Raw genomic sequence first — 56,024 nt, forward strand, 5'->3', positions numbered from 1 at the left:
GCCGCACCTCCAGGTACCGCCTGCCGAGCACGGTCAGCAGCTTGACCGCGGCCTCGCTGCGGTCGCCGAGCGTGACGTCGCGGTCGAGCCGGAACGCCACGTCGACCCGGTCTCCGGCCAGCGTCACGCTGGTCACCCGGCCCGCGGGCACCCCGGCGACGTGCACCGGGTCGTCGGCCCGCAGGCCCGAGGCGTTGGCCACGTGCGCGTGGTAGTCCGCGGTGGTGGCCGTGAAGTAGGCCCGCGGCGCGAGCACGGCGACGGCCAGCAGGCCGAGGACCGCGCCGATACCCAGCAATCCGGTCCACAGTGGACGTTTCGGTGTCCAGTTCACCGGCACACCTCCGAATGCGGTCCGCCGGTCAGGTCCAGCCTGCCCAGCGGGCCGGTCTCCAGCCGCAGGTTGCAGAGGTAGATGTTGACCCAGGAGCCGTAGTCCAGAGTGCGGCCCAGGTTGTCCAGGATCGGCGGCAGCCTGCCCGCTGCCTCGCCGAGCGCCGCGGAGTTGCGGGCCAGGGTCCCGCCCGCACCGGCCAGCGCCCCCAGCAGCGGCTGGATCTGCGGCTCGGCGCGGTCCAGGGTGGTGTTCAGCGACCCGGCCAGTGCCGCGCCCGCGTCGAGTGCCTCGGCGAAGCGTCCCCGGTCCTCGGCCAGCCCGGCCACCAGGGTGTCCACACTGGACACCAGTTCCCGGAAGTCCGCGCGGTGCCTGATCGTCAGGTCGACCGTCGAGTTGAGGTTGCGCAGCACCGCGCTCAGCGTCTCCCTGCGGGTGGCGAGGTGCTCGGTGACGGCGACCGTGCGGGCGAGCAGGCCGCGCACCGTCCCGCCCTGCCCCTGGAACGTCGCGATGATCTCCCCGGCGAGCTGGTTGACCTGGGCCGGGTCGAGCGCGTCGAACAGCGGCCGGAACCCGTTCAGCAGCGCGGTGAGGTCCAGCGCGGGCCGGGTGCGGTCCACGCCGACGAGCGCGCCGGGCTCCAGGGCGGGCTGCCCCGCCGGGCCGCTCGGGCCGGGCGTCACGGTCAGCACCCGCCCGCCGAGCAGGTCGGCGTAGCGGATGGCCAGCCCGGCGTCGGCGGGAATGTGCTGCCCGGCCCGTACCTCGAAGTCGACGGCGGCACGCCCGGCCGCCAGGTGCACGCCGGTGACCCGGCCGACCCGCACACCGGCGACGGTGACGTCCGCCCCTGTGACCAGGCCGCTGACGTCGGTGAACTCGCCCCGGTAGGACACCGTGTCCCCGCGCACCGGGACGGCGAGCGTGTTGATCACCAGCGTCGCGCAGAACACCGCGACGGCGGCGAACACGCCGAATCCGAGCAGGGCTCCCACCGGCTTCACGGGCCCAGCACCACCTTCGCGCCGCGCAGGATCGGGCCGGCGAGCAGGCTCACCAGGTCCGGCGGCGCCTGCGGCACCAGTTGCCGCAGCCGCTCGCGTTCCACCTCGCCGCCGACCGGGCCGACGGTGCCCCCGCTCGGCGGCGGTGACGGTGCCGGTGGCGGGGCGGCACCGCAGTTGGGCCCGGCGACGTTCCCGTAGCGCGGGCAGTCGGCCGGGGTGTAGGGCATCGGGTCGTCCAGCGTCACCGGCGCCTCGATGGCGACCCACGGTCCGTGCGCGAACGCCCGGTGCACCGCGCCCATCAGCTCGCCCGCACCCCGCACGGTCGCCGCCGCGGCACCGGGCCGGCCGGCGACCGTCTCCAGTACCGGCGCGCTGTTGCGCACGAGGTGGACCATGCGGTCGGCGTTGTCCAGCAGCAGCCCTTCGGCGGCCGCGGCGGTCGCGGTCCCGGCCAGCAGCAACCTGCGCAGGTCGCCGGAGCGGGCAACGACCGTCTGCGACAGGGCGACCGCGTCGTCCAGCGCCCGCAACGCGTCCGGCGCGGCGGCGGCCAGCTCGTCGGTGAGCGCGGCGACCTCGGGCAGCCGCGCGAGCACGGCCTCGGTGGCCGGGCCCGCCGCACCGGCGAACTCGTGTGCCTGGTCGATCAGCCTGCCGAGCCGGGCTCCCCTGCCACGCAGTGCGTCGGCGACGGCCCCGAGCGCCGCCGACAGCTCGGCCGGGCGCAGGGCACGCAGCAGGTCGTAGAGCCGGGTGGCCGCGGCGTAGAGCTGCGCCGAGGGCGCGCTGTCGTCGTGCCGCACGTGGTCTCCGTCCCGCAGCGTGCCGCCGTCCGGCGCACCGTCCGGTGTGGACAGGTCGACGTACTGGTCACCGAACAGCGTGCGGGGCAGCAGCCGGGCCCGCACCGACGCCGGAACGGGCGTATGGCCGGACATGGTCAGCGTCAGCGTCGACTCGCGGGGCCCGGCGGCGACGTCGGTGACCGTGCCGACGACGACGCCGCGGTACTGCACCGGCGCGCGGTCCCTCAGCGGTCCCGCGGCGGCGGGCACGACCAGCGTCAGCCGAGGGTCGCCGTCGAACGCACCGGCGCGGAAGGCCACGGCGGTCACCGCCCCGGCGAGCAGCACGACCACCCCGGCGACGCCGAGGAGCGCCAGCCGGAGGCGGCTCATCGCGGTGCCATCCCGGGCAGCGTCTGGTGCACGCCCCAGAACACCGCGGTCAGCAGCACGTCGGCCGCCGCGATCAGCACGATGCTGGTGCGCAGCGCCCGCCCTGCCGCCCTGCCGACGCCCTCCGGTCCGCCGCGGGCGTGGAACCCGTGGTAGCAGTGCACGAGCGTGACGATGCCGGCGAACAGCAGCGCCTTGCCCAGCGAGTACAGGACGTCGACCGGCGGCAGGAACAGCGTGAAGTAGTAGTCGTAGGTGCCCTGCGACTGGCCGTTGAGGTTGACCACGGCGATGCCGGTGGCGACGTAGGAGGCGAACAGCCCCACCAGGTACAGCGGGATGACGGCGAGGAACGCGGCGATCATCCGGGTGGTGACCAGGTAGGTCACCGGGCGCACGCTCATCGACTCCAGCGCGTCGATCTCCTCGGAGATGCGCATGGCACCCAGCTGCGCGGTGAAACCGGTGCCCACCTTGGCCGCGAGCGCGACGCTCGCCACCACCGGCGCGACCTCCCTGGTGTTGGCCACCGCGGACATGACGCCGGACAGCGGCGACAGCCCGACCAGGTCGAGGCCGCGGAAACCCTCCAGGCCCACCTGGGTTCCGGAGACGAAGGACATCGCGAAGATGACACCGATCGTCCCGCCCCCGGCCAGCAGCGCGCCCGACCCGAAGCTGATGTCGGCCATGTGCCGCAGCACCTGCCGCCAGTATCGGGCCAGCGCCCGCGGGGTGGCCGCGAGCGCGGTGCCGTAGAACGCGAACTGGGTACCGAGGCCGACCAGGCGGTCCGCACCGGCCCGGCCGGCGAGCCGGACCGGGCGCGGGATCGGCGAGACGGCCATCAGTACTCCCCCCGCGCCGGGACGATCAGGCCGAACACCTGGCTGATCACCGCGTTGGCGACGAACACCGCGATGAACGCCAGCACGACCGCCTCGTTGACGGCGTTGCCGACCCCCTGCGGTCCACCCCGGACGGTGAGCCCCTTGTACCCGGCGACCAGTGCGGACAGCAGACCGAACGCGGCGGCCTTCAGTTCGGCCGACACGAAGTCCGCGGGCGACGCGAACCGGGTCAGCGTGCCGAGGAACCCGCCTGCCGTGCCGTCCAGCACCCAGACGTGGAACAGCAGGCTGGCACCGATGCCGACGACCATAAGCACCGCGCAGAGCAACACGCTCACCACCACCGCGGCGATCACGCGGGGCACGACGAGCCGGGTCACCGTCGAGATGCCCATGACCTCCAGCGCGTCGGTCTCCTCGCGGATGCGGCGGGCACCGAGGTCGGCGGTGATGGCCGAGCCGCCGACACCCGCGATCATCAGCGCGCAGACCATGGGCCCGGCCTGGCCGATGATCAGGAACGCCACCACGGCGCCGCCGTAGGCCTCGGCGCCGATCTGCGCCGCCAGCGAGCCCACGTTCAGCGACACAGCCACGCCGAACGGCAGCATCACCAGAATCGAGGGAAGTGTGGTGACCGAGGCGAGGAACCACAGCTGCCGGGTCAGTTCCCCGGCGGGCAGCCGCCCGCCGAGCAGGGCACGCACTCCGGCGACGAGGGTGTACCCGCAGAACGCCGCCAGGTCGCCGACCTCGGCCATGGTCCTGCCGACCGGTCCGCGTTCGCGGGGAGGTGCCACGGGTGCCCGCATGACCACCTCCTGCCGGCGCTGGCTTAATGGCGGGTCGCGTCATGTGACGATAACAACACCACGCGAATGTGACCAGCCCTGTTGTCAGGCTTGGAGGTGCCGCATGGCAGGTGCGGCTAAGTGAATCTCGGTTCGCCTAGTTCTCCGGAACGATCAGCTGCCGGACGACGCGTTCGGCGTGCTCGGGACCGACGCACGAGCGGCGGGTGCGGGCGAGGTCGGTGACGATGTTGAGCGCGGCATGCACGCGGAATCTCAGTTCCGGTGCCGGATCGTCCGGCCGGGCCCGCGAGGCCAGCTCCACCCAGAGGTCGACGTGCCTGCGCTGCGCCTGCCGGAGCGCGTGCCGGTCGTCCGGGTCGAGGTTCTCGTTCTCCGACACGTAGACCGCGGCCTGTTCGGACTGCGCGAACGTGTGCCGGACGTAACCGGTCACCAGCCGGTCCAGCGCGGTCGCCGGGTCGCCGGTGGTCAGCACGTCCTCGGCGAGGACCTCCAGGCGCGCGACCGAGCGGTAGTAGGCGGCGGCGAGCACGCCCGCCTTGCTCGGGAAGTGCCGGTAGACGCTGGAGGAGTTGATACCGGCGGCCGCGCCGATGTCCTCCATGCTCACCGCGTGGTAGCCGTGCCGGTTGAACAGCCGGACGGCCTCCACCAGCAGCCGTTCCCGCCGGGGCAGCGCGTCCAGTGCCGGACCGCCGGACGGTGCCGCCGGAGGCGGCGGCAGTTCCGCGACGGCCAGCACCGCGCGGCAGCAGTCGTGCAGCACGGCCTGGGCCCGGGCCCTGGCCAGTGCGGCACGATGGGTCGACGGGCTGGCGATGACGCTGAGCACCGACCAGACCAGCACGGTCGCGTCGGTCCTGCCCAGCCGCGGACGGGTGGCGAGCAGCATCCGGCGCAGGTCGCGCACGACCGTTCCCATGCGGCGGCCGACCTCGGTACGGTCCGGCGCGGCGAGGTGGCGGCCCTCCCACTGGTAGAGCCGGGCCGCGCGGCGGCGGCGCAGCGAGAAGTCGACCAGCGCGGCCAGTGCGGCGTCCAGCCGCTCGCCCGCCGGGCCGTCGGCGGCCGCGTTGCGTGCGACCGGGCCGGCCAGCTCGTCGGCGAGGTCCAGCATCGCCGCGGCCAGCACGTCCTGCTTGGTGCTGAAATGCCGGTAGATGGCGGGACCGGTGACGCCGACGGCCTCGGCGATGTCGCCGATACCGACGTTGTGGTAGCCGCGTGCGCAGAACAGCTCGGCCGCGGTGGCGGCGATCTGCTCCCTGCGGTCGGGTGGGCGCGGGGTGCGGCGCCTGGTGGGGGTGGCCACGGGGGAAGTCTAGCGACACCGGTGACCCGGTGGTCGTCGCACGGTGATCGCGTTCTGGGCTCCGAGCTGGGTAGCTGCCGAGCCAAGTTAATGGCCGTTCGCGTCAGACGAGCGGCAGGCCATGGCGGAGCCTGCGTCGCAGGTCCCACAGGTAGGCGTTGAACGGGAACTGCCGCAACGGCACCGGCAGCACCCGGACGACCGCCCTGATGGCGCCGGTGAGCCGGTCGAACCGGCGCTGGCTACGTGGCGACCAGGGCAGCCGCATCTCCTCCCGGAAGCGCGGCGGCAGGAAACCGGTGGTGACGAAGCGGTGCAGCGGCACCCCGAGCACAGCCAGCGGCCGGGGCAGGTAGCGCAGCTCGATCAGGTCGTGCAGGTAGCGGCGCACGGTGTCGTCGAGGCGGATGGCCGCCACCTCGGCGTCCCAGTACCGGGCGAAGGCCTCCCGGTCGGCAGGCCACGCCTCGCGCGGCACCTGCAGGGTGGTGCCCAGCCGCGCGGCCTCCTGGTAACGGCGGTCCAGCTCGGCCTCGCCGGCGGGCTCGCCGAACGCCGCGCAGGTGTCCTCCAGCCCGCGGTACAGGCAGGCGGCCACCCACAGCTGCAGCCGCGGGTCGAAGGCGTTGTAGGACACCGGGCTCGACTCGGTGGAGCGGACCTGCGCGTGCGCGCCGTTGACGGCGCGGCGGTAGGCCTGGCGCTCCTCGTCGGTGCCCAGCGAGACCACGGCGAGGTAGGTCAGCGTGGTGCGGGTGCGCTTGACCGGGTGCTTGAAGATGTTGCCGCTGTCCACCCGGCTCTCCAGCACGCCGTAGCCGACCGGCAGTTTGCTCAGCTGCATGATCACGTTCGCCGTGCCGGCCAGCAGTCCGGCGCCGATCACGGTGTCCTGTTCCTGCCTGGTCACCACGTCCACGGGGTGCTCCTTCCGGGCGTATCTGCACACGGCCGTTGTCAAATATGAGACGGCTTCGCTGGCGGACTGTCAAGATGGGGCCCATGGAGACCACCCCGCTGCGCGTGTACGGCGGTGTCGCCGGAGGCGACCGGCAGGCCGAGCGCCGCGCACAGTTCGTCGAGGCCGGGCTGGACCTGCTCGGGTCCGGCGAGGAACTGACGGTGCGTGGCGTGTGCAGGCGGGCGGGGCTGGCGTCGCGGTACTTCTACGAGAGCTTCACCGACCGCGACGCGCTGGCCGAAGCGGTGTTCGACCAGGTCGTCGGCGACATCGTCACCCGCACGCTGGCCGCCGTCGCCGCGGCGCCCGCCGACGCGACGGCGAAGTCCCGGGCGGGGCTGGCCACGCTGGTGCGGATCATCGCCGACGACCCGCGTACCGGCCGGCTCCTGTTCTCCCCGGCGGTGAACATGCCGGTGCTGCTGCGGCGGCGGGCGGAGTCAGCCCGGATGTTCGCCCGGGTGCTCGGCTCGCAGGCGAGGGCGTTCTACGGCGAGGACGGCCACGCGGACCTGGAACTGGACACGGAGTTCCTGGTCGGCGGCCTCGCGCAGACGCTGACGTCCTGGCTGGACGGCACCCTGGCCTGGCCCGAGGAAGCGGTCGTGGAGCGGTGTGTCACCCTGTTCGTGGCCGTCGGCGATCTTTCCTGACAGTTTCGCCACGCATTAGGAAAACTGTTTTCCGGCGTAATCGGCCGATTGCTTTACGGAATCCCCGCTGGCTGACGCGTCAAGCCTGCCTGCGGGAATGTGGCCGAAGACACTCGGGCGTGACACCGCCGTAGCCGTTTCGTAATGTAGCGCAGGCTCTGCGGAGCTCCCCGAAGTCCCCCGTGAATTGTTGGTGATCGTAGAAATGGCAGGTCGACATCGCAAGAAGGTCGAGTCCTCGTGGAAGAGACCGACCGGTATCGGCGCCGGAGTCGCCGTGGTGCTCGCTTCCTCGGTCTGGCTGACCTCCGGAGCGTGGCAGACCACCGAGACCACGGGTGCCGCACTCGCCATGGCCCCTCCCCCCGCTCCGCCTCCCCCGCCGAGCACCACCACCCCGCCCCCCAGCACCACCACCCCGCCCCCGTCGTCGACCACGACGACGACCACCCCGCCCAAGCCGACGACCACGACCACGACTCCCCCGGCCGAGGCGTGCTCGTCGACACTGGACGGCACCAAGCCGCACGTCGCGCAGGTCGGCAACCACATCAAGGCGAAGTTCGGTGTCGACGACATCGGCGGCCGCGCCGGCCGGTCCGGTGCCAGTGACCACCCCGACGGCCTGGCACTCGACTTCATGGTCGACACCAAGACCGGCAACGAGATCGCCGACTACCTTCTGGCCAACCGCAAGGCGTTCGGCATCACCTACGTGATCTGGCGGCAGCGGTACAACGACGGCAGCGGCTGGTCGATGATGGAGGACCGCGGCGGCGCCACGGCCAACCACTTCGACCACGTGCACGTCTCGTTCCGCTCCGGCGCCAAGGTGTCCGTGACCTGCTGAGCCGGCGTGCTCAGACCCCGGCCGCCAGATAGCGGTGCAGTGCCGCCGCGCCGGCCAGCATCGCGGTGGCGGTCGCGGTCATCGCCGCTTCGCGGTCGGCCATCGCCGCACGCAGCGCGGCCGTGCTCCCGGCCGAGCGCAGGTCGTCGAGCACGACCCTGATCCGGGCCAGCGGGTAGCGGGCCTGCCGCAACAGGATCACCATCCGCGCGTCCCGGACGTCCGCCGCGTCGTAGCGGCGGTAGCCGGTCCCCCGCTCCCGGCCGGGCACCAGCAGGCCCGCCGACTCCCAGAGCCGCAGCGCTGATGTCCGCACCCCGAGTTGTGCGGCGACCTCACCCACCCGCAGCCCGGACCGGGCGGGCACCGCGTCCTCCGGTGCCTGCCCGGCGATGGCCTCCAGCGCCTCCGTCGCCACCCGCACCGACTGCCGCTGCTCGTGCAGCGCGGCGTGGGCGGCGTCGACGTGCGCCAGCGCGACGGCTGTCCCCTCGCCGTGCAACGCGCGCATGATGGAGCGCGCGGTCTCCCAGCCGAATCCGGTGGCCAGCGTGCGGTAGGCGGTCAGCGCCAGCTGATGCCGCTCGTCGAACCGGCGGTGACCGGACGGGGACCGCCGTGCCGGCGGCAGGATGCCGGCGTCGACGTAGTTGCGGATCTGCTGTGCCGAGATCCCGACCGAGCGAGCGAGGTCGACGGAACGGAGCCCGCCTTCACGGCCGAGTTGAGGTTTTGGCACACCCGACTCCTGGTAGTTCTCGCGTATTCGTTGAAAAACTTAAGGGAGCGGGTTCAACGATACGCTTTAAGGCATGGTTTCCGGTGAGAACGAGGCGGTCGTCGAGGTACGCGACCTGCGGATGCGGTACGGGCCGACCGACGTACTCCGCGGCGTGGATCTGCGCATCGACCGCGGTGAGGTACTGGCCCTGCTCGGCCCGAACGGTGCCGGCAAGACGACGACCGTCGAGATCCTGGAGGGGCTGCGCGTCCGGTCCGCCGGGCACGTGCGGGTGCTCGGCACCGATCCCGGCACGGGCGGCGAGGCGTGGCGGGCGCGCCTCGGCATCGTGCTGCAGGCCTGGAACGACCACGGCCGCTGGCGCGCGGGCGAACTGCTCGACCACCTCCGGCACTTCTACACCCCGTACACGACCCCGTACGACACCGCCGAACTGCTCGACCTGGTCGGCCTCGCCGACCAGGCGGGCACCAGGATCGCCGCGCTCTCCGGCGGCCAGCGGCGACGGCTCGACGTCGCCATCGGGCTGGCGGGCAGGCCGGAGCTGCTGTTCCTGGACGAGCCCACCGTCGGCTTCGATCCGCAGGCACGGCAGGAGTTCCACGAGCTGATCACCCGGCTGTCCGCTGTGGACTCGACGTCGATCCTGCTGACCACGCACGATCTCGCCGAGGCCGAGAAGCTCGCCGACCGGATCGTCATCCTGGCCGGCGGGACCGTTGTCGCCGAGGGTGACGCGGCCACGCTGGCCGACCGGGTGGCAGGCAACAGCCGGGTGCGCTACCGGCTGGACGGCGAGCCCGTCACCCACTCCTGTGCCGACGCCACCGGCTACGTGCGTGACCTGTTCGCCCGGCACGGTGAGCACGTCACCGACCTCGAGGTGCACCGGGCGAGCCTGGAGGACGTCTACCTGGCCATGGTGCGCGACATCGAGTCCGGTCTGCGCACCGAGGCCCCCGCCGACCTGATGGGAGCGAACGCGTGACACCGTCCACAGTGGCCGTCCAAGCCGGACTACGCAGGGGCTGGATCGAGTTCCGGCAGACCGCGGGCAGCCCGGCGGAGCTGATCAGCTGGCTGTTCATGCCGGTCATCGCACTGGTGGTGATGTACATCCTCAAGGACCGCACCATCGGCGGCACCGGCTTCTCCCTCGGCACGCAGGCGGTTCCCGGCATCCTGGGGACCAACGTCGTCCTGGCCGCCCTGCTCGGGCTGTCGGTGGCGCTGACCACCGACCGGCAGACCGGCGCGCTGCTGCGGGCGAAGGTCGTCCCCAACGGCATGCTCGGCTACGTCGTCGGCAAGGTCAGCGGGCAGGCCGCGCTCACCGTGGCGACGCTGGTGGTGGTGCTGGTGCCCGCGGTACTGGTGTTCGACGGCCTGACCGTGGACGCCGTCACCCTGCTCTGGGTGCTGGTTCTCGGTCTGCTCGCCACGCTGCCGATCGGCGCGCTACTGGGCGCGCTGTTCCGCGACGCGCAGACCCTCGGCTTCGTCACGCTGCTGGTCATGGGCCTCGCGGTGATCTCGGGGGTGTTCTACCCGGTCACCGCGATGCCCGAGTGGCTGCAGTGGGTCGCGCAGGCGTTTCCGGTGTACTGGCTCGGCCTCGGCCTGCGCTCGGCGCTGCTGCCCGAGGCGCAGGCGGTGATCGAGATCGGCGAGTCCTGGCGACACCTGGAGATGATCGGCGTGCTCGGCGCCTGGGCGATACTGGGCCTGGTCCTGGCGCCGATCGTGCTGCGCCGCACGACCCGCCGGGCGACCGGCGCCACGGTCAGCCAGTAGTCCTGGCCACCCGGAACCCGAGGTCGTCGATGGCGAACGTCGGGTGGCTGCGCCGGCGCACGGTCGCACCGCAACCGCGCGCCGGCTCGGCCCAGCCGCCACCGCGGAAGATCCGGTAGCTTCCGTAGGTGTGCGGGTCGTAGCGGTCCCAGCACCACTCCCAGACGTTGCCGAGCATGTCGTGCAGGCCCCACGCGTTGGGCCGCTTGCCGCCGACCTCGTGGGTCCGTTCCCCGGAGTTGTCCGCGTACCAGGCGATCTCGTCGAGTTCGCCGTAGCGGTACCCGGTGCTTCCGGCCTTGCAGGCGTGCTGCCACTCCGCGTCGGTGGGCAGCCGGTACCCGTCGGCCGACCAGTCGCACACCACGTCGTCGCCGTCGCGGGTGTAGACCGGGGTGAACCCGGCCGCCACGGAGGCGCGGTTGCACCAGTCGACGGCGTCGAACCAGCTCAGGTTCGTCGCGGGCAGCAGCCCGCCGGACGACCGGTACTCCCGCTCGGTGACCGGACAGCGGCCGAGCAGGAACGGACTGACCTCGGTACGCCAGGTCAGGCCGCGCCGGTCGTCGCGAAGGTCCACCACACCGCCGGTCACCGGTTCGAGATCCACCGGACCACCCTACGGGTTTGTCAGCCGCGATCGTGGAGAGTGACCCAGTAGCCGTCGGGATCGGCGAAGGTGAACGTCCGGCCGAAGGGGCCGTCGACCGGTGCGGAGACGATGGTGTGACCGTCGGCGGCGAGAGCATCGTGAATGGCCTGGACGTCCGTGGCGTGGAGCCAGATCGCGGCACCGATGCCGGGCTGGGCGACGGAGTCGAGATCGGTGCCGGGAATGACCTCGCGGAGCGCGAACGCGATCGGCTTCGTCTCGAAGACGACGGCGTGCGGAGGTCCGGCCGGGGAACGGACGAGGCCGAGGTACCGCTCGTAGAACGCCTGCGACGCGTCGAGGTCGCGCGCTTGGAGCGAGATGAAGTCGGGGCCGGTGGCGGGCATGATGACACTCCTTGGTTACGTGTCAGGTTTCTGACACAGGCAATCTATGTCAGAATGCTGACATGAGTCAAGACGGTGCGGGCGTCGACCTGGAGACGTCACTGGGCTACCTGCTGAAAGAAGCGTCGAGCGTCCTGCGGGCGGCCATGGAGGAGGTACTGAAACCGCTCGGGATGACCGTGACGCATTACTCCTGCCTCGAGTTGCTGGCTCAGCGACCGGGCTTGTCGAACTCCGAACTGGCGCGGGGCGCGTTCGTGACCCGGCAGTCGATGAACGTGCTGCTCCAGACCCTGGAACGAGAGGGTCAGGTGACCAGGCCCGCCCAGGCGCCGGCCGGGAAGGTGCTTCCCACCCGCCTCACACCGCTGGGCAGGCGGCGGCTCGCCAAGGCGTCCGCGGCGGTCCGGTCGGTCGAGGCCAGGATGCTCGCCGGCCTGACCTCGGCCGAGCAGGCAGCCGCGTCGCGGATCCTGCGAAGCATGATCCATTCGCTGCGTGACGGCGCCTAGTGTCCAGGAGTGATCGCCACATGAGCGCCATCTCCCTGCGCCCGGCGACCCCGGCCGACAGCGAGTTCTGCTTCCAGCTCCACAAGGCCGCCATGGGCGACTACGTCGCGGCGATCTGGGGCTGGGACGACGAGGATCAACGCGGGTATCACGAGCGTGGGTTCGACCCCGCCCGCTGGCAGATCGTCGTCGTCGACGGGACCGACGCGGGCATCCTGGTCGTCGAGTACCGGGCGAACGAGGTCTACCTGGGACGGATCGAACTCGATCCCCGCTACCAGGGACGGGGCATCGGTGCCCAGCTGATCCGGTCGGTCGTCGACATCGCGGCACGGCGGGACCAGGACCTCGTCCTCGACGTGCTCGCGGTCAACACCCGCGCGCAGGCCTTCTACCAGCGGCACGGTTTCCAGGAAACAGGCAGGCACGGGGAGAACGACAGGAAGATCCGCATGCGCTTCTCCCGCCAGCGGTGACGACCGGCATCCCTACTCGGCGTCCGACGCCTCGATCAGGTCGAGGTCACGGACGCAGAAGCGGTGGTGCTCGAAGGTCTCGTTGAGCACCGTGCCGAGGCACTGCCGTACCGAGCGGCCCCGGGCGTACGGCGGCCAGACATCGTCGTCGGGTACCGGTGCCGGCGCGGCGAGCTGCTCGGCGGTGACCTCGCCGAGCCAGGCGTCGAGTTCGGCGGCCTGCATGTCACGCACGCGCACGATCTCGTCGAGGGCCGGATCGAGCGAGAGGTCGAGCCCGTGTGCTCCGCGGTAGGGTTCGACGGTCGGCCCGATGCCCATCGGTGTGAACGGCTCCGCCGAGCCCAGGCAGCAGCGACGGAACCACGAGTCGTGGACGAAGACCAGGTGGCGCAGCGTCTGCCCTGCCGACCACTCGTCGTTCACGGCGCGGCGCTCGATGCCGGGCCGACGACGGATGCGCTCGATCGTGGCGGCCCAGCCGTCCTGGAGCTGACGCCATGCCTCGCGCAGATCGGCGGGGTCCTCGGAACGGATCAGTACCCGGACCGGATGACGCCGGTCGAGCTCCGCCTCGACGTACCTGGTGACCTCCACACCGTTCACCACGAGGTTGGTCACCATCCCGTCGATCACTGCATCCCGCATGACGACGCCGACCAGGCGGGCCCCGGTCAGGTCGCACTCGCGGAACTCCGCGCCGCGCAGATCCTCGTCGACGAATCGTGTCATGCCCCGCACACTAGGCCCGGGCACCGACAGCCTCCCGTCGTGATGCTGGCCTCCCCAGCGCGAAGATGGCCGTGGGACGAGCCCGGCTTGAGCACGGCCTGCTCGTTGGGAAGTGCCCTGCGGGCGTTGACACTCTCAATTCGCGTTGTGCCTGCGTGGTGAACGCGAAGATGCCCAGCGCGATGAAGCCGAAGTGCGCGATCGACACGTAGGCGACGAACCGCTTCATGTCGCGCTGCCCGGCGGCCAGCATCGAGCCGTAGATGACCCCGGCGACGCCGAGCGTCAGCAGGAAGCCGAACGTGCCGACCTTGTCCAGCACGCCGACCAGCAGCACGGCGACGCCGATCGGCGCCTGACCGGCCGCGTCGGGCAGCCAGGTGTGCAGCGGCACCAGCGGCGCCTTGATGGCGAACGCCAGGAAGAACCCGAGGAACAGCCAGATCTGCGTCTCCAGCGGCGCGTCGCGCACCACCGTCACTGCGGCCTTCCGGCAGCTTGTCGGTCACCACGAGGGTGCTGACGATCAACGTGGCAAACCGCACCCACGCGGCAGCCTCTGTGGCCGCGGCGTAGGCCGACGCCTTGGTGGTCACGGCCCTATGCTGAGGCTGCGCGAGTCCACCGACGCGCGCGTTGCTGGACGGTCCGCGGTGCCCGGCCAGACAGCAGTGATCGCGTCCGGCAGGCCGGACATCCCGTCACAACCACCATGAGCACATCGGCCACACCACGGCTCTCGAGTTCGGTGCGTCTGTGCCGCCCGCGTCGACGAAGATCACCGGACACGGCGGTATCGCCTCGAGGGTGGATTCCAGCAGCCGGTGGTCAGCTGCGCCCGTACGCCATTACCGCTCAGCACCAGCCCATCCGTGATTGTCAGGGTGGTGGGTCGTGTGCGGTGTTGCGGATGGGTCTTCGTTTCGGGTCGTACCAGGTGGGTGGGATCCATTCGATGGCGCCGTGGTGCAGGCGCATGGTCCAGCCGCCGTGGTGGAGCAGGTGGTGGTCGCGTTCGCAGGTGAAGCCGAGCCCAGCGAGGTTGGTGGGGCCGCCGTCGGCCCAGTGCACCGCATGATGCGGCACACACCATTTCGGCCCCCGGGTACACCCCGGCGCGGTACACCCCTTGTCCCGCAGGGCCAGCGCCCGCCGCTGGGCCGGGGTCGCGGTCCGCACCGCCCGCCCCAGGTCCAGGACCTCGCCTTGGCTTCCGAGGACGGCGGGCACGACCCGGGCGTCGCAGCACATCTTGCGTAGCTGCTCCACGGTCACCGCGCCGTAGCCATTCAGGAACACTGTCCCGGCCCGCCGCTCCAATTCCTCCAACCCGACCGTCACCGTCACCACGGCCCGTTCGGCGGCCTTGACCGGCAGGTCGGGAGCGCGGGCGGCCAGGTCGAACACCGCCGCCACCGCGTCGCCGTGGCGTTCCGCTGTGGTGCGCTGATCCGGGACACCCTGCACGGCGGCGTCGGGTTTGGCCAGCGGCACCAGCAACGCCTCGGCCAGGGCGGCGGTCTCCGGATCGAACTCCCCGCTGAACCGCATCCGCCCTTCCCGGGTGAACGTGTACCGGAACTCCCGCCGCGGCCGCGCCAAATCCCGATCGACATCCGCCGGCGGCCGATCTTCCAAATCCCAATGGACCAGCAACCGACGGCCCGCCTTACGCACGTTCGCCGGAGGCGCCTGCTTCGCCAACTCCACCAAGGTCTGTTCGCTCGCCGACAACTGCTCCGGTGTCACCGAACCCGGAGCCTTGGACAGCACCTGCTCAATCTCCCGCACATGCTCAAAGCTAATGTCACCAGCGGCCAGCGCCGCCCGCAGTACGGGGAGGTCCGCGGTGGCGGCGGCGACCCGGGCGCGGGCTTCCCGGCGGGAGACCCGCATCCCCCGCTCCAACAGCGCCGCCGTATCCCGAAACCCGTTACTGCCAGCCAGGCCACGTTTGTCCGCCTCGGCCACGAGTTCAAGGTTGCGGGCGTACTCCCGCGCCAGCCCGGCCTCGGACGTGACCAGAGCGGCCGACAACTCCCCCTCCGAGAGCTGCCACGCCGGAATCAACCCCTCAACGTCCACGCACCCATTCTAGGCGAACATCTGTTCGAATAAATCACTCTCCCGTGGGGCAAATTGACATTATTGACCAGCAGTCAATCCCGCCCTGGCCGGACCATCTGGGAGAGGCTAGGAACGCGACTGGGGTTTGCCGCCGAATGCGGCGCCCCAGCAGTGGCGGAAAAGAGTCCCAGCCGCGAGCCGATACCGCCACAGCGCGCCGCAGCACGAGAGCCCCGCGAGCCAAGCGCGCCGTGGCAGCGGCCAAACACCGCTGCCACGGCAACCTCAGGCCAGCAGTTCGCGCATGCGCGCGGCGAACGTCTCCGGGTCGTCGGCGAAGCCGGTGTGGCCGCCGGGGAACATCGTCGGCTCGGTTCCCAGCAGCCGCGCCAGCGCCCGGCTGGTGCGGTCGCACACCTGGCCCGCGGAGTCCTCGCCCAGTCCAATCAGGACACGCGGCGCGCCGTCGCGCAGGGCGGCCACGTCCGGCTCGAACGAGGTGGTGCCACGCAGCATGCGGGTGAAGCCGAACCGGTCGTCGGCCGCCGCCTCCGGGTCCGGCGCGGCGGGGAACATCTGCGCCAGCACCTCCTCGTCCAGCTGAATGTTCGCGTTGGCAAGGAACTTGCCCCACGCCGCGCCGACGTCGCCTGCCTCGTAGGTGGCGATCATGTCCTCCACCGCCGCGGCCTGCTCGGCCCGGTCGGGCAGGATCGACGTGGTCGGCGGCTCGTGCGCGATGACCGTGTGCACGTCGTCCGGGTACCGCTCGGCGTGGGCGAGCGAGGTCACCGCGCCACCGCTGGAGCCGAACACGGCCGCCGGGCCGAGGTTCAGGTGTACCAGCAGCCTGTGCAGGTCGTCCGCGCGCTCGCGGGGGCTCGACTCACGCTCTCTGTCGGCCAGCCAGCTGCGCTTGATACCACGCGGGTCCGTGGTCAGCACCGTGTAGCCGGCGGCGAGCAGGTCGGCCGCGGGGGCGAACGAGTCCGCGTCCATCGGCGCGGCGATCAGCGCCAGCAGCGGCCCGCTCCCTCGCAGTTCGTAGTACAGCCGGGCGTCTGAGACGTCGAGCATGCCGGTCGTGACGGTGGCGGTCATGGGTTCCTCCCGGAACAGAACTGGACGGTTCAGTACTGAGGACAGTACACAAACGGAACTGAACCGTCTAGTATGGTTTCTGTGACCACCGCATCCGCCCGCAAGCACGCCGCCATCCTCGACGCGGCGCGGGAGCTGTTCCTCCGCAACGGCTACGGCGCCACCAGCATGGACGACGTCGCCGCCCGCGCCGCGGTGTCCAAACAGACGGTGTACAAGCACTTCGCCGACAAGGAGGGCTTGTTCACCGAGATCATCAGCGGCGACGTCGCCCAGGACCGCGCCGAGTCACACGCGTTGATCGAGAGCATGCCGGACAGCACCGACCTCGCAGCGGACCTGCGCGAGTTCGCCCGCTACCACCTGGGCAACGTCATGCAGCCGCACCTGGTGCGGCTGCGCCGCATCCTCATCGGCGAGGCCGACCGGTTCCCGCATCTGGCACGGCTGTGGTACCGCAACGGCCCGGAACGCTCGTGTGCGATGTTCGCCGAATGGTTCACCGCACTGGGAAAACGCGGGCTGCTCGACGTGCCCGACCCGATGCTCGCGGCGCAGAACTTCAACTGGCTCGCGCTGTCGATCCCGCTGAACAAGGCCATGGCCGACACCCGCGAGGACCTGTTCACGCCGGACGAGCTGAACCGCTATGCCGACGAAGCCGTGCGGGTGTTCCTCGCGGCCTACGGCGCCAGGTCGGCGAGTTCGGGAAAGGCCGCCACGTAGTCGTCGAGCACCCGCTCGGCCGCGGCCACCGAGTCCACCAGCGGGTGGGACCCGAGCGCGAACAACGCGGCGGAACGGCTGCGGCTCACCGCCGCCTCGATGGTCGCCCGTTCGACGCCCTTCACCCGCAGCATCAGCCCCAGCTCGGCCGGCCGCACCTCGCCGACGGCCAGCGCACGCGGCCCGTTGCCGTTGACCACACACGGCACCTCGACGACGGCGTCGTCGTCCAGCCCGGCCACCGCGCCGCGGTTGCGCACGTTGAGGATCAGCGACGCGTCGCGGTTGCCCGCGATGGCGTTCATCAGCCGCAGCGCGACCTCCTCGTACCCGCCGCCGTCGGTGTCGCAGCTGTCCCGCTCCCCCGCCCCCGCGACGGCCCTGCCCTCGGCCAGGTAACTGCGTTCCCGCTCCGACCGGGTGTCCTGCCAGCGCCGCAGTGCCGACTCCGGCTCCCGCACGGCATCGGTGTAGAACGCCCGCTGCTGCTCGCGCAGGAACTCGCCCCTCGTCGAGTCCTGGGCGTGCATCTGCGCCAGCGTCTCCCTGGCGAAGTAGTAGTAGTGCAGGTACTCGTTCGGCACGGCGCCGAGCGTGCGCAGCCACCGCTCGCCGAACAGCTTGCCCTCCTCGAACGACGTCAGCGCGGGCGAGCCGAACAGCCCGGGCAGCACGTCGCGGCCGTCGACGAGGACCCGGCGCAGCCAGCCGAGGTGGTTGAGCCCGACGTAGTCGAACGAGGCGCGCTCCGCGTCGACGTCCAGCGCGGCGGCCACCCGGCGGCACAGCCCGACCGGCGAGTCGCAGATGCCGACGACCCGGTCCCCCAGCACCGCCGACATCGCCTCGGTCACCACACCGGCCGGGTTGGTGAAGTTGATGACCCACGCACCGGGCGCGCGCCGCGCGACGGTCTCGGCGATCTCCAGTGCCACCGGCACCGTACGCAGCGCGTAGCAGACCCCGCCCGGGCCGACGGTCTCCTGGCCGATCAGCCCGTGCCGCAACGGAACCCGCTCGTCGAGGCTGCGGCCGTCCAGCCCGCCGACCCGGATGGCGGAGAACACCATGTCCACATCGGACAGTGCCTCGTCCAGCGACGTGGTGGTGACGATCCGCGGCCGCCACGGCGCGCCGGCGGCCTGCTGGTCCAGCACCGCCCCGATGGCGGCCAGCCGCTCCGGCCCCACGTCGTACAGGACCAGTTCGTCGACCAGCCGGTCGGGATCGGCCAGCAGGCTGGCGTGCACCAACGGCACCCGGAACCCGCCGCCGCCCAGGATCGCCAGCCTCATACCTCGCGCACCTCTACTCCCGCCTCGCGCATGACGGCGAGCGTCTCCGGGCTCGCCCCCGCGTTGGTCACCAGCACGTCGACGTCGGCCGGCCCGCAGACCCTGGCCAGCCCGACGCCGGGGAACTTGTGTTTCTCCGCCAGCAGGACGACCTGTGCCGCGGCGGCGAGCATGGCCCGCTTGCCGGGCACCTCGACGACCGTGTCGTCCATCAGCGCCCCGTCCGCGCCGACGCCGGACGCGGACAGGAACAGCCGGTCCGCCCGCACCTGACGCAGCGCGTCCTCGGTGAGGAACCCGACCATCGACCGGTAGTTGCGGCGGACCAGCCCGCCCAGCAGCATCAGCTCGACGGCGTGGTCGTCGGCGAATTCCTCGTAGACGGCCAGGTTGCTGGTCACCACCGTGATGCGCCTGCCGTGCAGGTGCTTGGCCAGCAGGTGGACCGTGGTGCCGATATCGAGCAGCAGCACCTCGCCGTCGCGGACCAGCGTGGCGGCGGCCTTCGCGACCGCGGCCTTGCCGCCCGGATCGCTGTCGGCGACGTAGTCGAACGGCATCTCCGCCGACGGGTTGAGCACCGCTCCGCCGTGCACCCTGGTGAGCACGCCCTCGCGTTCCAGCGAGATCAGGTCCCGGCGGATGGTCGCGGCACTGGTGCGCAGCTGCTCGCACAACGCGGCGACCGACGCCGACCCGTCGCGGGTCAGGCACCGCACGATCTCCGAGTACCGGCGCTGGGGTAGCACGACTCGAACATTATCAGTCATTTCTCTGCATCGGGAGTTGTCATTTCCCTCCAAAAGGGTGCAGACTGCCGGGACCCACGTAAGGAGGCGCTGGTGAACGACGACACCGAGGTCACGATCGATCTCGACGCCGGCGCGAGGACGGCCGCGGACAACCCGCCCGCACTCGACATCCTGCTGTCCGGCACGGTGTTCCTCGACATCATCTTCACCGGCCTGCCGCAACTGCCCGAACCGGGAACCGAGGTGTGGGCGACCGGCCTGGGCTCCAGCCCCGGCGGCATCGCCAACCTCGCCGTCGCGCTGTCCCGGCTGCAGGTACGCACCGGGCTGGCCGCCGCGTTCGGCGAGGACGCCTACGGCGACTTCTGCTGGGACGTGCTCGCCAACCAGGAGGGCGTCGACCTCTCGCACTCGCGCCGCTTCTACGGCTGGCACTCGCCGCTGACCGTGTCGATGGCCGTGGAGAAGGACCGCAGCATGGTCACCCACGGCCACCCCGCGCCGATCAGCGCCGACGACCTGCTCGACCCGCCGCCGCCCACCCGCGCCTGCTTCGTCCACGTCGACCTGCACGACGACGAGTGGGTTCGCAAGGCCAAGAGCAACGGCGCGCTGCTGTTCGCCGACGTCGGCTGGGACCCCACCGAGCGCTGGGAGCCCACGATGCTGCGCCAGCTGCTCGACGGCTACGACGTCGTCCTGCCCAACAGCGTCGAGGCGACCCGCTACACGCGCACCGACAACGTCCGCGACGCCGCCGCGAAGCTCGCCGAGATCGTGCCCGTCGTCGTGGTCACCCGCGGCGCGCACGGCGCGTACGCCGTCGACTCCGCCACCGGCGAGGAGGCCGACGTCGGCGGGCTCAACGTGGCCGCGCTGGACCCGACCGGCGCGGGTGACGTGTTCGGCGCCGGGTTCGTGCTGGGCACGCTGGCCGGCTGGCCGCTGGCCGACCGCGTGCACTTCGCCAACCTGTGTGCCGCGCTGTCCGTGCAGCACTTCGGCGGCTCGCAGTCCGCGCCCGGCTGGGGGGACATCTCCGCCTGGTGGCGGCTGGTCGGCCGCCGCGACGAACGCGACCTGCGCGGCTACTGCTTCCTCAGCGACCTGCTCCCCAGCCGCGGCGACGCCCAGGTCCGCCGCGCCAGCGCCACCATCGGATTGCGAGGCATATCGTGAATCTGCGCCGTCCTGTCACCGTCGCCATCGGCGCCGCCCTGCTGCTGGCCGCCTGCACCCCGGGAGGGGGCTCGTCCGACCGCCCGGCCGAGCGTCCGGCGGGTGAGGTCCGCACCGACGTCGCCGCGATGGGCCAGGTGACGCTGACCATCTGGGACCAGGAGACCCGCGCCGGCCAGGAACAGCAGATCACCCGGCTCAACGAGCAGTTCCAGCGCACCTACCCCAACATCAAGATCAACCGGGTGCCCCGCTCGTTCGACGACCTGCGCAACACCGTCAAGCTCGGGCTGTCCGGCAACGAGGCCCCCGACATCGCCCAGGTCAACAACGGCAAGCAGGACATGGGCGCGTTCGTGAAGGCCGGGCTGCTGCTGCCGATGGACGGCTACGCCCAGGCCTACCAGTGGACGACCCGCTACCCCGAGTCGGTCCGCAAGCTCGCGTCCTATCCGGACAGTGGTGACGTCCTCGGCGAGGGCAAGCTCTACGGGGTGCCGCAGACCGGTGAGCTGGTCGGCATCTACTACAACAAGACCAAGCTCACCGAGCTGGGCATCAAGCCGCCGACGACCTGGGCCGAGTTCGACGAGGCACTGGCCAAGGCCAAGGCGGCCGGCCAGCTGCCGATCCAGTTCGGCAACCTGGAGAAGAGCGCCGGTCCGTACCTGTTCGGCATGGCCATGCACCGCAACTCCCAGCCCGGCGTGGAAGCGGCACTCGCCACCGGCCGCCCGGAGGCCAGCTGGCCGACCGACGCCAACCGCGCGGCGGCCCGGCAGCTGCTGGACTGGTCGGCCAAGGGCTACCTGACGCCGGGCTTCGCCGGGCTGAAGAACGACGACGCGTGGGCGAACTTCGCCAAGGGACAGGGCGTGTTCCACATCAACGGCACCTGGCTGACCCCCGACCTCAAGGCCGCCATGGGCGACTCGGTCGGCTTCCTGCGCCCGCCCGGCGAGGCGGTCACCGGCGGCACCGGCCTGCCGTGGGCCATCAGCGCCAAGAGCAAGAACCCGGACGCGGCGGCCGCCTACATCAACTTCATCACCTCGCCCGACGCCATGAAGGTGCTCGCGGAGACGTCGAACCTGCCCGTGCTCGACGCGGGCAAGCAGACCGTCAGCGGCCTGCAGAAGGACGTCTTCGACGCCTGGCAGTCGGCGTCGACGTCGCCCGGCCTGGTGCCCTACCTCGACTACGCCACGCCCAACGCCTACGAGGTGGTCAGCGACTCGATCGAGCAGCTGCTGAGCGGGGCACTCGACCCGGAGGCGTTCCTCGGCAGGTTGCAGGCCGACCTGGACGCGAGCCGTGGCGGCAGGTGAGCCGCGGCGGGTCGGCTACCTCTACCTCCTCCCGGCACTCGCGGTCTACGGCCTGTTCCTACTGTTCCCGCTGGCGCACAGCGGCTGGCTGTCGCTGTTCGACTGGGACGGGCTGAGCCCGGGCACCTGGACGGGGCTGGACAACTACGTCGAGCTGGCCACCGAGGAGGGCGCGCTGGCCGCGTTCGGTCACGTCGCGGTGCTGGTGGTGTTCTTCGCCGTGCTGCCGGTGTGCATCGGGCTGGTGCTGGCCACCGTGCTGCACCGGACCCGGGTGCGCGGGCTGCCGTTCTTCCGCACCGCATTGTTCCTGCCGCAGGTCGTGGCCATGGTCGTGGTCGCGGTGGCGTGGCAGCGGATCTACGCGCCCGACGGCACACTCAACGCCGTGCTCGGCACACCGGGACGCGCGTGGCTGGGTGACGAGGGCACTGCGCTGATGGCGGTCGGTGTCGTCGGCACGTGGGTGCAGACGGGCCTGGCGATGGTGTTGTTCCTCGGCGGCATCGGCAAGATCTCCGGCGACCTGTTCGACGCGGCCCGCATGGACGGCGCCGGCCCGGTACGGGAGTTCCGCACGGTGATCCTGCCGTCGCTGCGGCCGGAGATCGGGGTGGCGCTGACGCTGACCGTCATCGCCGCGCTGCGCACGTTCGACCTGGTGTACATGATGACGCCGCAGGGCGGTCCGGGCGGCTCGACGACGGTGCCCGCCTACGAGATCTACCAGCGGGCGTTCCACAGTGGACAGGTGGGCTCGGCCGCCGCCATGGGCGTCACGATCACGCTGCTGGCGTTCGCCGTCACCTTCCTGATCACCCGTATCTCCGGCAGGGAGCGCTGATGAAGGTCTCCGCGGCCGAACGTACCGGGACCTACGTCATCCTCGGCGTGTTCACAGTCTTCGCGTTGTACCCGATGGTGGCGATCCTGGTGACCGCGCTGCGTTCCGAGGTCGCCGGCCAGGGCGGGATCCACTGGGAGAACTTCGCCAGGGCGTGGACGCAGGCCCGGTTCGGCAGCTACCTGCTCAACAGCGTGCTGGTGGCGATCTGCGTGGTCGGGCTGTCGCTGCTGCTGTCCATCCTGGCGGCCTACGCCTTCGGCACCATGCGGTTTCGCGGCAGCGGCGTGTTGTTCTACCTCCTGCTGCTCGGGCTGACCGTGCCGGCCGAGTCCGTGGTGGTGCCGCTCTACTTCGACCTGCGTGACCTCGGGCTGACCGACACCTACGCCTCGCTGATCTTCCCGCAGGTGGCGCAGTCGGTGGCGTTCGGCGTGTTCTGGCTGCGTACCTACTTCCGGTCCACGTCGCGCGGGATCGTCGAGGCCGCCCGGCTCGACGGCGCCGGGCACTGGCAGACGCTGTGGCGGATCCTGGTGCCGATGGGCCGCCCGGCGCTGGTGACGCTCGCCGTGCTGGTGTTCATGTGGACGTGGAACGAATTCCTGCTCGCCCGGGTCATGATCACCAGCGAGGAGCTGCGGACGGCGCCGCTGGGCCTGCAGTTCTTCTCCGGGCACGCGACAACGGCCGTGCCGCTGCTGGCGGCGGCCTCGGTGCTGGTGGCGCTGCCCGTCGTCGTGTTGTACCTGTTCCTGCAGCGGCACTTCATCCGGGGCATGGTGGACGGTTCGGTCAAGGGCTGAATTTCTGGGAGGCAGTGGGATGCGCAAGCTGGTGGCCGGTTCGGCGGCACTGGTCCTGATGGCGGGCCTGGCACCGCCCGCCGTGGCCGAGCCCGCCCCGAAGGCGGACCTGGACGTGTTGTTCGTCGGCGCCCATCCCGACGACGAGGCGTCGACGCTGTCCACCATCGGGCAGCTCGGGCTCAAGGCCGGGGTGGTGACCGTGACCCGCGGCGAGGGCGGCGGCAACGCCGTCGGCCCCGAGGAAGGGCCCGCGCTCGGCCTCATCCGCGAGGCGGAGGAACGCAAGGCCGTCGGGCGCGCCGGGATCACCGACGTGTTCAACTTCGACAAGGCCGACTTCTACTACACGGTCAGCTCCCCGCTCACCGAGCAGGCCTGGGGCCACCAGCGGACGCTGGAACAGCTGGTGCGGGTGATCCGGCAGACCCGGCCGGAGATCGTGCTGACCATGGATCCGGCGCCCTCGCCGGGAAACCACGGCAACCACCAGTACGCCGCCAGGCTGGCGTTCGAGGCCTACACCGCGGCGGCCGACCCGGCGAAGTTCCGCGAGGCGGGCAGGGCGTGGCCGGTGGCGAAGCTGTTCACCACCGGACTGGACGGCGAGCGCACCACCGGACCGGACTGCGTCGCGAACTTCACCCCCGCCGACCCGGCCGACCGGGTGTGGGGTGTCTGGGCGGGCGCTACCGGGCCGGGCGGCAAGACGTGGGCGCAGATCGAGCGGGAGGCGCAGCGCGAGTACGCCAGCCAAGGCTGGGCCGACCGGCCCGACGCGCCGACCGACCCGGCGAAGATCGCCTGCGACTACTTCACCCTGGCCGCGAGCCGGGTCCCGTACCGGGTCGAGAACCGTGGTGCGGCGGGCATCCTGGACGGTGCCGTCCCGATGGGACCGACGCTGTCCGCGACCGCCGACCGCTACCGCGTGACCGCGGGCGAGCGGGTGACGATCGACGTGGACTCCTCGGCGCCAGGTGAGGTCACGCTGAGCGCGCCCGAGGGCTGGACCGTGGCCGGCCGCACGGTGACCGTCCCGGCGGACGCCAAGCCGGGTAAGGCCCGGATCCGGGCCACCGTCGGTTCGGACAGCACGGAGGCGCTCGTCGAGGTGGTGCCGCCGGTGGTGGCCACGCAGGAACAGCTGCCGCAGGTGGCGCAGTACGACGACTGGGCCCGCCAGGCGGGATTCCCGGACCGGGCGGGCGAAGTGCTGCCGGTGCTCACCGTGCCGTCGGGCGGGACCCGGGACATCGCCGTGACCGTGCGCAACGAGAGCCCGGTTCCGCAGCGGGGCACGGTGTCGCTGGAGCTGCCCGCCGGGTTCGCCGGCGGGCAGGCGCAGCCCTACCCGGAGCTGGCGCCGGGCGCCACGCACCGGGTGACGTTCCCGGTGCGCAACACCGACACCGGGCTCGCGCCCGGCAAGGACTACACCTACCGCCTGCACACCTCCCCCGGCGGCGCCACCACCGCGGCGCTGGAGATCGTGCCCGCCACGGCCATCCCCCGGGCCGCCTCCGCCCCCGCGGTCGACGGCGCCGCGGGCGAGGGCGAGTACCCCGGGGCGACGCTGGACGTCTCGGCCCGCTGGGAGGGCGACGACTGCGAGTCGGCCGCCGACTGCTCGGGTACCGCGACGCTGTCCTGGCACGACGACACGCTGTACGCGCTCGTCGACGTCACCGACGACGTGGCGGGCACGAAGCTGGCCACCGCGGACTGCAAGCGGCACTGGCGCACCGACGCGGTGGAGCTGGCGATCGACCCGAGGGGCCGGTCGGAGAACACCTCCAGCACCTACAAGCTGGCCGTCCTGCCCGCTACCGCCGACGGCGGTCCGTGTGCGTTCCGCGACGCCGACAACGCGCAGGGGCCCGCGCCCGGCGTGCGGGTGGCGGCGAAGGTCCGCGAGGGCGGTTACACCGTCGAGGCCGCCATCCCGATGGAGCAGCTGCCCGGCGCGGTCGACCCGGCGGCGCTGGGACTGAACGTGCTGGTCTACGACTCGGACACGCAGGACAAGACCGGTCAGACGCGCATCGGCTGGTCGACCTGGGGCGGCGTGCAGGGTGACCCGTACCGCTGGGGCCGGGCCACCGTCGACGGCTACACCCCGCCGCCCGGCAGGCCGGTCGAGCCGCCCGCGCCGAAGCTGCCGCTCGAGGCCCTGGCGTCGGTGGACTCGCCGCAGTCGCTGGAGCAGTCCATCCGGCTCGGCCTGCCGCCGGGTGCGGCGCCCGCGGCGCGGTCGATCCGCGTCCGGGACGGCTGGCTGTACGCGGCGGAGCGCGGCACGGCCTACGTGTTCGCGCCCAGCGGGCGGCACGTGCTCCAGGTGAAGCCCGGCCGGACCAAGCTGCCGGCCGGACCGGTGCTCGTCGGCTTCGCCAACACCCGCGGCGGCACGGCGGCGGCGTCCGGATGACCGTGCTGCTCGACGGTGGCCGGGTCCTCGACCCGGACACCGGCGAGACCGCCCGGGCCGACGTCCTGCTCGACGGCGACCGCATCGCCGCGGTGGACACCGGCCTGGACGGTGACGAGCGGGTCGACTGCACGGGCGGCCTGCTGGTGCCGGGCCTGATCGACTGCCACGTCCACGTCGCGTTCCCCCGGCCCGAGCCGCTGCCCCGCAGTGCGCGGATCCTGGAGGCGGTGCCGGTACTGCGCCGCCTGCTGGCGCGCGGCGTCACCACGGTGCGCGACGCGTGGGGCGCCGACGCCGGAGTCGCCCACGCCCTTCGGGAAGGCTGGATCGACGGGCCTGACCTGCTGATCAGCCTGCGGCAGCTGTCACCCACCGGCGGGCTGGGCGACTCCTGGTCGCCGGACACCGGACCGGTCGACCGGATCGGCGACCCGGCACTGCCCGACCCGGTGTTCGACGGGCCGGACGCCGCTCGCGCCGCCGTGCGGCGGATGGTGCGGGCCGGTGCGGACTGGATCAAGGTCGGCGCGGGCGGCGGCATGCGGGACCTGCGGGCGGGCCGGGAGGTGCAGGCGACGCCCGCAGAACTGGGTGCACTCGTCGACGAGGCCGCCCGGTGCGGGCGGGACGTGCTGGCCCATGCCCACGGCGCCCGCGCGGCGGAGAACGCTGCCGTGGCTGGCGCACGCAGTGTCGAGCACGGCGTGTTCCTCGACGACACCGCGATCGCGGCACTGCGGGAGCACGGGACGTGGTACGTCCCCACCCTCGCGCCCATTGCCGGAATGGGTGACGACGACGCGATCGCGGCACACCGGGCGTCACTGACCGCGGCTGTCGCGGCCGGTGTCCCGGTCGCCGCCGGGTCCGACCTGGCCACCCGCCCGCACGTCGACCTGCACACCGAACTGCGACTGCTGGCCGAGTGCCTCGGCGAGGCCGCGGCCTGGCGTGCCGCGACGACCGAGGCGGCTCGCCTGCTGCGGCTCGACCGGGGACACATCGCCCCAGGTCAGCGGGCCGACGTCGTGTTACTGGACGGCACCGGCCTGGCCGTCGACGCGCTGGCCGACCGCATCCGGCAGGTCTGGCACCGGGGGCGGCCGGTCAGCCCACGGTCGTAGGACGACCTCGGCCGATGGGTCGATAATTACCAACCTTCTGGCCGTTCCGCTCACTCGTTCGAGCGACTAGCTTGCGCAGAGTAGTCACAGTGGATCAACACTAGGAGCCGACATGCCCAGACTCCGCGCGGTCGCACTCGCCGTCGCCGCCGCCGTCCCGCTCGCCGCGGCGAGCGCGCTGCCGGCCGCCGCCACCGGCGCCCAGCCGTTCGTCATCGGCGGACGGGACGCCACGGAGAACTACTCGTTCATGGTGTCGATGCAGAGCGCGAACGGTTCGCACCGCTGCGGTGCCTCGCTGATCACCAGCGAGTGGGTGGTGACGGCCGCGCACTGCGTCGGCGGCACCAAGCCGGCCGACCTGCGTACCCGCATCGGCAGCACCGACCGGACCACCGGCGGTGAGCTGGTGGGCGTCAAGGAGATCGTCGTCCACCCGGACGCCGAACAGAGTATGGAGGGCAACGACGTCGCCCTGATGAAGCTCGAGAAGCCCGTGCAGGCCAAGCCGATCACGATCGCGCCGGAGTCCGGCGGGGCAGGCACCGCGACGCGGATTCTCGGCTGGGGCACCAGCTGCTTCGACCAGCAGTGCGGCACGCTGCCGGTCAAGCTCCAGGAGCTGGACACGAAGATCGTCGCCGACAACCTGTGCGGCAACGGTTTCGTGGCGGGCAAGGAGCTGTGCACCGACAGCGACACGCCGAATGCCATGGGCTGCCACGGCGACTCGGGCGGTCCGCAGCTGCGGGGCCGTCCCGGCGAGTGGCAGCTGGTCGGCGCGACCAGCCGCGATGCCGACCAGGACCCGTTGTGCGCCACCGGCAACGGCATCTGGTCCGACGTCACGGCCCACCGCGACTGGATCAAGCAGCACGTGCCTGACCTGCCCTGACCCGCGCAAGCTCGTGAAGGCCACCTTCATTACGTCTCACGTGCTGAAGGTGGCCTTCACGTGCCTGGGACGTGACGGTCAGGCGCCGGTGTAGAACGCCGTCGTGCGGTCCGCGGCGGCGCGAGCCTCGGGCTCCGGGGTACCGGACGCGACGCTCGCCTCGTACCACGCCTCGCTGCTCAGCCTGGAGAACTCCTTGCCCTCGTCGGACTCCGACCACTCGCCGGCCGAGGCACGGTCCACCGGCTCGCCCGACGCCAGGTGCATCCCCAGGCCCATCAGGCCGAGGTCCCAGCCCACGCCGACGGCGCCCGGCCCGAACTGGGTCCAGCGTTCGTCCTCCACGTGCGCGATGTGCTCCAGCCGGAACTCGGTCCGCTCGTCTCCCTCGGCGGTGAACCGCACCTCGATCCAGCTCACCTCACCGCCGTACTCCCAGGTCGCGGTGAAGCCGTTCGGCTTGTCGCAGCCGGTCACCGTGCCACCGGCGTTGCCCTCGAACTGGTAACGCCCGCCCTCCACCAGGTCCCCGGTGACCGGCAGGAACCACCGCGGCAGCCGGTCGGCGCTGGTGCAGGCGTCCCACACGTCCTCCAGCGGCGCGTCGTAGGTCCGCCTGATGGTCACCACCCGGGCGGTGCCCGCCTCCAGCGTGCGGCTGCCGACCGTGCGGCTCACGGCGCTGATCTCATGCTTGACGTCGATCACGGGGTTTCTCCTTCGGTGTTCTTCTCGGACTGCCGCAGCCGGCGCTCCCGCTTGCCCCTCGCCAGCTCCGTGGCCAGGGCGTCCAGATGCGGAGTCCAGAAACGACGAAAACGGTCGAGCCAGACGTCGACGTCGCGCAGCGGCTCGGAGTTGACGGCGTACAGGCGCCGGGTACCTTCCGGCCGGACGGTGGCGAAACCGTTCTCCCGCAACACCTTCAGGTGCTGCGACACGGCCGGCTGGGTAATCCCGAACTCGTCGGAGATGACCGCGCAGACGGCGCCCGAGGTCATCTCGCCGTCAGCGAGAAGCTCGAGGATCCGGCGGCGCACCGGGTCCCCGAGCACGTCGAAAGCGTGCACGCCGACCAATGTACAGTCGCAACTTATATAAGTCAACACCGGTATTTAAGCCCGGTGTCCCCCGGGTAGCCGCCGCGCATGACGGACACCGCACCCCTGCCCAGTGACGTCGACCAGCCGCGTACCGCCATCGTCACCGGCTCCGACTCCGGCATCGGCACCGCCGTCGCGGTGGCGCTGGCCGGTGGCGGTCTCGACGTCGGCATCACCTACAACACCGACGCGGACGGCGCCCGTGCGACCGCCGACGAAGTCACCCGGCAGGGTTCGAAGGCGGTCGTCCGCAGGCTCGACCTGACCCGCCTGCCGGAGGCGGCCGGCGTCGTCGACGACCTGGCCGGCGAGCTGGGCGGCGTCGACGTCCTGGTCAACTGCGCCGGGACGGGCAGCTCGGAACTCGCGGTCGAGATGGACTTCGAGACCTGGCGCCGGGTGCTGGCGGTGGACCTCGACGGCGCGTTCCTCTGCGCGCAGCGGGCCGCCCGCAGGATGATCGCGGCAGGCCGTGGCGGCCGGATCGTCAACATCACCAGCGTGCACGAACACCTGCCCCGCGTCGGCGCGGCACCGTACTGCGCCGCCAAGGCGGGCCTCGGGGCCCTCACCGAGGTGCTGGCGCTGGAACTGGCCGAACACGGCATCACGGTCAACTCGGTGGCACCGGGTGAGATCTCGACGCCGATGACGGGCCAGCCCGACGCGAACCCGGCCGAGCACAAACGGCCCGGCGTGCCGCTCGGCCGGCCCGGTCACGCCAAGGAGGTCGCCGCGGTGGTGGCCTTCCTCGCCACGCCGGCCGCCGCCTACGTCACCGGAGCGTCCTATGTGGTCGACGGCGGGATGTCGCTGATGGGGCCGCAGGCCAGTTCGGCACTGGACAACCACGACTGGCGCAGGCCCTAACCGGTTTCCGGCAGCACGTAGGTGGCGAACGCCGTCCGGATGATCGGCTGAGCCACGTTGCGCACCGGCACCCCGGCGGGCGTGTTGCCCTTCTCCGAGCCGAAGTGGGCGTGCCCGTGCACGGCGAGGTCCACCCCCGCCTCGTCGATGACCTCACCGAACAGGTACGAGCCCAGGAACGGGTAGATCTGCTCCGGCTCGCCGGCCAGGGTTTCCGGGATCGGCGCGTAGTGCGTCATCGCCACCCGGACGTCGGCGTCGCCGACCTCCTTCAGCGCCCCGCGCAACCGGTCGGCCGACGCGGCCGTGTGACCGACGAAGTCCTTCATCTCCCGCTCGCCGAACTCGCTCGCGCAGGCCCCGGCGAATCCGCCGCCGAAGCCCTTGACCCCGGCCACCCCGAGCCGCCTGCCGCCGACGTCGACGGTGACCGCGTCGCCTTCCAGCACGCGGACGCCGTGGTCCTCGAGCAGCGCGGTGATCTCGTCCCCGGCGTCGCTGTGGTGGTCGTGGTTGCCCAGCACCGCGAGCACCGGTACCGGCAGGCCGGTGAGTTCGCGCGCGACCACCCCGGCCTCGGCGAGGCTGCCGTGCCGGGTCAGGTCACCGGCTACCAGCAGGACGTCGGCGCACTCCCCCAGTTCCTCGAACGCGGGCCGCAGCCTGCCGCCGGAGTCCTCCCCGAGGTGGATGTCGGCGATCGCCGCGATCCTCATCAGCGCACCTCCTCGGGCTCGCTGTGACCGCTGGGATCGAGAACGTGGATTTCGTTGTACACCGCCATTCCTCGTGCGTTGTCGGCCACGACGTCGGCGACGTCCTGCCTGCGCCGCGCGCATTCCACGTCACCTTCCAGCCGGATCGCCCCGCCGGAGACGTCCACCCGTACCCCCAGCTCGGCGGTCCGCGCGTCCTCGGCGAGCGCGCGGCGGACGTGGGCGACCAGATACCCGTTGTCCCCGGCCGGTTCCTCAAGCGGTTCGCTGATCCCCAGCTCGGCGAACAGCCGCAGGGCGCAGCGTGCGTACGGCGAACCGGCGGTCTGCCGTGCCACGCCGGTCCAGTCGACCTGTTCCCGCAGCACCCGGGCGATGTGCAGCAGCGGCGACAGGTCGCAGCGGTGCGCGTCGAGCACCAGCAGCTTGTCGACCAGCAGGTCCGTGCCGCTGAGCACCGGGGCGACCGCCGCGCCGACCCGCAGCCGCTGGGCACGGTCCAGCATCTCGGTGGTGACCGGGCGGCCGTTCGGCCGGAACACGAGGTCCACCAGTCGGTCGCCGTCGTACACCTTGGTCAGCCAGTCCTCCGGCGGTTCCACCGGCCGCATGCCGACGGCCTTCAGCGCGGCGACCGCGGGGCCGATGTCGTGTTCGTCGAGGAACACGTCGACGTCGTGATCCGAGGCCGGGCCGCCGCGCGCGTAGACCGCGCAGCCGCCGCCGATCGCGAACCTGATTCCGGCCTCGGTCAGCGTGTTGACCACCGCGGTGAGCGTCCGCAGCAGGGCGTCCTCGTCCGGTGTCGTCATGACGGCCGGATACCCGTGCCGGTCAGGCGAGAAACTCCCGCAGCCGCGCGGCCACCTCACCGGGCGCGTCCTCGGGGAGGAAGTGCCCCGCACCGGCGATCGCTTCGAACGTCGCGCCGGGTATCGAGGCGGCCAGCCGCCGCCCGGTCTCCACCGGCAGCCAGCGGTCCTGTTCTCCCCACAGCACGAGCGCCGGGACGTCCACACTGTCCAACTTGGACTCCGCGGGTGCGACGTCCGCCTCGTCGAAGTGCACCACGTGGTCGATCCAGCTCTCCCGGCCTTCCTCGCCGCGATACCGGTCCAGATAGGGTTCGATCAGGTCGGCCGGCCCGCTCACCGCGCTGCGCAGGTGCGCGGCGATCAGCTCGGTGAACACGTGCACCGGCATCGTGCTGTACGCCTCCCGGTAACGCCGCAGGTGCCTGCTGACCGGGGTGACGAACGGGCTGAGCACCGCGGCATCCACCAGCGCGATCCGGTCCACGGCGACACCGTGGTGCAGATGCGCCAGCATCACGGCGGCCCCACCGCTGTCGTGCCCCACCAGGGCAGGCCGTTCCAGTCCCCAGTGCGCGATCAGCTCGGCGAGCGTCTCACCGTGCAGCTTGAACGACGGCGACAGTCCCGGCCGGATCCGCGAGTCGCCGTAGCCGAGCTGGTCCCACAGGTACACGGTGTGCGTCCGGGCGAGTTCCGGCGCCACGTCGCGCCACAGGTAGGACCAGCTCGGCGTGCCGTGCGTGAGCACCACCGGCGGGCCGGAGCCCAGCGTGCCGGTGACGACCTCCCCACCGCTCACCGGCACCGGTTCGGTCAGCTTCCAGTCCGTCACAACGCACCTCCGGTAAGGTTTATCGGCGTGTTACAGCAATTACGATAGAGGAGGATGTAAGGGGTGCAAGTCGACTTGGAGGATTACGTGCTGGGCGCCGCCGTGGCGACGGACCTGGTGAACACCGCCCCGGAGGTGATGGCACGGCACGGCGAGGCACTGGCCGGCCCGGACGAACTGGCGACCTTCCTGGCCAACCACGGCCTGCGACCGGACGCCGTGGCCGGACGCCGCCTGCCCACCCGCGCGCAGGTGGCCCAGGTGCACGATCTGCGTACGGCGGTGCGCGCGGTCATGGCGACCGCGGCGGACGGGGACGACGCCGTGGCCACGGCCGCCGCCGTCCTGGCCGCGCGCGGACACGGCAGACTCGAACTGGCCAGGGACGACAGCGGTCAGCTGCGCTGGGTGGTGCGGTCAGGCCCGGACGTGGGCCTGGACGGCGAACTCGCGCTGCTGATCGGTATCGGCCTGCTCGCGGTGGTGCGCGCGCTCGGTCACGAACGGTTCCGGGACTGCGCGTCGGTCACCTGCGCGGGCACGTTCGTGGACAGCAGCCGCGCCGGGCGGCGCCGCTACTGCATGCCCGAACTGTGCGGCAACCGGGTCAACGTGGCCAAGCACCGGGCGCGGCGCTCACAAGGCGGTTGACAGGTCGACGAGATCGTTCGCCGGAACCTCGTCGGCCGACCGCACGACCGACAACGTCGACCGCAGGCCGGTTGCCTCCAGCGCCCGCAGCACCGGATGCGACGAGCCGGTCACGACGTACAGGCTGATGCCGGTCGCTCCGGCGAGCTGCTGCGCTCTGACCAGCACACCCAGCCCCGCGGCCGCCAGGAACCGGACGGCCGAGAGGTCGACGAGCACACTCCGGGACGTCCCCCGCAGGCGGCAGGACAGCAGCTGCCACAGCCGCGGCGCGGTGACCATGTCGACCTCACCCGCGACGTCGATGACGGCGGTGTGGTGGTCCGCCCAGCGGACGGTGAGACGGAACTGAGGTGGTTCGGAAGTCATGTCACAGCCCTCGCTTCCGGCTGCCCGGACGGCGACCTGGTGCTGGCCGTCTCGCCCGAGCGGGTTGTCGACGGACCTGGCTGCGTGCTGAACCAAGAACTCCACCGTACGGCGGGCGGCATGGCGGGACAACCCCCGGACAGGGGGCATAGTTCGGCGGCAATCGGGGCACACAACGGCATGACTCGGTTCGGACGACGCCTGCCCGACCCCCTGTTCCTGCTGGGCGCGACCCTCGGTACCGCGCGTGCCGCGGTCTCCGCCGTCACCTCGTCGGCCACCCGGCGCCGCAGGGTGTGGGCGTGCCCGGGACGCCTGCACATCGAGACCCACGGCGTGCAGGGTGCCCGCGGTGCCCGGGTCGCCCGGCGGATCGAACGGTCCCTCGGCGAACACCCCGGCGTCGAGTGGGCCAGGGTCAACGCGCCGTCGGCGAGGGTGATCGTCGCCCTGGCCGACCCGCCACCCGGCCGTGCCGAGCTGGTGCGCATCGTCGAGCGCGCCGAGGAGGAACCCGCCGATCCCGGCGAGCGCATCGCCGAGGACGAGCTGCACCACCCCGCCGACGGCACCGCCGGGACCCGGCTCGTTCCCACACTCGCGGCGGACGCCTTCGGGCTGGCGATGTCGGCGCTGACGAAGCTGGCCCCGTGGGCCCCGCTGCCCACCGAGCTGGCCGCGCTGCCCGCACTGGTCGACCACCACCCGAAGCTGCGTGAGCTGGCCGCCCGCCGGGCGGGCGGGGCGGAGAAGGCCGACACGATCACCTCCGTCGCCGCGGCCCTCGCACACGGGCTCGCCTCCGGCGGCGAGGGCACCGTTCTCGATGCGGCGCAACGCATCGAGCAGGTACGGGAGGCACGCGCCCACGAACGGGCGTGGTGCGCGGCCGAACCCGATCTGATCCGGTCGGCCGACGACGCAGGTGCCCCGCCGGTGGTGCCGGGCGAGCGGCCGGTGCCGCCGCCGGAGACCGACGTCGACCGCTACGAGCGCCGCGTCCTCGCACTGGGCGCGGCGGCGGCAGCGGCGGCGCTGCCGTTCACCGGCCCCCGCCGTGCGATCGGGCTTGGCCTGGTCGCCGTCCCGAAGGCCGCCGAGGCGGGACGGGCGGCGTTCGGCGCCCACCTCGGCCGCCTGCTCGCCCGCCGTGGCGCGCTGGTGATGGACCGCTCGGTGCTGCGCAGGCTCGACGAGCCGACCACGCTGGTCCTCGACGAGGAGAGCGTCCGCACCGGCAGGCTCGCCCTCGACGACCTGGTGGCCCTGCCCGGCGCCGACCCGCACGAGGTGGCCACCAGGGCGTGGCGGTTGTTCGACCCGGACCGGCCGGACGCCGTCAGCCGCGACGACGGGTGGTCCCTCGGTCCGGTCGGCGACCTCGGCCTGTCCGGTCGCAAGGGTGTCCGGGAGCGGGAGCGGCTTGAGGCCGCGCACGACGTCGTGCTCGGGCTGGCGTCCGGCGACCGGCTGGAGGCACTCGTCGCGCTGGGCCGCAGGCTGCCCTCCGGCGTGCCCGCGCTGCTCTCCGCCGCCCGTTCCGCCGGGCTGCGGGTGGCGCCGGCCGGCGACGACCCCCGCGCCACCGTGCGTGAGCTGCAGGCCGACGGCGAGGTTGTGCTGGTCGTGTCGGGCGACCGGGAGGTGCTGGCCGTCGCCGACTGCTCGGTCGGTGTCCGGCGGCCCGGCCACCCGCCGCCGTGGGGTGCGCACGTGCTGGTCGAGTCCGATCTGGACACCGCCGGACTGCTGGTGGCGGCCACCGGCGCGGCACGCGAGGTGACCCGCGAGAGCATCCGGCTCGCCCAGGGCGCCAGCGCCGTCGGCGCGGTCAGCGTGCTCAACACGACCAGGGGCCGCCGGAGTCCGGCCTCGCGTGGCCAGCGGGTGGTCAACGCCGGTGCCGCGCTGTCGGTGGTCAACGGCCACCGGCACGCCAGGACCCTGCGGGTCCCCAGCGGCGAACGGCCCGGTCACGACACCCCGTGGCACCTCATGCCCGCCGACGTGGTGCTGGATCGGCTGCACAGCCGGGCCGAGGGGCTCACCGGCGCCGAGGCCGGGACCCGGGCGCGGGCCGACGGCGGCGAGACAGGGACCACCAGCTTCGCCGCCGCGTTCCTCGCCGAGCTGGCCAACCCGCTCACCCCGGTGCTGGCCGGTGGCGCCGCGCTGTCCGCGGCGGTCGGCTCACCGGTGGACGCGGCACTCGTCGCCGGCGTCACCGCGCTGTCCGCCGTCGTCGGCGGCGTGCAACGGGTTCACACCGACCGCCAGCTCGCCGAACTGCTGGACCGGTCGGCCGTCCGGGCGACGGTGCGCCGCGACGGAGCCGACCGGCAGGTCAACGCCGACGAGCTGGTGCCGGGGGACGTCGTCGTGCTGGAGTCCGGCCAGGTGGTGCCCGCCGACTGCAGGCTGCTGGAGGCCGAGGGGCTGGAGACCGACGACTCGTCGCTGACCGGCGAGTCGCTGCCGGTGACCAAGGACCCGGCGCCGGTGGTGGCCGCGGACCTGGCCGAGCGCACGTCGATGCTCTACGAGGGAACCACGATCGCCGCGGGCGAGGCCGTCGCCGTCGTGGTGGCCACAGGCGCGGACACCGAAGCCGGCCGCAGCATGGCGATGGCGCGGGAGAACGCGCCGCGGACCGGCGTCGAGACCCGGCTCGCGGAGCTGACCGAGAAGAGCATGCCGGTGGCACTCGGCTCGGCCGTGGCCGTCGCCGGCGCCGGGCTGCTGCGGGGCGTGCCATTGCGGGAAAGCATGGGCGCGGCGGTGAACCTCGCCGTCGCGTCGGTGCCCGAGGGCCTTCCCTTTCTGGTCAACGCGGCGCAGCTGGCTGCGGCGCGGCGGCTGGCCGAGCTGGGCGCCCTGGTCCGCAACCCGCGCAGTGTCGAGGCGCTCGGCCGGGTCGACGTGCTCTGCTTCGACAAGACCGGCACCCTCACCGAGGGCAAGCTCGCCGTGGCCGAGATCGACGACGGCAAGGACCGGCACCCGGTGGACGCCCTCACCAACGGGGCCCGGCCGGTACTGGCCGCCGCCCTGCGGGCGACCCCGCAGGCCGACGACCCCGGCGACCTGCCGCACGCGACCGACCGCGCCGTCGCCGAGGGCGGCGAGAGCACCGGTACCACGCCGGACACCGGCATCGACGGCTGGCGGCTGGTCGAGTCCGTGCCGTTCGAGCCGTCCCGCGGCTACCACGCCGCCGCCGGGTCGGCCGGTGACGGCCTGCTGCTCAGCGTCAAGGGCGCGCCGGAGAACGTGCTGCCGCGCTGCGCGGTCGACGGTGCCACCCGCAAGCGGCTGACCAACCGGATGCGCAGGCTGGCCCGGTCCGGCCACCGGGTGCTGGCCGTCGCCGAGCGCGAGCTGGAGTCCGGCGAGGAGATCACCGACGACGCGGTGCGGGACCTGGAGTTCCGCGGGTTCGTCGCCATCGCCGACCCGGTGCGGCGCAGTGCCGCGCCGGCGGCCGCCCGGCTGCGGGAGGCCGGGGTGCAGATCGTCATGATCACCGGCGACCATCCCGCCACCGGCGAGGCCATCGCGGGCGAGGTCAACGGCAACGGCGGTCAGCACGTGGTCACCGGTGCGGAGCTGGACGAACTCGACGACGCGGCGCTGGCGGAGACGCTGCAGTCGGTGGACGTGATCGCCCGGTGCAGCCCCGCACAGAAGGTCCGCATCATCCAGACCTACCAGCGGCTCGGCCGGACCGTCGCGATGACCGGCGACGGCGCCAACGACGCCCCGGCGATCCGGCTGGCCGACGTCGGCATCGCGCTGGGCAGGCACGGCACGCCCGCGGCCAAGGCGGCCGCCGACGTCGTGGTCACCGACGACCGGCTGGAGACGATCATCGCCGCGCTGGTCGAGGGCCGGGCCATGTGGGCGTCGGTGCGCGAGGCGCTGGCGGTGCTGCTGGGCGGCAACCTCGGCGAGATCGCGTTCAGCGTGCTCGGGGCGGTCGTCACCGGCCGCGCGCCGCTGGGTGCCCGCCAGTTCCTGCTGGTCAACCTGCTCACCGACCTCGCGCCCGCGCTGGCCATCGCGCTGCGGCGGCCGGACGAGGAAGCCGACGAGGACCTCATCGGCGAGGGCCCGGAGACCTCGCTCGGCGACCAGCTGCGACGGGAGATCGCGCTGCGGGCCGGGACGACGGCGCTGGGCGCCACGACGGCGTGGACGCTGGCCAGGGTCACCGGCAGGGCGCGGCGGGCGAGCACCGTGTCGCTGGCGGCGCTGGTCGGGACCCAGCTGGGTCAGACGGTGCTCACCGGCAGGCGGGACCGCTCGGTGCTGCTCACCGGGCTCGGCTCGGTCGCGTTGCTCGCGGCCATCATCCAGACGCCGGGGGTGAGCCAGTTCTTCGGCTGCACGCCGCTCGGGCCGGTCGGCTGGTCGATCGCGCTGGGCAGCGCCACCGCCGCCACGCTCGGCGGCAACGCGGTGTCGAACGTCCTGACCGCGCAGGACGAACCGGACGGGCCCGGCTTCCGCTCAGCGGAAGGCGGGTAGCAACCGGCGGGGGCCGTACCCGACAGTCGGGCAACTCATCCGCTCCAACGACGGAGGCAGCCCGATGACAGCACCATCCCGCGACCTGTCCCCCACGACCGGCAGGTGGGTGCTGTCCCTGTGCTGGGCGGCCGTGCTGCTGGACGGCTTCGACCTGGTCGTCCTCGGCACGGTGACCCCGGTGCTGCTCGGCGACAAGGTGTGGGGCCTCACCCCGGCCGGCGCCGCCGCCATCTCCACCACCGGGCTGGTCGGCATGATGGTCGGCGCGCTGGTCATCGGGACGATCACCGACGTCGTCGGCAGGCGCCGCGCGCTGATCGTCGCGGTGGCCGGGTTCTCCGTGTGCACGCTGCTGTGCGCGTTCGCCCCCAACGCCGCGGTCTTCGGCGCGCTGCGGCTGCTCGCCGGGCTGGGACTGGGTGGCTGCCTGCCCACGGCCATCGCGCTGGTCACCGAGTTCGCCCCGCGCAACCGCAACGGCGGCGCCACCACGACGATCATGACCGGCTACCACGTCGGCGCGGTACTCACCGCGCTGCTGGGCATCCTGCTGATCGAGCCGCTGGGCTGGGAGGCGATGTTCGTCGCCGGCGCGCTGCCCGCGGTGGTGCTGGTCCCGCTGATGATCCGGTACCTGCCGGAGTCGCCGGCCTTCCAGCCAGCCGCCCGCGCGCCCCGCGCGGGCGGCGAGGCGGTCCGTTCCCTGCTGCGCCCGGAGTTCCGCCGCGCCACGCTGGCGTTCTGGGTGACCTCGTTCATGGGCCTGCTGCTGGTCTACGGACTCAACACCTGGCTGCCGCAGATCATGCGCGAGGCGGGCTACGAGCTGGGCGCGGCACTGAGCCTGCTGCTCACCCTCAACGTCGGCGCCGTCATCGGGCTCGTGGTGGCGGGCCGGATCGCCGACCGGCTGGCCGCGCGGCCGGTCACGATCGCCTGGTTCGGCGGGGCCGCGGTGTTCCTGGCCCTGCTCAGCGTCCGGCTGCCCGGGCCGCTGCTCTACGCCGCCGTGCTGCTCGCCGGGGTGTTCGTGTTCGCCGCGCAGGTCCTGGTCTACGCCTACGTCGGCCGGGTGTACCCGACCGCCAGCCGGGCGACGGGACTCGGCTGGGCGGCCGGGATCGGCAGGCTGGGCGCGATCTGCGGCCCGCTGCTCGGCGGCGTCCTGCTCACCGCGGGAATCGCGTTCCCTTGGGGCATCTACGCTTTCGCCGCCGTCGGCGCGCTCGGCGCGGTGTCGATCTCGCTGGCCGAGCGCTCGGGCCGGGCCGGCTGATCGTCCGGCGCCGACGTCCGGGCGGCCGTCGGGGGCGTCCCGCTCGCACTGGGGGCGCCGAGCGCGCGGGAGATCCCGCGGGCGGCCGCCCGCACAACCGGGACCAGCGTCATCGGGTCCAGCTCGCCGTACGGGACCACTGTGGACAGTGCGGCGACCACCGTGTCGCGCGGGCCGTACACCGGTGCCGCGACCGACACGGTGATCATCTCGATCTGCCGGTCACTGATGACGAAACCGTCCCGGCGCACCCCTGCCAGCACCTGGCGCAGGCGGCTGCCGCTGCGGATGGTCTTCTCGGTGAACCGCCGCAGCGGGCCGGTGATGACCTCCTCCTGCAGCCGCGGTTCGGCGTGGGCCAGCAACACCAGGCCGACGCCGGTGGCGTGCAGTGGCAGGCGTCCGCCCACCCTGGTGAACGTGTGCACGGCGCCGCGGCCGTGGATGCGTTCCAGGAACACCGCGTCGTGCCCGTCGAGCACGGCCAGCTGCGCGTGGTGCCGGGTGGCCTCGTAGACGTCCTCCAGGAACGGCAGCGCGCTCTCCCGCAGCCCGACGGTGTGCGGGGCCAGCGTCGCCAGCTCCCACAGCCACAGGCCGATCCGGTAGCGGCCCTCGGCGTCGCGGTCCAGCGCCCCGCCCCTGGTCAGCTCGCCGACCAGCCGGTGCGTCGTGGTCAGCGACAGGCCGGCCCGGCGGGAGATCTCCGACAGGGTCTGGACGCGGGTGCGTTCGGTGAAGGTACCCAGGACGGCGAGCAGCCTGGCGGCGACGCTGGTCGGCATGCCGCCCAGTATCCGGCCCCTTCCGCTGAGCGGAAACCCCCGATGCGTCGCCCGCGGGGTTGGGGCAGCCTCGGGGCATGACCTACCCGCCTGCGCCACCGGGCACGCATCCGCCCAACGACTCCCCCGGTTACCGCAGCACGGCGCTGCGGCACCCGAACCGGGACCTGCACCTGCTGCCCCAGCGGCTGACCGAGCTGTCCGGGCCGGTGTTCGGCGAGGAGCGGATCGCCCCCGGCGACGACGACCTGACCCGCTGGGGTGGCGGCGAGGCCGTCGGGCAGCGGATCGTCGTGCACGGCCAGGTGCTCGACACCACGGGGACCCCGGTGCCGCACACGCTGGTCGAGGTCTGGCAGGCCAACGCAGGCGGCCGGTACCGGCACACCGGCGACCGGTGGCCCGCGGCGCTGGACCCGCACTTCGGCGGGGTCGGCCGGGTGCTCACCGACGAGCAGGGCCGCTACCGGTTCACCACCATCCGGCCCGGCGCGTACCCGTGGCGCAACCACGACAACGCCTGGCGTCCCGCGCACATCCACTTCTCGCTGTTCGGCCGGGCGTTCCCGCAGCGGCTGGTCACCCAGATGTACTTCCCCGACGACCCGCTGTTCTTCCAGGACCCCATCTTCAACTCGGTACCCGACGAGGCGGCCCGGCAGCGGCTGATCGCGGCCTACGACCACGACGCGACGACCGAGCAGTGGGCGCTCGGGTTCCGGTTCGACATCGTGCTGCGCGGCCGCGAGGCGACCCCGTTCGAGGACGAGGACGACGATGACTGAGCGGGGTCTCACGCCGTCGCAGACCGTCGGCCCGTTCCTGGCGATCGGCCTGGACTGGCCGGACGGACCGGAGGTCGTCGCCGAGGGGACGGCGGGCGCGATTCTCGTCGAGGGCACGGTGTTCGACGGCGCGGGCACGGTGGTGCCCGACGCGCTGGTGGAGATCTGGCAGGCCGGGCCGGACGGCCGGTTCGGCACGCCCGGGTTCGGTGGTTTCGGCCGGTGCGCGACGGATCCGGACGGCCGGTTCTGGTTCCGCACCCTGCGGCCGGGCGCGCCCGGTGACGGGCAGGCACCGCACATCGACGTGACGGTGTTCGCCAGGGGGCTGATGCACCATCTGGTCACCCGGCTGTACCTGCCCGGCGAGGCCGAGGCCAACGCCGCCGATCCCGTGCTGACCTCGCTGCCCGAGGACGCGCGGCGCGCGCTCGTCGCCGAGCCGGGTGAGCCGGGGCGGCTGCGGTTCGACATCCACCTGCAGGGACCGGACGAGACGCCGTTCTTCGCGGTCTAGGACCCGGCGCAGGTGGTGGTCAGGTCGCCCCAGTCGGCGTGGTCGGCGAAGTTACCGTCACCGCCGCTGTGGCTGACCAGCTTCAGTTCGCGCACGCCCCGGGTGTCCACAGTGGCCTCCCGGGCCGGTGTGCCCGCGGCCATCAGCCCGGTGCCGAACACGCGCCTGCCGTCGGCGTAGAGGTCGAACTTCGCGGTGCCCCGCACGTTGTGCGTGCCCGGCCAGGTCATGCCCAGCACCTCGTCGTCCACCCCGGCGGCGACCCGGACGGTGTCACACGCCGCCCCGAGGTAGTAGCTGACCTGCGCCGACGCGTAGGTGCCCAGCCCGGTGGCGTATCGCTTGCCGCCAATGGTGAGCGGGCCGCCCGGGCAGTCGCCGCAGAAGTCGTCGGGGCCGAACGAGCGGTCGATCTTCATCGGCAGGTACCAGCCGTTGTCCTCCTGGACGCGGGGATGCCGGGACAGCGGGCCCGTTCCGCGGGGTGCCGCCGGCGGGACGACCACGGCGTGGTCGGCCGTCACCGGGCGGCCGTCGTAGCGCCCAGACAGCCGCAGCGTGGCCGTGCCCGGCGCCGTTTCCTCGGGCGGGGTCACCTCGAACCGGGCCGTCGCGGGCCGTCCGGGCACCGCGACCGGCGGGCCGGTGTCCGTGCGGCGGACCCGCCAGCCCTCCGGCGCCGTCAGGTCCAGCCCGGTGACCACGCCGGGCAGCCGCCCGCTGGTGCCCAGGCGGACGGTGACCGGGGTGGGCCTGCCGGGCTCGGTGTAGGCGGCGTCGGCGGACAGCGTGTGCCAGGCCGGTCCGTGGTGGCCCGGCGACACCCGCAGCAGGACCGCGCCGTGTGGTGGCACGTCGGCCGACAGGTCGCCTGCCGAGTGGCCCTGCCGTCCCGTCCACAGGTCGCGGACCCGGTACCCGACGGCGGGTGGCAGCCCCACCTCGGAGGCGGCGGCGCGGATCTCGGTCGCGTGCGCGCCGCGGTTGAACAACGCGACGGCGACGTCGCCACCGGCGAGCGGGCGGGCCCACACCTCGCGGCCGCCGTCGGTGCGGATGCGGTCGCCCGGCTTGCCGAGCGGATCCTGGTCGACGGCGATCACCTCGCGGTTGCCGAGGATCTTCACCGTTTCCGGGCTCATCGTGCGCAGGTCGTTGCCCATCAGCAGCGGGGCGGCGAGCACCGCCCACAGGCTCAGATGGGCGCGGTACTCGGTGGCGGACATGCCGCCGTTGCCGATCTGGAGCATGTCCGGGTCGTTCCAGCCGCGTCCCGGCCCGGCCGCTCCGGCGAGCCCGGCTTCCTCCTCGGCGTTGCGCAGCATGCTGTGCCACCGGTCGTCGATGTCGGCCGAGGTCCGCCACAGGTCGGCGGGACGGTCCGGCCACGTCCACGGAGCGCCGTGCCGGGACACCCCGAGCACCACCGGCCGTCCGGTCGCGTCGAGCGCGGCGCGGAACTCACTGGCCAGCGCGTGCGGGTCGCCGGTCGCGCCGCACCAGTCGAGCTTGACGTAGTCCACGCCCCAGCGGGCGAACGTGGTGGCGTCGCGTTCGTAGTTGCCGCCGCTGGCGGGCCTGCCCTCGCAGGTCTTGTCCCCCACCGCCGTGTAGATGCCGAACTTCAGGCCACGTTCGTGCACGTAGGCGGCCAGCGCCGGGATGCCGGCGGGAAACGTCACCGGGTCCGCCGCGAGGTTGCCGTCGGAGTCACGGGCTCCGGCCTGCCAGCAATCGTCGACGTTGACGTAGCGGTACCCGGCGTCGCGCAGTCCGCTGCGCACCAGCGCGTCCGCGGTGTCGCGGATGATCTGCTCGTCGATGTCGCAGCGGAAGCGGTTCCAGTGGTTCCAGCCCATCGGCGGCGCGGCCAGCCGGGGTGGCGGTTCGGCAGCGGCGGGCGGGCAGAGACACGCGGCGAGGACGGCGGCGGCGACAGCGACGGCGCCGTGACGGAGCTTGCGCACGGACGGCATGTTTCCCCCGGACGGGACATCCCGTCAACGCCTGGCATGCCGCAGGCCGGTTCGGGGTAGTACCCGCACACCCGAAGCGACGCCCGAGGAGACCACCACGATGAACTACGACGTCGTCGACCTGATCAAGCAGGACCACCGCGAGTTCGAGCGGCTGTTCCACGAACTGCGGACCAAGCCCGACCAGCGTCCCCTGCTGGTGCCGACGCTCACCGCGATCCTCACCGCGCACAGCCGCGCCGAGGAGGCCGAGGTGTACCCGGTGGCCAGGAAGGAGGCCGGTGAGACCGAGGAGGTCGAGCACAGCCAGGAGGAACACGCCGAGGCCGAGCGGCTGCTGGCCACGCTCGCCGAAACCGACCCGGAGTCGGCCGACTTCGAGAAGGTGCTCAAGCAGGTCGTCGACTCGGTGACCCACCACCTCGAGGAAGAAGAGGAGACCGTCCTGCCCGGGATGCGTGAGCGGCTGTCCGACGAGCGGCGGGCCGAGCTGGGCAAGGCGTTCGCCGCCAGCCGGGCCAGCCACCTCGGCGACCGCCCCGGCGAGCAGACCAGGGACGAGCTGGAGCTGCAGGCCCGCAACGCCGGCGTGACCGGCGCGTCGTCGATGAGCAAGGAGGAGCTGCAGCGCGAGGTCGCCGCCATGCACGACTGAGGCGTGCTCCCCGGCACATCGGCTGCCGTGAAGGGGGCCCTCACGGCGTCTGATGCCAGGGCCCCGGCAAAGTCGGGGTGGTCCGGAGCGCGTCATTCGCGTTCCGGAAGACGAGACTCGCGGCGAATGGCCCAGTGGCGCAGGTGGGTTCACAGGCTGGGACGCCGGGTCCGGATGGTGAGTGTCGTGCCCGGGAACGCGAGCTCTACGTTCCGGTACACGAGTTCCACGCTCGAGATCAGCCACCTCACCTGGCCGCCACCGGACTTCGCCAGGACCCTGACGTCTGACGTGGTGAAGGTGGCCTCACGGCACCGGTCCATGAGAAACCGGTGAGGAAACGTTCATGCGGAGCCCGGCCGGCCCGCGGCACCACTAGCGTCCGGTGTCGAAATCGACCCCGAATGGGTGGTTTGCCACGGGGCGGCTTACTGTGTCCGTTTCCACACTGGGGAGGTCGCGCATGGACGCCGACACCGAGGTGCTGCCCGCGGTGCGGCACAGACCGGTCCGCTTCCGCGTCGCCGGGTGGATCGCGTTCGGTGTCACGCTGGCCCTCAACATCGCCAGCATGGCCGTCCCCGCGCTGATCGAGCACCCGCTGACCAACAACCGCGGCGAGATACAGGTGTACCTCGACGTCGTCGAGGAGGGAAACCTGCCGACCTGGTGGAGCGTCGGCCTGCTGGTGGTCGCCGCCGTCGCGCACGTGGCCGTCGGCTTCCTCGCCCGCACCCGCGGGGCACGCGGGGCGTGGGCGTGGTTCGCCAGCGGGGCGATGCTCGCCGTGCTCGCCCTCGACGACCACACGGCCCTGCACGAGCGGCTCGACCGGATCGGCCGCGAGGTGGTGTCGTTCGACGGATTTCCCTTCTACTGGCTGATTCCCGGCGCCGTGGCAGGCCTGCTGGTGGCCACCGCGCTGCTGCTGCTCGCCGTCCGGCTGAGCGGCGTTGCCCGCTGGTGCATGATCGCCGGCTGCGTGCTGCTGCTGGGCGCCGCGCTCGGCGGCGAGGCCCTGCAGGGCCTGCTGCTGGCGGCCGACGAGACGGGGCCGCGGTACGTGCTGACCTACCACGCCGAGGAGCTGGGCGAGAACATCGGCGTGCTGCTGATGCTGGTCGCCGCGGCCCGGTCGGTGACGATCACCCAGGTGGGCCACCAGGTGCAGCTCGGCTACGGTGGCGGGCGTCATCCGGAGCCGACGGCGCCCGCCCGGCACCGTCGGGTACAGCCACGGAGGTTGACCCGGCATGCGACTGCTGATCATCGCCGACACGCACCTGCCGCGCCGGGCACGTGACCTGCCCGCGCAGGTCTGGCGCGAGGTCGACGACGCCGACGTCGTGGTGCACGCGGGCGACTGGGTCGACCTGGCGACGCTGGAGGCCCTACGGGCCCGGTCGGCGCGGCTGATCGGCGTCTACGGCAACAACGACGGGCCCGAGCTGCGGGCCGAACTGCCCGAGGTGGCCACCGCGGAGCTGGACGGCCTGCGGCTGGCGGTGATCCACGAGACCGGGGCGGCCAAGGGCCGCGAGCAACGCTGTGCCCGCGATTTCCCGGACACCGACGTGCTGGTGTTCGGCCACAGCCACATCCCGTGGGACAGCGTCACCGGCACCGGCCTGCGCCTGCTCAACCCCGGCTCGCCGACCGACCGCAGGCGGCAGCCGTACTGCACCTACCTCACCGCACGCGTCGACGGCGGGGAGCTGACCGACGTCGTCCTGCACCGGCTGCCGCCACGCCAGGTGTAGTGAACCGGCGGCCGGGGTACACCGGCTGATCATGAGGGTGTGGACGTCGACGCTGGTCACGACGCTGCTCCTGACGGCGGGTTGCGCCGCGGCCACGGAGGACGGCGCCGCGCGAGCCGCCGCCCGGTTCGAGGGCGCGCTGCTGGCCTCCGACGTGACCACGGCCTGCGCCCTGCTGACGCCGTCCGCGCTGGCCGACCTCGAACCGGCCGGCCCGTGCCCGGACGTGTTCGGCGGGCTCGGGGTCCCCGCGGGCGAGGTCACCGAGCTGGAGGTGTACGGCGACGCGGCACTGGTCCGTACCGGCACCGACACCCTGTTCCTGCGCGAGCTGTCCGGCGGCTGGAAGGTCGCCGGCGCGGGCTGCCACCCCGCCGGGGCGGGGCACCCGTTCGACTGCGCGGTCGGCGGGCCGTGACATGCGCCGGTTCCTGCGCGACAACGGGCTGAGCCTCGCGTTCGGCCTGCTCTTCCTGCTGACGCTGGCCGCGCAGGGGCTGGCCGGGCACGCCGACTTCAACCAGCGCCAGCTCAGCGCCCAGGGCGAGCCGGTCGGCCTGCTGTCCTACCTGGTCTCCAGCGACTACGTCGTCGACGTCGCGGAGAACTGGCAGTCCGAGTTCCTGCAGTTCTTCCTGTACGTCTGGGCGACCGTGTGGCTGATCCAGCGCGGCTCGCCGGAGTCCAAGCCCGCGGGACGCATCGGCAGGGAAACCGACCGCGAGCAGCACCTCGGCCGCCACGCCGGGCCGAACGCCCCGGCGTGGGCGAGGACCGGCGGGTGGCGCACCGCGCTGTTCTCCCGGTCGCTGGGCCTTGTGATGGCGCTGCTGTTCTTCGCCAGCTGGGCGCTGCAGAGCGTGGCAGGCTGGTACGCGCACAACGCGGAACTGCTCGGTGACTTCGCGGCGCCGCTGTCCTGGCCGGGTTACCTGGTCTCGGCGGACTTCTGGAACCGCAGCCTGCAGAACTGGCAGTCGGAGTTCCTCGCGCTGGCCACCATGGCGATCCTCAGCGTCTACCTGCGTCAGCGCGGCTCGCCGGAGTCCAAGCCCGTCGGCACCCCGCACACCACCACCGACGAGAACGGGTAGACGACATGGGAATGACGGTCGCGCGGAAACTGATCGGCGAGCACCTGGTCAGCGGCGAACCGGTGGCCGGTGAGGAGATCGGCCTGCGGGTCGACCAGACGCTCACCCAGGACGCCACCGGGACACTGGTAATGCAGGAGCTGGAGGCACTGCGGCTGGACCGGGCCCGCACCGAGGTGAGCGTGCAGTACGTCGACCACAACCTGCTGCAGGCCGACGAGAAGAACGCCGAGGACCACGAGTTTCTCCGCTCGGCGTGCCGCCGGTACGGCCTGTGGTTCTCCAAGGCGGGCAACGGCGTCTCGCATCCGACGCACATGCAGCGTTTCGGCGTACCGGGCAGGACGATGGTGGGGTCCGACTCGCACACCTGCGCCGCCGGGTCGCTGGGCATGCTGGCCATCGGCGTCGGCGGGCTGGAGGTGGCGATGGCCATCGCGGGCGAGCCCCTCTACCTGCGCATGCCGCACATCTGGGGCGTCCGGCTCACCGGCGAGCTGCGACCGTGGGTGTCGGCCAAGGACGTCGTGCTGGAGATGCTGCGCCGGCACGGCGTGAAGGCCGGGCTGAACCGGATCATCGAGTACCACGGGCCCGGGCTCGCCGGACTGTCCGCAATGGACCGGCACGTGATCGCCAACATGGGCGCCGAGCTGGGTGCGACGACCACCGTCTTCCCCGCCGACGACGCCGTCGAGGCGTTCCTGCGCGCCGAGGACCGGGCGGGCGACTTCACCGAGATCCTCCCCGACCCCGACGCGCGCTACGACCTGACCGACGAGATCGATCTGTCCGAAGTGGAACCATTGATCGCCAGGCCGTCCTCGCCGGGCAACGTCGTCCCGGTCCGCGAGGTGGCGGGCACCGAGGTGAGCCAGGCGGTGATCGGGTCGTCGGCCAACCCCGGCCTGCGGGACTTCCTGGTGGCCGCGGCCATGGTGCGGGGGCGGCAGACCAGCGACGCGGTCAGCTTCGACATCAACCCGTCGTCGCGGGAGATCTTCGCCGACCTGACCAAGCTGGGCGCGACGTTCGACCTCATCGCCGCGGGCGCCCGCATCCACCAGGCGGGCTGCCTGGGGTGCATCGGCATGGGCCAGGCACCGGCGGCAGGCCGCAACTCGCTGCGGACGTTCCCGCGCAACTTCCCCGGCCGCTCGGGCACCCCGGAGGACTCGGTGTGGCTGTGCTCGCCGGAGACCGCGGCCGCCGCGGCGCTCACCGGCGTCATCACCGACCCGCGCGATCTCGGGATCGACCACCCCGAACTGGAACTGCCCGCGCGGGCGTCGGTGAACACCGACATGCTGGTGCCGCCGCTGGAGCCGGAGCAGGCCGCGCGGGAGGAACTGGTGAAGGGGCCCAACATCTCGGCGCTGCCGGACTTCCCCGAGCTGCCGGAAAGCATCGAGGCGCCGGTGCTGCTGAAGATGGGCGACGACGTGTCGACCGATGAGATCTCCCCGGCGGGCGCGAAGGCGCTGCCCTACCGGTCGAACATCCCGAAGCTGGCCGAGTTCACGTTCACCCGGATCGACTCCGGCTACCCTGCCCGCGCGCGGGACACCGGGGATCACCTGGTCGTGGCCGGTGAGAACTACGGCCAGGGCTCGTCGAGGGAACACGCGGCCATCACGCCGAGGCAGCTCGGCCTGCGTGCGGTGATCGCCAAGTCGTTCGCCCGCATCCACTGGCAGAACCTGGCCAACTTCGGGATCCTCGCACTCGAGTTCGCCGACGGCGGCGACTACGACCGGGTCGAGCAGGGGGACACGCTGCGGCTGGACGGCCTGCGGGACGGGCTGGACGGCGAGCTGTCGGTTCGCAACGTGACCCGCGGCGAGGACTACCCGCTGCGGCACCGGCTGTCTCCCCGGCAGCTGGAGGCGGTGCTGGCCGGTGGCCGGATTCCGTTGCTGGCGCGCGGTTAGCGCAGGCTGCCGTCGGCCGCGGCGGTCGCGCGGACCTGGAACGTGTACTGCGTGCAGGGACTGACGCCCTCCTCGTTGACCGTCACCGGGATCGTGCCGCTCGCCGTCAGCAGCACCGTCCCTTCCGGCGCGCGGACGGTCAGCGTCGCCTCCACCGGTCCCTGCTCGAACGACGCGCTCCTGGTGCCGCCACCGCCGAACTCCGCGCCACCCGGCCGCACCACGCGTGGCCGGACGACGACGCACTCGTCCTGACACAGCCGTAGTTCCAGCGCCGCGGCCGGTGGCAGGTCCGCGGGCACGCCCAGGGTCGAGATCGCGGTGTACCCGATCTCGGGACAGCCGACCGGCACGCACCCCGACAACGCGACCGCCGCCCCACAGCCGGCGAAACCGCGACGCCAGTTCACGCACCCCCCATCGAGACCCGGGCGAAGACCGTTACGGCGTGGGCGAAAGTTGTCACCCGGTGAGCGAAACCGGCTCAGCCGGACGCGCCACGGCTGCCGCGGTACGCCCACTCCCGCAGCCGGGACAGCCAGTCCGGCACCAGCCGTACCCCCTCGGGCCGGTTCAGCATCGGGTCGAACCGCGGATCGCCCGGGTCGGTGCCGACGAGGGTGAGCCGCCCCGCCAGTTCCCGCCTGCCCCGGAGATCCTCCCGGTACACCGCGAACCGCACCGGCCCGTCGTCGAGCCGGGCCGCCAGGTCGTCCGTTGACGCCGAGTGCGCGGGCTGGCCGTCGTCCGGCTCGGCGCGCAACCAGCACGTGTGGCGGCCGACGCGGTACGGGACGAGGCTGCTGTAGCGTGCGTCGGCCCAGCTCGGCACCGGGCGCGGCAGGACCCGGCCGAGCCTGCCGCGGCCCGCGGTGGACAGGGTCAGGTCCCAGCCGGGCAGTCGCATCGCGAGCCCCAGCACGTCGGCGGCGGCTCCCCGCGTCCCGCCGCCCTTGGACAGCCTGGCCACGACCGCCGTTGGGCCCGAGGGCAACGGCAGTGGTCCGGCGGATTCGGTGCGCCACTCGCCACGCGTCACCACGCCGTCCGGGTGCAGCGCACGGGCCCGCCGCAGCCTGGCCAGCGCGCCCGTGGCACGTCCCAGCCACCGCGCGGGCCGCAGGCCGCGGCCCAGCGCACGCAGCGTGCTTTCCCGCATCGGCAGGTCCGGCTGTCCCATGGTCGGCTCCTTTCCGTTCCTGGCCACGGGTTACCCGTTCGGCGGCGATTGGATCGCGTCCGCGGCGGGTATTCCCGATCCGTTCCCACGACGAGAGGCGGTCGGATGGTCGACGTGAGCCGGATCGTCCGGGTGTCCCCGGACGCGGTGTTCGAGGTCCTCGCCGACGGCTGGACCTATTCGAGCTGGGTCGTGGGCAACTCGCATGTCCGCGACGTCGACCCCGGGTGGCCGAAGCCCGGCACGCGCATCCACCACAGCGTCGGCGTCTGGCCCGCGCAGATCGAGGACGTCACCGTCGTGCACGACGTCCAGCCCGGACGGCTGCTGGAGCTGGACGCGCGCGTGTGGCCGCTGGGTTCGGCACGGGTCCGGCTCGAACTCACGCCGGTGGCCGCCGGCACGCGGGTGACGATGTCCGAGGAGGCCCTCGGCGGGCCGCTGGCCGCACTCCCCCACGCGCTGCAGGCCGTCCTGCTGCGGCCCCGCAACACCGAGGCACTAGCCCGTCTGGCCGATCTGGCCGAGGGCCGCCACGCGGAACGTGGTACTCCCGGCGCGGAACGGGTAGACAGGCTACGTGAGTGACGCAGCGGAATCGGTCGATGCCGTCATCGTCGGAGCCGGCCCCAACGGGCTGGTGGCGGCGAACCTGCTCGCCGACGCGGGCTGGCAGGTGCTGGTGCTGGAGGCGCAGGACGAGATCGGCGGCGCCGTCAAGACCGCCGAGCTGATCGAACCCGGCTTCCGCAACGACCGGTTCAGCGCGTTCTACCCGCTCGGCGCGGCGTCGCCGGTGCTGCGGGCACTGGACCTGGAACAACACGGCCTGCGGTGGAAACGCGCGCCCGCGCCGCTGGCGCACGTGCTGCCCGACGACGACTGCGTGCTGCTGGCCGCCGACCCCGGCGAGACGATGGCGTCACTGGCGTCGTTCGCCGAGTCCGACGCCGACGCGTGGGCGACGGAGTTCGCCGAGTGGTGCCGGATCCGCGACGACCTGATCACCGCGCTGCTGTCACCGTTCCCGCCCGTGCGCGGCGCGGCCCGGCTGCTGCGCCGGATGGGCGCGGCCGACCTGCTGCGGTTCGGCCGGATGACGACCATGCCGGTACGCGCGTTCGCCGAGGAACGTTTCGCCGGGGAGGGGGCGCGGGTGCTGCTGGCCGGCAACGCCCTGCACACCGACCTCGGGCCGGGGCACGCGGGCAGCGCCGTGTTCGGCTGGATCCTCTGCATGCTGGCCCAGGACGTGGGTTTCCCCGTCCCGGAGGGCGGCGCCGGGCGGCTGACCGCCGCCATGGCCGCGCGGCTGACCGCGAAGGGCGGCCGCATCCAGTGCGGCCGGGCGGTCACCAGGATTCTGACCGCCCGTGGCCGCGCGGTCGGGGTCGCCGACGCCGAGGGCGGGCTGGTGCGCGCCCGCAAGGCCGTGCTGGCGACCGTTCCGGCCCCGACGCTGTACCTGGAACTGCTCGATGCCGCCGATCTGCCGCAGCGCCTGCTGCGCGATCTGCGTGGCTTCCACTGGGACGACGGGACGGTCAAGGTCGACTGGGCACTGTCCGGCCCGATCCCGTGGGCCAACCCGCGGGCGCGGCGGGCCGGTACCGTCCACCTCGACGGCGACACCGCGCGCCTGGCCCGGTTCAGCGCGGACCTGGCCGCCGGCCGCACCCCCGCCCAGCCGTTCCTGATCCTGGGGCAGATGACGACGGCGGACCCGTCGCGCTCCCCCGAGGGCACCGAGTCGGCATGGGCGTACACGCACGTGCCGAGGGGGCAGCGGTGGACCGTCGCGCGGCTGCGCCGGTTCGCCGACAAGATGGAGAAGATCGTCGAGCAGCACGCGCCGGGCTTCACCGGGCTGATCAGGGGCCGGTTCCTGCAGGGGCCGGTGGAACTGGAGGACGCCGACGCCAACCTCGTCGAGGGCGCCGTCAACGGCGGCAGCGCGGCGGTGCACCAGCAGCTGTTCTTCCGCCCGGTGCCCGGGCTCGCCCGCGCCGACACCCCGGTGGACCGGCTCTTCCTGGCAGGCGCGTCGGCACATCCCGGCGGCTCGGTGCACGGCGCGCCGGGCGCGAACGCGGCCCGCGCGGCGCTGGCGCGGCACGGCGTCGCGGGCGGGCTGTACCGATGGACGGTCGACACCTTGCACCGGAGCTTCTACGGCTAGTGGTCACGACCGCTAGGGTGACCGCCAACACGTTCGCGGGAGGAGCCCTCGATGTCGGAAAGCAGTGCGGCGGACAGAGTCGCGGCGTCGGTGAACAAGGTGTCGGTGGGGCGGGTCTACGACTACCTGCTGGGCGGGGTGCACAACTACGCCGTCGACCAGGCGTTCGCCGAGGAGCAGCTGAAGATCATCCCGGACGCCCGCAACTTCGCGCTGTCCAACCGGGCCTTCCTCGGCCGTGCCGTGCGGTACGCGATCGACCAGGGGATCCGGCAGTTCGTCGACATCGGGTCCGGCCTGCCCACCCAGGGCAACGTGCACGAGGTCGCCGACGAGGCGGCACCGGGCCAGAGCCGGGTCGTCTACATCGACAACGAGCCGATCGCACACGCCCACGCCGAGATCCTGCTCGACCGCACGGCCGACCCGAGCCGCCACCGGGCCATCGACGCGGACTTCTTCGACCGGGACGTGATGTGGCAGCGGGTGCTGGACACCGGGCTGATCGACCCGGACAAGCCGGTCGCGCTGCTCGTGGTGGCGCTGCTGCACTTCATGCCGCCGGAGACCGACCCGGGCGCGGTACTGGACTATTACAAGCGGCAGCTCGCGCCGGGCAGCCTGCTGGCCCTGTCGCACATCCACGTCGAGCCGGACGACCTGGAGATGCTGGAGGCGTCGAAGAAGGTCTCCACCGCCTACAAGGAGCGGACCAACAGCCCGGCCGGGCCGCGTTCGCGCCCGGACATCGAGGCGTTCTTCTCCGGGCTGGAGCTGGTGGAGCCGGGCCTGGTCTGGGTGCCGCAGTGGCGCCCGGACGGCAAGGACCCGTTCGACCAGGAGCCCAAGCGCGCCCGCGGCCTGGCCGGCGTCGGCCGCAAGGTCTGACGTCCCGGCGGGTCAGGCGAAGGTCAGGGTCACCGCGCTCGTCCCGGCGCGGGGGCTCAGCTTCAGCAGGACGCCGCCGAACGGCGCGGGCACGGTCGTCCACCCGGCGGACTCCCGCGCCAGCGGGCCCGGCGCCTTCGGCACCGGCCTGCCGTCGATGAGCACCTGCTTCGGCACCCGTGGCGTCGCGACCATCACCTGCGTCTGCGCGGGCGCCCCGCTGACGGTCATTGTCACCGTCCCGCCCCGGTCGTAGGCGAAGAACCGGCCGCCGGTGGGGCTCACCGACGTCGTGACCCCGCCGCCGGGCGCGTAGGTCCAGCCGGACCGGTCGGCGCGGTCCAGGTCGTTCAGCTCCCACTCCCGCTCCCACACCCCGGGGATGCGCTGGTTGAAGCCGATCGCCGCCCCGGCACGCAGGTACAGCGGGAATTCGTCCACAGTGGACGGCCGGACGAGGTGCCTGCCGCCGTCCACGACCGCTCCGCTGTGCAGGTCCACCCACCGGCCGGCGGGCAGGTAGACGTCCACCGGCGTGGGCACGCCCGCGGCGGCGTCGGACTCGCCGCGGTCCGCGGTCACCGGCACCGCCAGCAGGTCCGGCCCGACCATCATGTGCTGGTCGGCCGTCCACGCCCGCTCGTCGGCCGGGTAGTCGTAGCCCATCGGCCGCACGATCGGCTCCCCGGTGCGCGAGGAGTGCTGTGCCAGTCCGTACAGGTACGGGAACAACGCGTAGTGCAACAGGACGTTGCGGCGGAACCGCTCGACGGTCGCGTCGTCGTAGCGCCACGGGGTGGCGTTGCGCCCGGCGCCGCCGACCTCGAACACCGGTGACACCGCGGAGAACTGCGTCCAGCGGGTGAACAGCGTCGGGCTCGGCGCGCCGGGACCGCCGCCGTTGAACCCGCCGGTGTCGGTTCCCCACACCGGGTGGCCGGTCAGCCAGGAGTTCAGCCCGCGCCGCACGGACAGCCGCAGCCCTTCGAAACTCGCCCGGGGGTCGCCACCCCAGTGACCGTTCACAATGGACGGAAGGCCGGTGTAGCCGCCCCGCCACAGCATCGTGTGGTTGGCGCCGTGGACCCGGCGCAGGACGTCGGCGGTGGACCTGGCGTACCGGACCGGATTGGTGTTCATCAGCTCCACCCCGGTGCCGCCGGCGAACGTGGCGTGCTCCAGTTCGAACTCCTCGCCGCGGTCGCCCTTGACCATGGTGATCCCCAGCGAGAACAGCTTCTCCAGCTTCGCCTCGAAGTGCGCGCGGGTGGCCGGGTTGGTCAGGTCCAGTTCCAGCGGGTTGTCCCGGCCGGTCCGGATGAACGAACCGGGCGGGTAGTCGGCCGGCGGGCACGGCCGGTCCGCCGCCGACGGCCGCACGTGCGGGGAGATCCAGATACCCAGCTCGACGCCGCGGGCCCGCAGGTCGGCGACCATCTTCTTCGGGTCGGGGAACTGGACCGGGTCGAACGTCAGCGTGCCGTTGCAGGCGTACCGGCTGTTCTGCCCCTCCCCCGGCAGCTTCGTCGAGGTTTCCCACGGGTTGTCGATCCACTCGGTCGCCTGCGGGATTCCCCTGCGCCGCAACTGGTCGACGTCGTCGATCACGGTGGCCTGGTCCTCGACGGTGTCGCGCCAGTGGGTCAGCGCGAACTGCCGCACCGGCGGCAGGGTCGGCAGTCCTGCCCGCGCGCTGTAGGCACGGACGACCTGGCCGGGCGACCCGGCGTAGATCTCGTAGTCCAGCCTGCCGGTCTTGAAGCACAGCTGAGTGCGGTCGGGCATGCCCAGCCGGACCGGGCACGGCGGCGGCTCGGTCGAGCAGTGTGGCGGGTCGTCGACGGCGCCAGGGAACGCGATACGTCCGATGACATCGGTCTCCGGGAACACGCCGTAGCCGTGGTTGCTGAGGAAGAACGGGCTGGGAGCGCCGCTCTTGTTGCAGTTCGGCAGCGGGCCGGCGCCGGTGAAGTGGGCCTTGTTGAGCAGCACGCGCCCGCGCAGGTCGGTGTACAGGAAGTTCGCGCCGCCACCGAGGAAGTGCTCGGCCTGCGTGCCGGTGAACGCCTCGTGGACCTGGGCGACGCCGGCCTCCGGTTCGAAACGCCACTGCACCCGCAGGCCACGGGGCGTAGCGCGGACGGTCACCACGGCGGTCCGGTCCGCCTCGTCGGTGGCCACCGTGTAGGTCGTGCCGTCCGGGCCACGCTCGGCCCGGCGCAGGTCGGTCAGGCGGTGTGTGCTGCCGTCGGTCAGCGTGTAGGCCATGCGCCCGCCGGGGCCGGTCACGTCGGCGGGCGCCTGGGCCAGCAGCGGGCGCCCGCCGTCGCTGAACGACAGCCGGAACGGCGCCGGCTGTGCCGACCAGCCCAGCGGGCCGGCGCTCTGCGCGGCGGGCTCGGTGGCCACGGCAGGAACGCCGACCGCGGTCACCAGCAGGGCGGCGGCCAGTGCGATCCGCAGACGTCGTCCAGCCATGACCGCTCCCTCACGCCGGAGTCATCGGATGTCTACGCACCTTAGGCGAGATCAGATATCAGATATCAGCCACCATTGGAGGGAATCTCTACCGCGGTAGGGCGGACCCGCCGCGGCCGGTCAGTGTCTCGCTGGCGAGACCCCTCAGCGATCCTTCAGCGTGACGTAGTGGGCGAGGCAGTCCTCGTAGCGGGGCAGCAGCCCCTCCTGCGCCATGGCCTCCCGCAGGCTGGGCGCGGTGGCGTCGCTGTCGGACATGACCGGCTCGCCGTCGAGGTTCCACGGGATGCCGATCTCCGCGTCGAACGGGTCGACGCGGATCATCGTGCCGGGTACGTACACCTCGGACTGCAGATAGTTCACCCCGGCGTTGTCGGTCAGCGCGACGTAGCCGTGGCCGATCCCGTCGGCGAGGTAGAGCGCCTCGCCCGACTCCTCGTCCAGCCGGGTCAGCTCGAACGTGCCGAACGTCGGCGAGCCCACGCGCAGATCGACCGCGACGTCCAGGATCGCGCCACGCACGCAGGTGATCAGCTTGGCCTGGCCCGGCGGGATGGTCGTGCCGTGGATGCCGCGGACGGTGTTGCGGCAGCTGGTGGAATAGCTTGCCTGCTCGATGACGAAGGGGTAGCCGATCGCGTCGGACAGCTCCTGGGACCGGAAGGCCTCGTGAAAGCTCCCGCGCCGGTCAGGGTGGCGCGCGGGCGTGACCCGGTAGGCGTTCGGGATCGACAATTCGGTGATCTTCACGTTCTGGTGAACCCCCGCGGTCGCAACGGCCGTCGACTGGTCAGCCTACCGGCGAGTGGTCGCCCCGGTCAGCTTCCGGCAACGGCCTTCGCGCTCACCGGAAGAACT

57 protein-coding genes and 1 pseudogene (2 of these 58 running past the window's edge) are annotated in these 56,024 nt (G+C 72.4%); 29 read left to right on the plus strand and 29 right to left on the minus strand.

The window, feature by feature from the left end:
* The 7 genes from EWH70_RS11900 to EWH70_RS11930 form a co-directional block, all read right to left on the minus strand.
* Positions 1-334, minus strand: partial view of an MCE family protein gene (locus EWH70_RS11900; protein WP_165436241.1) — the beginning only. It extends 647 nt beyond the left edge of the window; 334 of the gene's 981 nt are visible here — the first part of the coding sequence; the start codon lies at positions 332-334; its stop codon lies beyond the left edge, outside the window.
* The gene (locus EWH70_RS11905; protein ID WP_165436242.1) at positions 331-1,344 is read right to left on the minus strand and encodes an MCE family protein; all 1,014 of its coding nucleotides are present in this window, start codon (positions 1,342-1,344) and stop codon (positions 331-333) included. The genes EWH70_RS11900 and EWH70_RS11905 overlap by 4 nt, the downstream gene beginning before the upstream one ends.
* On the minus strand, positions 1,341-2,528 hold the full coding sequence (locus EWH70_RS11910; RefSeq protein WP_130475382.1) for an MCE family protein: 1,188 nt from the start codon (positions 2,526-2,528) through the stop codon (positions 1,341-1,343). The genes EWH70_RS11905 and EWH70_RS11910 overlap by 4 nt, the downstream gene beginning before the upstream one ends.
* The gene (locus EWH70_RS11915) at positions 2,525-3,376 is read right to left on the minus strand and encodes an MlaE family ABC transporter permease (RefSeq protein ID WP_130475383.1); all 852 of its coding nucleotides are present in this window, start codon (positions 3,374-3,376) and stop codon (positions 2,525-2,527) included. The genes EWH70_RS11910 and EWH70_RS11915 overlap by 4 nt, the downstream gene beginning before the upstream one ends.
* Positions 3,376-4,191, minus strand: coding sequence for an MlaE family ABC transporter permease (locus EWH70_RS11920; protein WP_130475384.1), 816 nt, complete (start codon positions 4,189-4,191; stop codon positions 3,376-3,378). The genes EWH70_RS11915 and EWH70_RS11920 overlap by 1 nt, the downstream gene beginning before the upstream one ends.
* Before the next feature lie 136 nt (positions 4,192-4,327).
* A complete protein-coding gene (locus EWH70_RS11925) occupies positions 4,328-5,506 on the minus strand; it encodes a TetR/AcrR family transcriptional regulator (RefSeq protein ID WP_130475385.1) in 1,179 nt (392 codons plus the stop codon).
* Positions 5,507-5,609: 103 nt separating this feature from the next.
* Positions 5,610-6,425, minus strand: coding sequence for an oxygenase MpaB family protein (locus EWH70_RS11930; protein ID WP_240686941.1), 816 nt, complete (start codon positions 6,423-6,425; stop codon positions 5,610-5,612).
* Positions 6,426-6,508: 83 nt separating this feature from the next.
* On the opposite strand from EWH70_RS11930, the gene EWH70_RS11935 reads away from it, so the two are divergent.
* Both EWH70_RS11935 and EWH70_RS11940 read left to right on the plus strand, forming a co-directional pair.
* On the plus strand, positions 6,509-7,120 hold the full coding sequence (locus tag EWH70_RS11935; RefSeq protein ID WP_130475386.1) for a TetR/AcrR family transcriptional regulator: 612 nt from the start codon (positions 6,509-6,511) through the stop codon (positions 7,118-7,120).
* A 205-nt stretch (positions 7,121-7,325) separates the two neighbouring features.
* Positions 7,326-7,970 (plus strand): VldE C-terminal domain-containing protein, encoded by a 645-nt coding sequence (locus tag EWH70_RS11940; protein ID WP_130475387.1) that lies wholly within the window; start codon positions 7,326-7,328, stop codon positions 7,968-7,970.
* 10 nt (positions 7,971-7,980) lie between these two features.
* Here the strand turns inward: EWH70_RS11940 and EWH70_RS11945 are convergent, their stop codons facing one another.
* Positions 7,981-8,709 carry a MerR family transcriptional regulator gene (locus EWH70_RS11945; RefSeq protein WP_130475388.1) on the minus strand — a complete coding sequence of 243 codons (729 nt, stop codon included), beginning with the start codon at positions 8,707-8,709 and terminating at the stop codon, positions 7,981-7,983.
* A 73-nt stretch (positions 8,710-8,782) separates the two neighbouring features.
* Here EWH70_RS11945 and EWH70_RS11950 point away from each other — a divergent pair, with 73 nt between their 5' ends.
* On the plus strand, positions 8,783-9,700 hold the full coding sequence (locus EWH70_RS11950; RefSeq protein WP_240686942.1) for an ABC transporter ATP-binding protein: 918 nt from the start codon (positions 8,783-8,785) through the stop codon (positions 9,698-9,700).
* Positions 9,697-10,506: an ABC transporter permease gene (locus EWH70_RS11955; protein WP_130475389.1), complete on the plus strand. Its 810-nt coding sequence runs from the start codon at positions 9,697-9,699 to the stop codon at positions 10,504-10,506. The genes EWH70_RS11950 and EWH70_RS11955 overlap by 4 nt, the downstream gene beginning before the upstream one ends.
* Here EWH70_RS11955 and EWH70_RS11960 read toward each other — a convergent pair.
* Positions 10,496-11,116 carry a formylglycine-generating enzyme family protein gene (locus EWH70_RS11960; RefSeq protein WP_130475390.1) on the minus strand — a complete coding sequence of 207 codons (621 nt, stop codon included), beginning with the start codon at positions 11,114-11,116 and terminating at the stop codon, positions 10,496-10,498. The genes EWH70_RS11955 and EWH70_RS11960 overlap by 11 nt on opposite strands.
* A 20-nt stretch (positions 11,117-11,136) precedes the next feature.
* Positions 11,137-11,505, minus strand: a complete 369-nt coding sequence (locus tag EWH70_RS11965) for a VOC family protein (protein ID WP_130475391.1) — start codon at positions 11,503-11,505, stop codon at positions 11,137-11,139.
* A 62-nt stretch (positions 11,506-11,567) separates the two neighbouring features.
* Here EWH70_RS11965 and EWH70_RS11970 point away from each other — a divergent pair, with 62 nt between their 5' ends.
* The gene (locus EWH70_RS11970) at positions 11,568-12,017 is read left to right on the plus strand and encodes a MarR family winged helix-turn-helix transcriptional regulator (protein ID WP_130475392.1); all 450 of its coding nucleotides are present in this window, start codon (positions 11,568-11,570) and stop codon (positions 12,015-12,017) included.
* A 20-nt stretch (positions 12,018-12,037) separates the two neighbouring features.
* Positions 12,038-12,493 carry a GNAT family N-acetyltransferase gene (locus tag EWH70_RS11975; protein ID WP_130475393.1) on the plus strand — a complete coding sequence of 152 codons (456 nt, stop codon included), beginning with the start codon at positions 12,038-12,040 and terminating at the stop codon, positions 12,491-12,493.
* A gap of 12 nt (positions 12,494-12,505) precedes the next feature.
* Here EWH70_RS11975 and EWH70_RS11980 read toward each other — a convergent pair whose 3' ends face one another.
* From EWH70_RS11980 to EWH70_RS11995, 4 genes and pseudogenes are all read right to left on the minus strand, one after another.
* Complete coding sequence (locus EWH70_RS11980) at positions 12,506-13,225, minus strand: DinB family protein (protein ID WP_130475394.1); 720 nt, start codon at positions 13,223-13,225, stop codon at positions 12,506-12,508.
* A gap of 148 nt (positions 13,226-13,373) precedes the next feature.
* Positions 13,374-13,706: pseudogene (locus EWH70_RS11985) on the minus strand (proton-conducting transporter transmembrane domain-containing protein); the annotation flags it as partial.
* Positions 13,707-14,104: 398 nt separating this feature from the next.
* Positions 14,105-15,310, minus strand: coding sequence for an HNH endonuclease signature motif containing protein (locus EWH70_RS11990; RefSeq protein ID WP_130475395.1), 1,206 nt, complete (start codon positions 15,308-15,310; stop codon positions 14,105-14,107).
* Positions 15,311-15,577: 267 nt separating this feature from the next.
* Complete coding sequence (locus tag EWH70_RS11995) at positions 15,578-16,393, minus strand: alpha/beta fold hydrolase (RefSeq protein ID WP_165436243.1); 816 nt, start codon at positions 16,391-16,393, stop codon at positions 15,578-15,580.
* A gap of 81 nt (positions 16,394-16,474) precedes the next feature.
* Between EWH70_RS11995 and EWH70_RS12000 the strand changes: the two genes are divergently transcribed.
* A complete protein-coding gene (locus EWH70_RS12000) occupies positions 16,475-17,119 on the plus strand; it encodes a TetR/AcrR family transcriptional regulator (RefSeq protein WP_240686943.1) in 645 nt (214 codons plus the stop codon).
* On the opposite strand, the gene EWH70_RS12005 is transcribed toward EWH70_RS12000, so the two are convergent.
* The gene (locus tag EWH70_RS12005; RefSeq protein ID WP_205669095.1) at positions 17,077-18,414 is read right to left on the minus strand and encodes a 6-phospho-beta-glucosidase; all 1,338 of its coding nucleotides are present in this window, start codon (positions 18,412-18,414) and stop codon (positions 17,077-17,079) included. The two genes, EWH70_RS12000 and EWH70_RS12005, sit on opposite strands and share 43 nt — an antisense overlap.
* On the minus strand, positions 18,411-19,163 hold the full coding sequence (locus EWH70_RS12010) for a DeoR/GlpR family DNA-binding transcription regulator (RefSeq protein ID WP_130475397.1): 753 nt from the start codon (positions 19,161-19,163) through the stop codon (positions 18,411-18,413). Before EWH70_RS12010 ends, EWH70_RS12005 begins: the two co-directional genes overlap by 4 nt.
* Positions 19,164-19,256: 93 nt before the next feature.
* Here EWH70_RS12010 and EWH70_RS12015 point away from each other — a divergent pair, with 93 nt between their 5' ends.
* The 7 genes from EWH70_RS12015 to EWH70_RS12045 all read left to right on the plus strand — a co-directional run bounded on the left by EWH70_RS12015 (position 19,257) and on the right by EWH70_RS12045 (position 27,776).
* Complete coding sequence (locus tag EWH70_RS12015) at positions 19,257-20,345, plus strand: carbohydrate kinase family protein (RefSeq protein ID WP_240686944.1); 1,089 nt, start codon at positions 19,257-19,259, stop codon at positions 20,343-20,345.
* Positions 20,342-21,673: an extracellular solute-binding protein gene (locus EWH70_RS12020; RefSeq protein WP_205669096.1), complete on the plus strand. Its 1,332-nt coding sequence runs from the start codon at positions 20,342-20,344 to the stop codon at positions 21,671-21,673. The genes EWH70_RS12015 and EWH70_RS12020 overlap by 4 nt, the downstream gene beginning before the upstream one ends.
* Positions 21,660-22,517, plus strand: a complete 858-nt coding sequence (locus tag EWH70_RS12025) for a carbohydrate ABC transporter permease (protein ID WP_130475398.1) — start codon at positions 21,660-21,662, stop codon at positions 22,515-22,517. Before EWH70_RS12020 ends, EWH70_RS12025 begins: the two co-directional genes overlap by 14 nt.
* A complete protein-coding gene (locus tag EWH70_RS12030; RefSeq protein ID WP_130475399.1) occupies positions 22,517-23,323 on the plus strand; it encodes a carbohydrate ABC transporter permease in 807 nt (268 codons plus the stop codon). The genes EWH70_RS12025 and EWH70_RS12030 overlap by 1 nt, the downstream gene beginning before the upstream one ends.
* Before the next feature lie 19 nt (positions 23,324-23,342).
* Positions 23,343-25,754 (plus strand): sugar-binding protein, encoded by a 2,412-nt coding sequence (locus EWH70_RS12035; protein ID WP_130475400.1) that lies wholly within the window; start codon positions 23,343-23,345, stop codon positions 25,752-25,754.
* On the plus strand, positions 25,751-26,881 hold the full coding sequence (locus EWH70_RS12040; protein ID WP_130475401.1) for an amidohydrolase family protein: 1,131 nt from the start codon (positions 25,751-25,753) through the stop codon (positions 26,879-26,881). Before EWH70_RS12035 ends, EWH70_RS12040 begins: the two co-directional genes overlap by 4 nt.
* A 112-nt stretch (positions 26,882-26,993) precedes the next feature.
* Positions 26,994-27,776, plus strand: coding sequence for a S1 family peptidase (locus EWH70_RS12045; protein WP_130475402.1), 783 nt, complete (start codon positions 26,994-26,996; stop codon positions 27,774-27,776).
* Between the two features lie 78 nt (positions 27,777-27,854).
* Here the strand turns inward: EWH70_RS12045 and EWH70_RS12050 are convergent, their stop codons facing one another.
* Both EWH70_RS12050 and EWH70_RS12055 read right to left on the minus strand, forming a co-directional pair.
* The gene (locus tag EWH70_RS12050; protein WP_130475403.1) at positions 27,855-28,484 is read right to left on the minus strand and encodes an SRPBCC family protein; all 630 of its coding nucleotides are present in this window, start codon (positions 28,482-28,484) and stop codon (positions 27,855-27,857) included.
* The gene (locus EWH70_RS12055) at positions 28,481-28,846 is read right to left on the minus strand and encodes an ArsR/SmtB family transcription factor (RefSeq protein WP_130475404.1); all 366 of its coding nucleotides are present in this window, start codon (positions 28,844-28,846) and stop codon (positions 28,481-28,483) included. Before EWH70_RS12055 ends, EWH70_RS12050 begins: the two co-directional genes overlap by 4 nt.
* Positions 28,847-28,924: 78 nt before the next feature.
* On the opposite strand from EWH70_RS12055, the gene EWH70_RS12060 reads away from it, so the two are divergent.
* Positions 28,925-29,749, plus strand: coding sequence for an SDR family oxidoreductase (locus EWH70_RS12060; RefSeq protein ID WP_130475405.1), 825 nt, complete (start codon positions 28,925-28,927; stop codon positions 29,747-29,749).
* Here the strand turns inward: EWH70_RS12060 and EWH70_RS12065 are convergent.
* From EWH70_RS12065 to EWH70_RS12075, 3 genes are read right to left on the minus strand one after another with little or no spacing between them, the layout of a single operon-like run.
* Positions 29,746-30,465 (minus strand): metallophosphoesterase family protein, encoded by a 720-nt coding sequence (locus tag EWH70_RS12065; RefSeq protein ID WP_130475406.1) that lies wholly within the window; start codon positions 30,463-30,465, stop codon positions 29,746-29,748. The two genes, EWH70_RS12060 and EWH70_RS12065, sit on opposite strands and share 4 nt — an antisense overlap.
* Positions 30,465-31,277 carry a BON domain-containing protein gene (locus tag EWH70_RS12070; RefSeq protein WP_130475407.1) on the minus strand — a complete coding sequence of 271 codons (813 nt, stop codon included), beginning with the start codon at positions 31,275-31,277 and terminating at the stop codon, positions 30,465-30,467. The genes EWH70_RS12065 and EWH70_RS12070 overlap by 1 nt, the downstream gene beginning before the upstream one ends.
* Before the next feature lie 22 nt (positions 31,278-31,299).
* Positions 31,300-32,112 carry an alpha/beta fold hydrolase gene (locus EWH70_RS12075; RefSeq protein WP_240686945.1) on the minus strand — a complete coding sequence of 271 codons (813 nt, stop codon included), beginning with the start codon at positions 32,110-32,112 and terminating at the stop codon, positions 31,300-31,302.
* A gap of 63 nt (positions 32,113-32,175) precedes the next feature.
* Here EWH70_RS12075 and EWH70_RS12080 point away from each other — a divergent pair, with 63 nt between their 5' ends.
* Positions 32,176-32,763: a CGNR zinc finger domain-containing protein gene (locus EWH70_RS12080; RefSeq protein ID WP_130475408.1), complete on the plus strand. Its 588-nt coding sequence runs from the start codon at positions 32,176-32,178 to the stop codon at positions 32,761-32,763.
* Here EWH70_RS12080 and EWH70_RS12085 read toward each other — a convergent pair.
* Positions 32,749-33,228, minus strand: coding sequence for an STAS domain-containing protein (locus EWH70_RS12085; RefSeq protein WP_165436244.1), 480 nt, complete (start codon positions 33,226-33,228; stop codon positions 32,749-32,751). The two genes, EWH70_RS12080 and EWH70_RS12085, sit on opposite strands and share 15 nt — an antisense overlap.
* An 84-nt stretch (positions 33,229-33,312) precedes the next feature.
* On the opposite strand from EWH70_RS12085, the gene EWH70_RS12090 reads away from it, so the two are divergent.
* A complete protein-coding gene (locus EWH70_RS12090; protein WP_130475410.1) occupies positions 33,313-37,659 on the plus strand; it encodes a cation-translocating P-type ATPase in 4,347 nt (1,448 codons plus the stop codon).
* 85 nt (positions 37,660-37,744) lie between these two features.
* Entirely contained in the window at positions 37,745-38,938 is a 1,194-nt protein-coding gene (locus EWH70_RS12095) for an MFS transporter (protein WP_130475538.1), read from the plus strand.
* On the opposite strand, the gene EWH70_RS12100 is transcribed toward EWH70_RS12095, so the two are convergent.
* A complete protein-coding gene (locus EWH70_RS12100; RefSeq protein ID WP_130475411.1) occupies positions 38,863-39,723 on the minus strand; it encodes an IclR family transcriptional regulator in 861 nt (286 codons plus the stop codon). The two genes, EWH70_RS12095 and EWH70_RS12100, sit on opposite strands and share 76 nt — an antisense overlap.
* A 77-nt stretch (positions 39,724-39,800) precedes the next feature.
* Between EWH70_RS12100 and pcaH the strand changes: the two genes are divergently transcribed.
* Together pcaH and pcaG are read left to right on the plus strand one after the other, a co-directional pair.
* Complete coding sequence (gene pcaH / locus EWH70_RS12105; protein WP_130475412.1) at positions 39,801-40,508, plus strand: protocatechuate 3,4-dioxygenase subunit beta; 708 nt, start codon at positions 39,801-39,803, stop codon at positions 40,506-40,508.
* Positions 40,501-41,025 (plus strand): protocatechuate 3,4-dioxygenase subunit alpha, encoded by a 525-nt coding sequence (gene pcaG / locus EWH70_RS12110; RefSeq protein WP_130475413.1) that lies wholly within the window; start codon positions 40,501-40,503, stop codon positions 41,023-41,025. Before pcaH ends, pcaG begins: the two co-directional genes overlap by 8 nt.
* Here pcaG and EWH70_RS12115 read toward each other — a convergent pair.
* Positions 41,022-42,992 (minus strand): NPCBM/NEW2 domain-containing protein, encoded by a 1,971-nt coding sequence (locus EWH70_RS12115; protein WP_165436245.1) that lies wholly within the window; start codon positions 42,990-42,992, stop codon positions 41,022-41,024. The two genes, pcaG and EWH70_RS12115, sit on opposite strands and share 4 nt — an antisense overlap.
* A gap of 109 nt (positions 42,993-43,101) precedes the next feature.
* Here EWH70_RS12115 and EWH70_RS12120 point away from each other — a divergent pair, with 109 nt between their 5' ends.
* The 6 genes from EWH70_RS12120 (at position 43,102) to EWH70_RS12145 (ending at position 48,441) form a co-directional block, all read left to right on the plus strand.
* Positions 43,102-43,656, plus strand: coding sequence for a hemerythrin domain-containing protein (locus EWH70_RS12120; RefSeq protein ID WP_130475415.1), 555 nt, complete (start codon positions 43,102-43,104; stop codon positions 43,654-43,656).
* Between the two features lie 463 nt (positions 43,657-44,119).
* On the plus strand, positions 44,120-44,959 hold the full coding sequence (locus EWH70_RS12125; protein ID WP_205669097.1) for a hypothetical protein: 840 nt from the start codon (positions 44,120-44,122) through the stop codon (positions 44,957-44,959).
* The gene (locus tag EWH70_RS12130; protein ID WP_130475416.1) at positions 44,910-45,416 is read left to right on the plus strand and encodes a metallophosphoesterase family protein; all 507 of its coding nucleotides are present in this window, start codon (positions 44,910-44,912) and stop codon (positions 45,414-45,416) included. Before EWH70_RS12125 ends, EWH70_RS12130 begins: the two co-directional genes overlap by 50 nt.
* Before the next feature lie 31 nt (positions 45,417-45,447).
* Positions 45,448-45,834, plus strand: a complete 387-nt coding sequence (locus EWH70_RS12135; RefSeq protein ID WP_205669098.1) for a hypothetical protein — start codon at positions 45,448-45,450, stop codon at positions 45,832-45,834.
* Position 45,835: 1 nt separating this feature from the next.
* Complete coding sequence (locus tag EWH70_RS12140) at positions 45,836-46,510, plus strand: DUF6766 family protein (RefSeq protein WP_130475417.1); 675 nt, start codon at positions 45,836-45,838, stop codon at positions 46,508-46,510.
* 5 nt (positions 46,511-46,515) lie between these two features.
* On the plus strand, positions 46,516-48,441 hold the full coding sequence (locus EWH70_RS12145) for an aconitate hydratase (protein ID WP_130475418.1): 1,926 nt from the start codon (positions 46,516-46,518) through the stop codon (positions 48,439-48,441).
* On the opposite strand, the gene EWH70_RS12150 is transcribed toward EWH70_RS12145, so the two are convergent.
* On the minus strand, positions 48,438-48,851 hold the full coding sequence (locus EWH70_RS12150; RefSeq protein WP_130475419.1) for a hypothetical protein: 414 nt from the start codon (positions 48,849-48,851) through the stop codon (positions 48,438-48,440). The two genes, EWH70_RS12145 and EWH70_RS12150, sit on opposite strands and share 4 nt — an antisense overlap.
* Positions 48,852-48,925: 74 nt before the next feature.
* A complete protein-coding gene (locus EWH70_RS12155) occupies positions 48,926-49,621 on the minus strand; it encodes a hypothetical protein (RefSeq protein WP_240686946.1) in 696 nt (231 codons plus the stop codon).
* Positions 49,622-49,726: 105 nt separating this feature from the next.
* Between EWH70_RS12155 and EWH70_RS12160 the strand changes: the two genes are divergently transcribed.
* Genes EWH70_RS12160 through EWH70_RS12170 form a run of 3 tightly spaced genes read left to right on the plus strand, consistent with a single transcriptional unit; the run spans position 49,727 to position 52,688 of the window.
* Positions 49,727-50,209: an SRPBCC family protein gene (locus EWH70_RS12160; RefSeq protein WP_130475420.1), complete on the plus strand. Its 483-nt coding sequence runs from the start codon at positions 49,727-49,729 to the stop codon at positions 50,207-50,209.
* On the plus strand, positions 50,202-51,800 hold the full coding sequence (locus tag EWH70_RS12165) for a phytoene desaturase family protein (protein WP_130475421.1): 1,599 nt from the start codon (positions 50,202-50,204) through the stop codon (positions 51,798-51,800). Before EWH70_RS12160 ends, EWH70_RS12165 begins: the two co-directional genes overlap by 8 nt.
* 51 nt (positions 51,801-51,851) lie before the next feature.
* Entirely contained in the window at positions 51,852-52,688 is an 837-nt protein-coding gene (locus EWH70_RS12170) for an SAM-dependent methyltransferase (RefSeq protein WP_130475422.1), read from the plus strand.
* A gap of 12 nt (positions 52,689-52,700) precedes the next feature.
* On the opposite strand, the gene EWH70_RS12175 is transcribed toward EWH70_RS12170, so the two are convergent.
* The 3 genes from EWH70_RS12175 to EWH70_RS12185 all read right to left on the minus strand — a co-directional run.
* Positions 52,701-55,166: a TIM-barrel domain-containing protein gene (locus tag EWH70_RS12175; protein ID WP_130475423.1), complete on the minus strand. Its 2,466-nt coding sequence runs from the start codon at positions 55,164-55,166 to the stop codon at positions 52,701-52,703.
* A gap of 144 nt (positions 55,167-55,310) precedes the next feature.
* Entirely contained in the window at positions 55,311-55,916 is a 606-nt protein-coding gene (locus EWH70_RS12180; RefSeq protein WP_130475424.1) for a dTDP-4-dehydrorhamnose 3,5-epimerase family protein, read from the minus strand.
* Positions 55,917-56,010: 94 nt separating this feature from the next.
* Positions 56,011-56,024: the final stretch of an alpha/beta fold hydrolase gene (locus EWH70_RS12185; protein ID WP_130475425.1), read on the minus strand. 862 nt of this gene lie beyond the right edge of the window; 14 of the gene's 876 nt are visible here — the last part of the coding sequence; its start codon lies beyond the right edge, outside the window; the stop codon is at positions 56,011-56,013.

This window comes from Amycolatopsis suaedae (assembly GCF_004214935.1).
Lineage (GTDB): Bacteria > Actinomycetota > Actinomycetes > Mycobacteriales > Pseudonocardiaceae > Amycolatopsis > Amycolatopsis suaedae.

Coding starts and splice junctions, on each gene's coding strand:
- EWH70_RS11910 (WP_130475382.1), bottom strand. CDS start 2,528: ATGAGCCGCCTCCGGCTGGCGCTCCTCGGCGTCGCCGGGGTGGTCGTG.
- EWH70_RS11915 (WP_130475383.1), bottom strand. CDS start 3,376: ATGGCCGTCTCGCCGATCCCGCGCCCGGTCCGGCTCGCCGGCCGGGCC.
- EWH70_RS11920 (WP_130475384.1), bottom strand. CDS start 4,191: ATGCGGGCACCCGTGGCACCTCCCCGCGAACGCGGACCGGTCGGCAGG.
- EWH70_RS11935 (WP_130475386.1), top strand. CDS start 6,509: ATGGAGACCACCCCGCTGCGCGTGTACGGCGGTGTCGCCGGAGGCGAC.
- EWH70_RS11940 (WP_130475387.1), top strand. CDS start 7,326: ATGGCAGGTCGACATCGCAAGAAGGTCGAGTCCTCGTGGAAGAGACCG.
- EWH70_RS11950 (WP_240686942.1), top strand. CDS start 8,783: ATGGTTTCCGGTGAGAACGAGGCGGTCGTCGAGGTACGCGACCTGCGG.
- EWH70_RS11965 (WP_130475391.1), bottom strand. CDS start 11,505: ATGCCCGCCACCGGCCCCGACTTCATCTCGCTCCAAGCGCGCGACCTC.
- EWH70_RS11970 (WP_130475392.1), top strand. CDS start 11,568: ATGAGTCAAGACGGTGCGGGCGTCGACCTGGAGACGTCACTGGGCTAC.
- EWH70_RS11975 (WP_130475393.1), top strand. CDS start 12,038: ATGAGCGCCATCTCCCTGCGCCCGGCGACCCCGGCCGACAGCGAGTTC.
- EWH70_RS11980 (WP_130475394.1), bottom strand. CDS start 13,225: ATGACACGATTCGTCGACGAGGATCTGCGCGGCGCGGAGTTCCGCGAG.
- EWH70_RS11995 (WP_165436243.1), bottom strand. CDS start 16,393: ATGACCGCCACCGTCACGACCGGCATGCTCGACGTCTCAGACGCCCGG.
- EWH70_RS12005 (WP_205669095.1), bottom strand. CDS start 18,414: ATGAGGCTGGCGATCCTGGGCGGCGGCGGGTTCCGGGTGCCGTTGGTG.
- EWH70_RS12030 (WP_130475399.1), top strand. CDS start 22,517: ATGAAGGTCTCCGCGGCCGAACGTACCGGGACCTACGTCATCCTCGGC.
- EWH70_RS12035 (WP_130475400.1), top strand. CDS start 23,343: ATGCGCAAGCTGGTGGCCGGTTCGGCGGCACTGGTCCTGATGGCGGGC.
- EWH70_RS12040 (WP_130475401.1), top strand. CDS start 25,751: ATGACCGTGCTGCTCGACGGTGGCCGGGTCCTCGACCCGGACACCGGC.
- EWH70_RS12045 (WP_130475402.1), top strand. CDS start 26,994: ATGCCCAGACTCCGCGCGGTCGCACTCGCCGTCGCCGCCGCCGTCCCG.
- EWH70_RS12060 (WP_130475405.1), top strand. CDS start 28,925: ATGACGGACACCGCACCCCTGCCCAGTGACGTCGACCAGCCGCGTACC.
- EWH70_RS12065 (WP_130475406.1), bottom strand. CDS start 30,465: ATGAGGATCGCGGCGATCGCCGACATCCACCTCGGGGAGGACTCCGGC.
- EWH70_RS12070 (WP_130475407.1), bottom strand. CDS start 31,277: ATGACGACACCGGACGAGGACGCCCTGCTGCGGACGCTCACCGCGGTG.
- EWH70_RS12090 (WP_130475410.1), top strand. CDS start 33,313: ATGACTCGGTTCGGACGACGCCTGCCCGACCCCCTGTTCCTGCTGGGC.
- EWH70_RS12100 (WP_130475411.1), bottom strand. CDS start 39,723: ATGCCGACCAGCGTCGCCGCCAGGCTGCTCGCCGTCCTGGGTACCTTC.
- pcaH (WP_130475412.1), top strand. CDS start 39,801: ATGACCTACCCGCCTGCGCCACCGGGCACGCATCCGCCCAACGACTCC.
- pcaG (WP_130475413.1), top strand. CDS start 40,501: ATGACTGAGCGGGGTCTCACGCCGTCGCAGACCGTCGGCCCGTTCCTG.
- EWH70_RS12120 (WP_130475415.1), top strand. CDS start 43,102: ATGAACTACGACGTCGTCGACCTGATCAAGCAGGACCACCGCGAGTTC.
- EWH70_RS12125 (WP_205669097.1), top strand. CDS start 44,120: ATGGACGCCGACACCGAGGTGCTGCCCGCGGTGCGGCACAGACCGGTC.
- EWH70_RS12130 (WP_130475416.1), top strand. CDS start 44,910: ATGCGACTGCTGATCATCGCCGACACGCACCTGCCGCGCCGGGCACGT.
- EWH70_RS12135 (WP_205669098.1), top strand. CDS start 45,448: ATGAGGGTGTGGACGTCGACGCTGGTCACGACGCTGCTCCTGACGGCG.
- EWH70_RS12140 (WP_130475417.1), top strand. CDS start 45,836: ATGCGCCGGTTCCTGCGCGACAACGGGCTGAGCCTCGCGTTCGGCCTG.
- EWH70_RS12145 (WP_130475418.1), top strand. CDS start 46,516: ATGGGAATGACGGTCGCGCGGAAACTGATCGGCGAGCACCTGGTCAGC.
- EWH70_RS12155 (WP_240686946.1), bottom strand. CDS start 49,621: ATGGGACAGCCGGACCTGCCGATGCGGGAAAGCACGCTGCGTGCGCTG.
- EWH70_RS12160 (WP_130475420.1), top strand. CDS start 49,727: ATGGTCGACGTGAGCCGGATCGTCCGGGTGTCCCCGGACGCGGTGTTC.
- EWH70_RS12170 (WP_130475422.1), top strand. CDS start 51,852: ATGTCGGAAAGCAGTGCGGCGGACAGAGTCGCGGCGTCGGTGAACAAG.
- EWH70_RS12175 (WP_130475423.1), bottom strand. CDS start 55,166: ATGGCTGGACGACGTCTGCGGATCGCACTGGCCGCCGCCCTGCTGGTG.